Below are 56,804 nucleotides of genomic sequence, written 5' to 3' on the forward strand. Positions count from 1 at the left end.
AGGGCTGCCCGCCCGAGTGTCCGGGTAGGCTGCTGGAGGGCGCCGGCAACGGCGTTCGTAGATGGATGGCCGCTATTCCTGTGCTGGCAACGGCGCGGGAACACAGAACCCGGCGTATCGGTCAACCCATCCACCCACACCACCGGTTAGGCCGCGTGACGACAAACCCCCGCGGCGCGCTGTGGCGCACGCTGCCGCGCACCGCCGCCGGTATGGACCAAGGTCAGTGTTAGGCCTTGGCCTTCCGCTTCACCCAGCCCCAGACGCCGGTTGCCACAAAGAGGATCAGGCCAACGACGGCCAGCCAGACAAGGCCCTTGACGACAAAGCCGAGGACGGACAAAACGAGCCAGATGATAAGTAGAGTGATTATTAGTCCCATAGGAACATCCTAGAGGGTAGCGTGCAGCTGCTTAGGCCGGAGGGCGCCAGAGCCCGGCGTCGCAGCTGTCCGGCGTTGGGTGTGCCGGTGGGCACGACGGGCGAACCCGGGCCGCGTGTGAGTCATTTCACGCGTAACGGGGCACCGGTCCCTTCCGGGCCGCCGGTAGAATGGAGGATGAACGTAGATGTTCTGCCGTCGGGTCTGCGTTCGCAGCCGGCGGCTTTTCTTTTGCTTGACACGTGCGCCCGGGGTGGACCGAATCCCCGGAGCCCAGGTTCCGGATACCCTCCGGCAGCCGACTTCCGCATACGGCGCCGTATGTGGTGGATTTTAGGAAGGTATTTCTGTGAGCCAGACGTCAGATTCTTGTCTTGATACGTGGATGGGCCGGGAGGCGCTCGCCGAGGCCATGATCCCGGTGATCGGCCGGCTGTACCGCGAGAACAACGTGGTGACGTCCATCCACGGCCGCAGCCTGATCAACAAGTCCACTATGAACATCCTGAAGGCACACCGCTTCGCCCGTCGGATGAGCAAGGAAGAACTACGTCTTGAGGAGACCGCCCCGCTGCTGGACGCCCTGACTACGCTGGACCTCGGCGCCGCAGCCATCGACGTCGCCCGCCTCACCGAGAAGTACCGCGTCGAGGGCAACGGTGCCACCCTGGACGAATTCCTCCGTGCGGAGCTGGCCGATGTTGTGGGCAAGCGCGGCGCCGACGACCGCACCAGCACCGACGTCGTCCTCTACGGATTTGGCCGCATCGGCCGGCTCCTGGCCCGGCTCCTGATCGAAAAGGCCGGCGGCGGGCATGGGCTGCGGCTGCGCGCTATTGTGGTCCGCCGCGGTTCGGACAACGACCTTGCCAAGCGTGCAAGCCTGCTGCGCCGCGACTCGGTCCACGGTTCCTTCGAAGGCACCATCAAGGTGGACCTCGAAAACGACACCATCACCGCGAACGGCGTCCAGATCCAGGTCATCTACTCGGACAACCCCGCCACCATCGACTACACCGCCTACGGCATCCACAACGCACTCGTCGTCGACAACACGGGACGCTGGCGCGACGCCGACGGACTCTCCCAGCACCTCAAGAGCAAGGGCGCATCCCGGGTTCTGCTAACTGCTCCGGGCAAGGGCGAGCTGAAGAACATCGTTCACGGCATCAACCACTCAACGATCACTGATGCGGACAGGATTGTCTCCGCGGCTTCCTGCACCACCAATGCCATCACTCCCGTCCTGAAGGCGATCAACGACCGGTACGGCGTCGTCCACGGCCATGTGGAAACCGTCCACTCCTTCACCAACGACCAGAACCTGATCGATAACTTCCACAAGGGTGATCGGCGCGGACGCTCCGCCGCCCTGAATATGGTGATCACCGAGACCGGTGCCGCCACGGCAGTGGCCAAGGCGCTGCCGGAGCTGCTCGGCAAGCTTACGGGAAGTTCCATCCGCGTGCCCACCCCGGACGTGTCCCTGGCCATCCTGAACCTGAGCCTGGAAAACGGCACCACCAAGGATGAGGTCAACGACTACCTTCGGGAAATGTCGCTGCACTCGGAGCTGCGCAAGCAGCTCGACTACATCGATTCGCCAGAGGTTGTCTCCACCGACTTCGTCGGCTCACGCCGGGCAGGAATAATCGACGGCCTTGCCACCATCACCAACGACAAGAACGTTATCCTCTACGTCTGGTACGACAACGAGTTCGGCTACAGCTGCCAGGTGGTCCGCGTTATGGAGGAAATGGCCGGCGTGAACCCGCCGTCGTTCCCCGCCAAGGACGCGGCTGCCACCCTGCAGGCAGCCGGTCTTCCCGTTGAGGTCACCGCCTGACCGGACATTTCTGAACTCTGTGGCGCATTCCCGGCCGGTCCGCTGGAATCGACCTGGAATGCGCACCACAATGGTTCAATGGAACAAAACCCGGCAGTAGACCACGAAACCACTCTTGAACACGCGTTGGACGTCGCGCACCGGAACGTTAAGGAAGCCAAGCGGCTCCTCGACGATGCACGCACCAAGTATGCGGCCGGGGAGGTAGACGAGGCGCGGGTCCAGCAACTCGAATCCCTGATGTCCCTCGCCAACGAGGACCTTGTGCGGGTGACGAAGGAGAACTAGCCGGGCACCTGTCCTCCACACTGTGGAAAACTGCGGCGGCGGCGGAGACCGGATTTAGCCTTCAGGGGTGGAAGGAAGTCGTCCCGCCCCGGAACGGACCGGCACCCGGCAGTGTGCCCTGGTGCGGGTGTGACCCGGACATGGCCGGAATTCCGGCAGTCACGACGGCGGTCCCGCCAGGCGTGGGCCCTGCTTGCCGCAGTGGCCCTCGCCGTAGCAGCGGGGCTCGGCTGGTTTTTCACCGCCGGGCAGTTCGCGGCTGTGGAACCCCCGGAGGGGGGCCCGGCGAGGCGCCGGTGCTGGCGGCGCGCTGGATGAATGCGGTCGCTTCTGTGCGTCCCGTTCCGGCCGGCTCCGCTGCTGTGCTGCTCGAAACGCTGGCGGTCAAGGGCCGGGCAGCCCGGGCCGACTATGACCGAGGGGCATTCGGCCAGGCATGGCTCGACGTGGACCTGAACGGTTGCGATACCCGAAACGACATCCTTCGCCGCGACCTTTCGGACCTCGAGTTCACCGGGGGATCCACCTGCCAGGTGGCCGCCGGAACGCTCCGGGAACCATACACCGGCCAGCAGATCAGGTTCCGGCGGGGAAGCGGGAGCAGCAAAGACGTACAGATCGACCATGTTGTGGCCCTGGGCGACGCCTGGCAGAAGGGTGCCCAGCAGTTGAGCGCCGGGCAGCGGGAGCATCTGGCAAACGATCCGCTGAACCTGATCGCCGTCGACGGGGCTGCGAACCAGGACAAGAGTGCATCCGACGCCGCGACCTGGCTTCCACCGAACAAGGCCTTGCGTTGCCACTACGTGGCCCGGCAAATATCGGTCAAGGCTGCCTACCTGTTGTGGGTCACCCCGGCGGAGAAGGAGGCCATAAAACGGATCCTCGCCACCTGTCCCGGACAGCAGACTGTTGTGCCGGCTGCCCGGTAGGCTGCGTGCGCCCGGCCGGATGACCGCGCGGTCCTGGTGTGGCTCCGGACGAGCTTCAGGACACGGCGGTGTCCGCCCCGGAAAGGCAGCTGGAGTGACTTTGAGCTGTTGACCCTGAGCTGGCTGGCCAAGCGGCTCCCTCCCCTCCCCGGGAAGAACCGGCACGGGCCGCAGCGTGCTTAGATGGTGAGCCTGACGGGGCCGGCTGTTGCCGGACCGCCGCATGCTTCGCTGCCGCCCACCCTGGTCCAGTCCAGCTGTACTTCGCGCCGGGCCAGGACGCCGCCGCCTGCGGCGTAGCGCACCGAACAGACGTCCTCCGCGCAGAACTCGACCAGGCTCACCAATTGAGAATTGCCGTCCAAGGTCACACTCAGGGAGTTGAACCACGCAAGGGCAGGGCAGGGCGTTGGCGCGGAGCCCGAGCAGCCGGCCGTTCCCGCAGCAAACAGCAGCCCGAGCGCCAGGGGAGCCGGTCGCAGCTTCACTCTGCGGGGATCCCGTCGGCGGCCCGGATGTTGAGTTCGGCCTCCAGGCGTTCGACCTCATCGCGGCGGCAAAGCTCGGTGGCCGGTGTGGTCACCGTAGCGCTCCCGGCAGCGACCGCGGCCCGGAGCGACTCCGCCAGGGTGCGGCCCTGGGCCAGCCGGAGCACAAAAGCGGCGAGGAAGCTGTCCCCGGCTCCGACGGTGCTGCGAACCTGCACCCGCGGTACGGCCAGCCGAAGGATCCCGGACTCCGAGGCGAGTACGGCTCCTTCGCCGCCAAGCGTTAAGGCGACATGTTCCGCGGCGCCGTCAGCAACCAACGCCGCGGCAGCCTCGACTTCGCTCTCTTCGCCCTCCAGAGTTGTGCCAAAGTGCAACCCCAGTTCACGCCGGCTTGGCTTCACCAGGAATACCCCCTCGGCGAGGGCTTCGGCCAGCGCCGGACCGGACGCGTCCACGATGCAGCGCGCACCATGGCGCCTCGCCAGCCGTGCCACGCGGGCGTAGAAGTCGTCCGGAACCCCCGGCGGGAGGCTGCCGCTGGCCACGATATAGCCGCCGGCGGGCAGTGAATCCGCCACCAGTGCCAGGCACAAACGCCATTCGGTCTCAGTCAATTCGGGGCCCTGGAGGACAAAACGGAACTGCTTGCCGGTGGTGGTCTCATCGACCGTGAAGTCCTCCCGGGTATTGCCGTGGATCGGCACGGCGAGGGTGGGAACGCGTTCGGCCTCGATCAGCCTGCGGTATGCCTCTCCGGTGGGTCCGCCGGCGGTGTAGATGGCCAGGGTGCGGCCGCCCAGGCGCTGCACCACCCGCGAGACATTGACCCCGCCGCCGCCCGGGTCCAGGCGGCTTGCGCCGCACCGCATCTTGTGGCCACTGATGACATGCTCCGTGGCAGTACTGAGGTCCAGCGCGGGATTTACGGTGAGTGTGAGGATCGGCTGCATTGGCGTCGGTCTGGGGTCTGGCATGGCCTAAGCATAGGGCTGCGCACCGCCGGTGTACCCGGCCGGACGGCCTCTTGTGGGCTGTCCATTGCTCGGCAAGAATGGGCACGGCAGGGCACGCGGCAGGAGATCCCGCCGCGGAAGGTGGAACGGGGACCATGGCACATCGCAAGGCCGGCGGCGGCAAGGCTGGCTCCGGCACCTCACAGGATGATCGCAAGCGCGCCAAGGGAGATGCCGCCGGACCCTCCGGACGATTGCCCCTGGGCGTCTACGAGGCCGAGCTGGCCCGGCTCCAGGCCGAACTCGTTTCATTGCAGGAATGGGTCCGCAGCACCGGAGCGCGCGTCCTGGTGATTTTCGAGGGACGCGACGCCGCCGGTAAGGGCAGCGCTATCAAGCGGGTTACCGAATACTTGAATCCTCGTGTTGCCCGGATTGTGGCGTTGCCCGCCCCGACGGACCGGCAGCGCGGCGAATGGTATTTCCAGCGTTATGTGGAGCATCTTCCCGCGGCCGGGGAGATCGTCCTGATGGACCGCTCCTGGTACAACCGCGCCGGCGTCGAACATGTGATGGGATTCTGCACACCAGCGGAACACAAGCGTTTTATGGCCCAATGCCCCGTCTTTGAACGCCTGCTGATCCAGGACGGCATTCTGATGTTCAAGTACTGGTTTTCGATCAGCCATGCGGAACAGGAACGCCGGTTCAAATCGCGGCTGGATGATCCGATGCGGCAATGGAAGCTTTCGCCGATGGACCGGGAAGCGATCCTCCGTTGGGAAGACTATTCCCGGGCCAAGGACGACATGTTTATGCAGACGGACACCGCCGACTCGCCCTGGTATGTAGTCGAGGCCGAGGACAAGCGCCGGGCCCGGATCAACATGATCGCCCATCTGCTCGCCGGGATCGACTACACCGAGGTTCGGATGGAGCCCGTGACGTTGCCGGAAAGGCCGCGGGCGGTCAACTACACCCGGCCGCCACGGGAATTGTTCCGCTACGTTCCCGATCATGCGGCCATCCTGCTGAAGTCCGGGCACCGCTAACGGGGCACCGCCGGCGGGCCGCAGCGGCTGATGCCCGGCCGGGGCGGCTCGGTAGGCTGGGAGGATGTCGAATGAATTTCTGTTAAGCCTTGCCGCGATCGCCGGTGTGTTGCTGGTAATCCGGCTTCTGGCCCCGGCTGTCCCGCATGCCAGGCTGGCCCGGCGCGTCACTCCGGGTGAGCTGGTGCTCGCGGTGGCCGGCGTCGCGGGCTTGGTCCTTCATTGCGGTGCGATGTTTTTCGGGTCAGTCGTCGCGGCAATACCCGGCACGGGATCCGTGATCGCCCAGATCAACGCAATGGGCACGGCGAGCATACTCTGGTACGTGTTGCCTGCGGCGTTACTTCTTGCCGGCCTTCGGCGGCAGCAGCTTTTTGCCGTGGTGGTGCTCGCCGTCGCCCTGCTGGCCGTAGGAGTCACCATGTACAACGGGGCCCCGCTTGCGACGCATCTGGTCACGATCTACGCCGCCGCCGTGGTGATCGCAGCCATCATGTTCCTCCTGGTCCTGCCGCCGCGGTTCGGCCGTCCGGGCGCACCAGCCAAACCCGTTTCCTAGGGCTGCGGCTCGGGCTGCCAGGGGGCCACGCCGCCGGGTTTGCCCAACATTGGCCGGTCGCACTGGCGTGTCGGCCGGGAACCGCCGGTGAAATACCGGGCGCGGGCGCAAAGGTGGGGAGGATCGGCGGACACCCTGGCGCAGGCCGCCCTAGTGCCCGAAGGGGTCTGGATCCACACCGGGCATCCAGGTCAGACCAGGGACGCCCCAGCCGCTCTTTTTGGCTTGTTTTTTGGCTTGGCGCGAATACCGGTCGATCAGCTTGTTGACGTACAACTTCCCGTCGAGGTGGTCGAATTCGTGCTGGATCACGCGCGCGAACCAGCCGGTCGCCTCGAAATCAACGGGGTTGCCGTCGCCGTCGAAGCCCTGCACCCGGGCCCACTCCGCCCGCTTCAGCGGATACTGCCCGCCGGGGAAGGACAGGCAGCCTTCCTCCTCCTCGTCCGGATCCGGCAGCGCGCCGGAAATCTTCGAGAGGGTCAGCACCGGGTTGACCACGGCGCCGGACGGCGGGGCGCCGTCGTCGTTGTCGTATTTGTAGATAAAGAGCCGTTTGCCGACGCCGACCTGGGGCGCGGCGAGACCGACGCCGTTGGCGGCGTCGTTGGTCTCGAACATGTCCGCGATGAGTGTCCGGAGCTCGTCGTCGAAGGCTGCAACCTCAGCTGCCCGGCGGTGCAGTACGGGCTCGCCCCAGATCGTAATGGGCAGAACTGTCATGTCAGAAACGTTCCTCTGTGCTAAGTGGTGGCGGGTCAGCCGGCGATGGCGCGGCCGACGACGTCGCGCATAATTTCGTTGGTGCCGCCGAAGATGGTCAGCAGCCGGGCAGCGAGGTAGGCCTGCGCCACCGGGTATTCCAGGATGTAGCCGTAGCCGCCGTGCAGCTGCAGGCAACGGTCCGTGACGGACTTTGCCCGTTCGGACGCCCAGAGCTTCGCGCGTGCGGCGGTCGCGGCGTCGAGCTCTCCGGCATTAAAGGCCTGAATGGCCCGGTCAACGTACGTTTCGGTGACCTCGACCTCCGTGAGGATGTCGGCCAATTCAAAGCGGCTGTTCTGGAAATCGATGATCCGCTCGCCGAAGGCATTGCGGTCCTTGGTGTACTGCACGGTCGCCTCGTAAATGGCACGCACGACGGCGGAGCTCGCCACCGCGATGGCCAGCCGGCCCTGGGGGAGCTGCTCCGCGCAGTACTGCAGGCCCTTTCCTTCCTCACCGACGAGGTCGGCGTGCGGGACACGGACGTTGTCGAAGAACAGTTCCGCTGTGTCCGAGGCCTTCAGCCCCATCTTGTCCAGCTGCTTGCCGGTGTTGTAACCCTCGCCCTTCCGGACCATAAACAGGGAGAAGGAGTTGTGGTTTCCGCGGCCGGTGCTGCCGTCGCTGCGGGCCAGGACCAGGGCGGCATCACCGGAGATGCCGTTGCCAATGAAGGTCTTCTGGCCGCTGATCAGCCAGTCATCGCCCTCGCGCACGGCTTTGGTGCGGATGCCGCGGAGGTCCGATCCGGCACCTGGCTCCGTCCAGGCAACCGAGGTGACCGTTTCGCCGGAGACCATGCCGGGAAGCCAGCGACCTTTCAGCTCCTCGGAGCCGTAGGCCAGCAGGTGGGGGAGGACCATGTCATCGTGGAGATGGAAGGCCAGGCCGACGGCGAGGTGGTTGCTCTTGGCGAATTCCTCATCCAGCACGGCGCGGAAGCGGTAGTCGTTCATGCCCAGGCCGCCGAACTCCTCGGGCACGGCCAGTCCCAACAGGCCCTGTTCACCGGCGGCAGTCCACAGCGCCCGGGACATCATGTGGTCCGTGTCCCACTGGGCGTAGTGCGGCGCTACGGCCCGGGTGTTGAACTCGGCAGCCATCTCACGGAACATCTCGTGATCTTCTTCAAAAATCGTGCGCTTCATCGCGTTTCCTTTCGTTCACGGTTCCATGGACAGACAACAAAGGCCGCACCGGATATCCGGTACGGCCTTCGTCTAGGGTCGGACACTTACTGCCGTCCTTGATGCGGGTGAGCGACGGGGGTTGAACCCGCGACCTCCTGGACCACAACCAGGCGCTCTGCCAACTGAGCTACGCCCACCATGTGCCCCGCCATGCCTTCCGGAGGACCGGCTGGCTGAAAAGGCAACGACAAATAGCTTACCTGTTCTTCGGGGCCGCTTGTGCCACTTTTTGGGTTTTCGCCAAAAATTTCCGCAAACGTGGCGCAGATAACTCCGCTGCGGCTACGTCGCCGGCTGCCCGGACGGGGTCTGGGCAGCGGATTCCCCGGCCGTTCCCGTGATGCTGCTGGCAATCCGCCGTGCGGTGACGCTGTCCGGGCCCGGTGCCGGCACAAAGACAGCCTCACGGTAGTAGCGCAATTCATCAATGGAATCCTGGATGTCGCCCAGCGCCCGGTGGCCGCCGAGCTTGGCGGGGGACTGGAAGTAGGCCCGCGCGAACCAGCGTCGGGAGAGTTCCTTGATCGTGCTGACGTCGATGACCCGGTAGTGCAGGTGCTCCACCAGTTCCGGCATGTCCCGGGCCAGGAAGACGCGGTCGGTTCCGACCGAGTTGCCGCCCAGCGGCGCCTTCTTGGGATCCGGCACCCACTTCTTGATGTAGTCCAGGACGATGCCCTGGGCTTCCGCCATCGTCTTGCCGTGGGGCAGCTCCGCCAGGAGCCCGGAACGGGTGTGCATGTCGCGGACAAAGTCGTTCATCTGCGTGAGGGCCGCGTCGTCGGGTTTGATGACGACGTCGACGCCGTCACCAAGGATATTCAGCTCAGAGTCCGTCACCAGCGCGGCTACCTCGATGAGGGCGTCGTCCTTGGTGTCCAGGCCGGTCATTTCGCAGTCGATCCAGACAATGCGTTCATTAGATATAGGCACGCGCCCAGCCTACCGTTTCGTCGCCCACGGGAGGTCCGGTGCTAGGATTTCGGGTACGCGGGGCGACGGAATTGTTTGTCTCCGCGGCGTGCCCCGGGCCCGTTCCAACGGCCGGCAGCGGGTGGAATGAGCCCCACAACAGATTGGACGATCCTGAGATGACGGCGCCTGTGCCTGCGGCGGGGAAAGCGGCTGCCGGCACGTCCCCGGCGGCAGCCGTTGCTGAGGTTGACAATGCACGTTCGCCGCTGCTGGCGGGATTCATCGGCTCCCTTTTTATGGCGATCGGTTCCCTCGGCGTGGGCTGGTTGGCGCCCGCCTCCGACCTCCGCCGCGTCCCGCTGTTCATTTGGATGCGCACCGAAGCAATCGGGGTTGGCCTGTGCATTGTGCTGCTCGCCGTCGGCGGGATGCTCCTGGTCCGGTCCTGGCTCAGGCTTGGCCAGCGCGTGCGGGTGTGGGGTGCGCAGGCACGCAGGGCGACCCTGCAGGCGGTGGCGCTGTGGGGGCTGCCCATGATGTTCTCGGTCCCGCTGTTCAGCCGCGACGTCTACGCCTATATCGGGCAAGGCCGCCTGATGGTGGAGGGCTTCAACCCCTACGAAAACGGTATCTCCGCGCTGTCGAACTATTTCCAGCTCGGGGCCGACAAAATGTGGACCGAGGCGCCGGTACCTTACGGACAGCTCTTCCTCTGGATCGAGCAGCTTGTGGTCTGGTCCACCAACGTGCACCCCGAGGCCAGCATTATGCTCTTCCGCCTTGCCGCGCTGGCGGGGATCGTGCTGTGTATCGTCTACGTGCCCAAGCTCGCCGAACTCCACGGTGTTAACCCGCACCGCGCGCTGTGGCTGACCGCCGCCAATCCGCTTTTCCTCACCAACTTCATCGCCAGCGTCCACAACGACGCCCTGATGATCGGTCTGGCCCTGGCCGGGCTGTACTACTGCGCTACCCGGCGCGTCATCCTCGGCCTGGTCCTGGTGACCCTGTCCGTCTCGGTCAAGCCCATCACCATCGTTTTCCTGCCCTTCATTGGTTTGCTCTGGGCCGGAAAGAACGCCGGCTGGCCGCGCAAATTCGTTTTCTGGGGGCTCACCGCCGGCATCAGCCTCGCCCTGCTGTACGCCATGAGCCTGGTCAACGGCTTCGGCTTCGGCTGGATTAACGGCCTATCCGCGCCGGGCAGCATCTGGATCTGGTACGCCCCGGTCGGGCTGCTGGGCCTGGTGGTCGCCTCGATCTTCAACGCCTTCGGACTCGACGGCTGGGGACTGGCCAAATGGGTCTACGACGCCGGTAAGCTGCTTGCCCTCGGCATCATCGCCTGGCAGATCTTCCGCGGCGACTACGACCGCCTGATTCGGCGGCTCGCGCTGGCGTTCGCCGCCGTCGTCATCCTCGCCCCGATGATCCAGTCCTGGTACGTGGTGTGGCTGATCCCGCTCTTCGCCCTCACCGGCATCCGGGACGACTGGCAGGTCAAGGCGCTCTACTTCATCGTGTCGTTCTTTATGGTGTACGCCATCTCGGACCAGCTGGAAGTCTTCCCCTACCTGCAGACAGCCGATCTGGGCCTGGCGTTGGCCCTGGCCCGGAATGCCGCGGCGATCATCGCCCTGCTGTTTGCCCTGTACCTGATCTTCCTCGATCCCAAGACCAAGCTGCTCTTCAGCAAATCAGAGGAATCAGCCAGCAGCCGCCCGATCATTTAAGCTTCCGGAGGGCTTCCCGCAGGGAGAGCGGGCTGAGCTCTTCGCGGTGCCGTGCCGCGAACTCCCGGACCCATTTCGGATCGGTGCCGGCGTAGTCACGCAGGGCCCAGCCAATTGCCTTCCGGATGAAGAATTCCCGGTCGGCCAGATTGGGCTCGATAACTGCTGCCAGCAGGGCACGATCCGTTGCGGATTTGGCGCCCAGCTGGGCCGTGATGGCGGCGCGCCGGATCCAGAAGTCCGGTTCGGTACTCCAGCGGCGCAGCGCGGGGGACACTTGGCCCGGGTGTGTCTGCAGCAGATCGCACAGCTGGTGCGACACTCCGTCCACCAGGTCCCACCAGGCTCCGCTGCGGATGATTTCCTCGTAGACCGGCAGCATGTCCAACTCACCGGTGGCCAGCTTGAGGCCAGTGAGATCGATGGCCGCGTGGCGTTCTTCGCGCCAGTTTGCGCTGCGCCACAGTTCCAGGACGCCGGAGAGCAAGTCCTCAAGGGAGCCGGGAGGCAGTTCGCCGGCGGCTGCCTTGACGATCCGACGGATCTCGGGAACCCGGACCCCCAGCGAGGGCAATCCGGACTTCAGGTAGGCCTGCGCCCTGGCAGCCCGCGCGGGATCTGCTGCCGCCTGCAGGCGGGAGCGGATCACGGACAGAAGTTCAGCGGTGGCCATAAGGACACTTTAGCTACGCTCCGGCGGGCCCTAGAGTGGAGCCCATGTCAATGATCAAGACGCCTGCCGAAATTGCCCTGATGCGCGAAGCCGGCCGGGTAGTGGCCACCACGCTGCAGCGCGTCCGTGAGGCCGCCGCCGTTGGTGTGTCCCTGAAGGAACTGGACGAGGTGGCCGCGGCGACTATTGCCGCCGCCGGGGCAACACCGGCGTTCCTGAACTACAAGCCACGGTGGGCCGCTGTGCCGTTTCCCGGCGTGATCTGCACGTCCGTCAACGACGCCGTGGTGCACGGCATCCCGAACGGCTACCGGCTCCAGGACGGTGACCTGCTCAGCGTGGACTGCGGCGCGTTCCTTGAGGGCTGGTGCGGCGACGCTGCCATAAGCTTTATCGTCGGCACCGCCGACCCGGCGGACCAGGCACTGATTGATGCGACGGACGCGGCACTGGCCCGGGGCATCGAGGCCGCCAGAATCGGCAACAAGATGGGGGACCTGGGCTACGCCGTCGGCGGTGCATCACGCCGCGCAGGCTACGGGATGCTGGCAGACCACGGCGGCCACGGAATCGGCACGACCATGCACGCGGATCCGCACGTTCCCAACGACGGCCGGCCCGGCCGCGGCATCAAGCTGACTGAAGGTCTTGTCATCGCCATCGAGCCGATGCTGATCCTGGGCGGCAACGATGAGTACTTCCACGACGATGACGAATGGACGCTTCGCTCGGCCAACGGCCGCCGTGCCGCACACAGCGAACACACCGTCGCGATCACAAAAGACGGTCCGCTGATCCTGACCCGGCCCTAGATGGTGGTGGCGGGCCAGCCGGGGCGGCGAGGCGTACGACGGCGAGTCCCGGCGTTGCGTCGCCGGGGCCGGACGTTATCAGCGGGTATGCGTCCCCGTGCCGGCGCGTCGGCCGACGCGCTGGCGGTGCGCGGCGAGCCGCAGCTGAATGATGCGGGCGGCTCCGGCGATGGCGACCAGCACGCCGCCGCCAACTGCCGCGATGAACAGTGCAATGCCGAGCGGCACCGAGCCCTCCAGGCCAAAGAACTTCACAAGGACATATTCCTGGTTCTGCAGGATAAAGGCGATGAGCAGGATCAGCACTACCAGTGCTGCGGCGACGGCTGCCCAGACCATACCCGCACGGGTAACCCGGCGCGGTTCCGCGGCGGTCGCCGATGCCTCGGGCTGGTGCGGCAGCGGCGTGTCCTTGTGCTCCGGCGGCGTCGCGGGGGTGGCCGGAATCGTGACAGGGGCGGAGGCCCGTTCGGTGCCGGTTGCCGGCGACTCTGCAGAATTCCTTGCCACGGCCGGTCCGGACGCGGCGGGGGCCGATTCCGGGTAGCGGGGGGTCTCGGCTTCGTTGGGATCGTGGGGTTCAAATTCCCGGGGTGTCTGCGTCATGGCGGCGTACCTTTCGTTGCGTGCGGGCGCACCGTCATGCCTGGCGCCGTGCTTGTGTACTAATACTAAGTGTGCTGATCGCAGAAGGTCGACGTGCGGGCCGAGGACGTGCCGTAACCGTGCCCGCGGCCGAAAAGTGCGGCCCTGACCTGCGGAACGTTCCGGCAGGCCAGAGCCGCATTCTGGTGCCCCAGGAGGGAATCGAACCCCCGACCGGCGGATTAGAAGGCCGCTGCTCTATCCCCTGAGCTACTGGGGCAAGACGGCATAACTGCCGGCTGCTGCCGGGAGATGCCTCCACGAGTTTACCGTGCCCTCAGAGTGTCCGCTGTCAGGAACACCCGGTAGCCCGGACAGTGCAGCAGGCACCCCGCTGGGGCCGGATCGGGGTTTTCCACATGGCCTCTTTTGCTCCTCGCGGAGTCCGCTTCCCGGCGCGATGCTGAAGGAGCCGGCTAGGCACAACATTTCGAGACAGGACATGAGCATGAGTGACAACATCACGGTCCGTGGCTTCGTCGCCACGGAGATCACGAGTTCGACGACGCCGGGTGGGGTGGCGACGGCGAAATTCCGCATCGGGTCCACCGAGCGGCGGTACGACCGTGCCACGAGCGCCTGGGTGGACGGCAACACCAACTGGTTTACGGTCCAGGGCTACCGGCAGCTGGCAGGAAACATCGGTTGCAGCATCAAGAAAGGCCAGCGAGTCATCGTGGTGGGCCGGCTCAAGTTAAGGAGCTGGGAAAAGGACGGCCGGATCTATCACGCAGTCGAGATTGATGCCGAGTCAGTCGGCCACGACCTTATGTGGGGTTCCGCCAACTTCATCCGGACGGCCGCCAATGGCTCGGCAACGGCCCCGGGTCCCTCCGGTTCGCCGGCCGCTTTCCTGGACGGCAGCCCCGAGGGTGGGCCGCTGGAGGACCAAGGCCACGAAGGGCGGAACGAGGATGACGGGCCCGTTTCCCGCGCAGTCTTTGTCGACGAAATCAGCGGCGACGTAGAGGAACTCGACGAGGAAACGGGGGAGTTGAAAGGGGCCGCCGCCTGACGCTCCGGCCGCTGACCCCGTCAGCGCAGCGGCGACGGCCGTATTGCAGCCAACCCTTGGCGGGTTCAATGCGGCAGCCCCCGGGCCGTGCCAGAATGACCGGGTGAAGCGATCCAGAACCGGCAGCCGCGGCGCAGCATCCGTCCCGGCACGGGCCAGTGCGCTGGCCATGGTTCTTGCGCTGGTGGTTACGGCTGGGATCGGGTGCTCGGCGCCGTCGGAATCCGGCGGCGGAGGCGAAGCCACTGCGTCCGCCGGGGTAGCCGGCGTCGCGCACGGCGGCACCACCATTCCCGCCCCGGACGCTGCGCTGTCGGACGCAAAAGCCCGGCTCGAGGCAGCCCTTCGGCCGCTCGCCGCGGCCGACGCGAAGCCCGGGACGGAAAGGATCCGCACCGCGCTGACGGACGCGGGGTTCCCCGCCGACAGTGGAGAGGTCACGGCAAGCAAAACCCCCACGGGGCTGGACACGGACGCTGTTGAAGTTGCCGTGCAGGTAGACCGGAACTGCATCATCGCCCAGCTTCGCAATGGCACGGTCACGGCGTCCGTCCTGCCGGTCCTCGCTGATGGCCGCTGTTTCGTTGGTACCCCGGGCTGAGTCCGGCCCGCCGTCACGGAGTCCCCCAGGACTGCAGGATGTGAGTTATCCCGGCCGAACCACTAGATTTGAGGCATGGCGGAATTTATTTACACAATGACCAAGGCCCGAAAGGCCGTTGGCGAAAAACTTATCCTCGATGACGTGAGCATGTCCTTCTTCCCGGGGGCCAAGATTGGCGTCGTAGGCCCGAATGGTGCCGGCAAGTCCACCATTTTGAAGATCATGGCAGGGCTGGACACCCCCTCCAACGGCGAGGCTCGGCTCAGCGCCGGTTACACGGTCGGCATCTTGCTGCAGGAGCCGCCGCTCAACGAGGACAAGACCGTCCTGGGCAACGTCCAGGAAGGTGTCGGTGAGATCTACGGCAAGATCCAGCGCTTTAACGACATCTCCGAAGAGATGGCCAATCCCGACGCCGACTATGACGCCCTCCTGGAGGAAATGGGCCAGTTGCAGGAAGCGATCGACGACGCCGATGCGTGGGACCTCGATTCCCAGCTCGAGCAGGCCATGGACGCCCTCCGCTGCCCGCCGGCCGACGCAGACGTCACCCTGCTCTCCGGCGGTGAGCGTCGCCGTGTTGCCCTGTGCAAGCTCCTGCTCCAGAAGCCAGACCTGCTGCTCCTCGACGAGCCCACCAACCACCTTGACGCGGAGAGCGTGCTGTGGCTTGAACAGCATCTCTCGGCCTACCCCGGCGCCGTCCTCGCCGTCACCCACGACCGGTACTTCCTGGACCATGTGGCCCAGTGGATTGCCGAAGTGGACCGGGGCCACTTGTACCCTTACGAGGGCAACTACTCCACGTACCTTGAGAAAAAACGCGCCCGCCTGGAAGTCCAAGGCAAAAAGGACGCCAAGCAGGCTAAGCGGCTCACCGAGGAACTTGAGTGGGTTCGCTCCAATGCCAAGGGCCGCCAGACGAAGTCCAAGGCCCGTCTGGCCCGCTACGAGGAGATGGCTGCGGAGGCTGACCGCACCCGCAAGCTGGACTTCGAAGAGATCCAGATTCCGCCGGGACCGCGCCTGGGTGGCCTCGTCCTGGAAGCGAAGAACCTACAGAAGGGCTTCGAGGACCGCACCTTGATCGACGGGTTGTCCTTTACCCTGCCGCGCAACGGCATCGTCGGTGTTATCGGCCCCAACGGCGTCGGAAAAACCACCCTGTTCAAGACCATCGTCGGACTCGAGCCCCTCGACGGCGGCGAGCTGACGATCGGTGACTCGGTCAAGATCTCCTACGCGGACCAGAGCCGCGGCGGTATCGACCCGAACAAGACCCTCTGGGAGGTTGTCTCGGACGGACTCGACTACATCCAGGTCGGCCAGGTTGAAATGCCGTCCCGCGCCTATGTTGCCGCCTTCGGCTTTAAGGGCCCGGACCAGCAGAAGAAGGCCGGGGTGCTCTCCGGTGGCGAGCGCAACCGCCTGAACCTGGCACTGACCCTCAAACAGGGCGGAAACCTGCTGCTGCTCGACGAGCCCACTAACGACCTCGACGTCGAGACCCTCAGCAGCCTCGAAAACGCTTTGCTCGAATTCCCGGGCTGCGCCGTTGTGGTGTCGCACGACCGTTGGTTCCTGGACCGGGTGGCCACCCACATCCTGGCTTATGAAGGTGACGAGGAGAACCCCTCCAAGTGGTACTGGTTCGAGGGCAACTTCGAATCCTACGAGGAGAACAAAGTCGAGCGCCTGGGCGCGGACGCAGCCAAGCCGCACCGCGTGACCCACCGTCGCCTCACCCGCGACTAGGCCAGCGCCGCACTGCACGGATGACCATGGCCGGCTCCCCGCGGGGAGCCGGCCATGGTCGTCCCTGCATCAGCCGCGTTCAGCCTTGCGCATCTGGTGCTCCAGGACCTTGGTCTGGACGGCCCCCTTGACCTTGCTCTTGAGGTCGGTGGGAACCCTGATCATGCCCTCCTGCGCCACGGTTGCCACATGGCGGCCGTCACGGCTGAAGATCTTGCCGGTGGCCAGGCCGCGGGCGCTTTGGGCGCTGGGGGATTCCTGCACGTAGAGCAGCCACTCGTCCACCCGGACCGGCCGGTGCCACCACATCGCGTGGTCCAGGCTGGCCACGGACATCCCGGGGGTAATCCAGCTCATCCCGTGCTTGCGGAGGATCGATTCCAACAGCGTGTAGTCACTCGCGTAGGCAAGCGCGGCGCGGTGCAGCTCCGGATCATCCGGCATAGGTCCAAACGTCTTCATCCAGACGGCATTGCGCGGGGCTTTTTCGCCCTTGGCCGAAACGTAGAGGGCAGGGTCAACGTGACGGATGTCAAAAGGCCGCTCATAGGCCCAGTGGCGCGCCACCGGATGATCGAACTTTCCCAACAGGTCAGCGGTGCTCGGCAGCGACTCCGGGGCAGGGATGCCGGACGGCATCCCTGACTGGTGTTCGATCCCTTCATCCGGGTCCTGGAACGACGCGATCATCGACAGGATGGGCATGCCCTCCTGGTACGCGTGCACCCGCCTTGCTGAGAACGATCGTCCATCCCTGAGGCGCTGGACCCCAAAGGTAATCGGCTTGTTAGCGTCCCCCGGCCGCAGGAAGTAGCCGTGCATGGAATGCACGCCGCGCCCGTCGGGCACCGTCCTGCTTCCGGCGATCAGCGACTGTGCGAGTACCTGGCCGCCGAACACCCGGTGCCTGGGCTGCTGCTGGGAAGGGCCCATAAAGATGTCCTCATCTGTCCGGGCACCCTCCAGCTCTCCGAGGTTCAGCAGTTGGAGGAGCGAGGAGGTGGGGTCCTGTGTCGGTGGTCCCTGCAATCCGGCTTCGGCTTCAGTCATGGTTTGACTCTAGACGTCCCTCCGCCGCGGTCCCAAAGAGGCACAGCCGGTAGAGTCGATATTGTGTCTGACGTACTCACCCTGCCCCTGCAGTTCACCGATCCCCGCGATCTCGCTGACCTGCGCACTTTCGCGGCCCGCGCCAAGTCCATTGACGACGGTGCCATCCGCCTCCAGGCCTCCGGCCGGGTGCTCGCCGCCTACGTGTGTGTGCTGCGGCCACGGCTGCTGGGCGAATCTACACCGACGATCCTCGGCCTGCGTACCATGGCCCTGGCGCAGCCGGCGGACACTGACGTCACCGTCCCAATCTCCGCGGTGCTGGATCGGCTGGCGCGCGCGGGCCAGGACGACGTCGAGCTCCCGCTGCCGCCGGTCACCGTTACCGAATCGTGGGCCGGCGTCGGCGCTCCCCGCACGGGGTGGGAGGCCGTGGCCACCCTGTCTGATTCCGCCCTGCGCAGGTCCGCCGAGGCCGGTATCAGTGAGATTGCAGCCATCATCCCGGACCAGCCCGGCGCCTTGATCGTCAACAACGCCCGCGCCACTGTCTGGGGCCGGGAGCTGGAGGGAGCCGGCGGACTGCCGCTGGGTGCCGCGTTTGCGGCCCTCACCCTCGGCTTCCTCGCCGACGGCGGGCAGCAGCTCTACCGGTCCGGGCGCTGGTTCCGGCTCAGCGGGGCCCGGGGGCATGTCCTGGCCCGCTCCGGTTCAGGACTCTAGGACCGTCAGTAGCCACGGCTCGTTAGCCACGGCTCGTTCTGCGGCGTCCGCCGGGCGGCAGCTCAGGATTCGGACGGGCTGTTCACCATGGACAGTGCTGCCCGCTCCATGTAGTCCCACAGCGTCCCCTCGTGCAGCGGCGGGAGGTCCAGGGAATCCACCGCGGAGCGCATGTGATGCAGCCAGCGGTCCTTGGCCTCCGGGGTGACCCGGAAGGGCTGGTGCCGCATCCTGAGCCGGGGGTGCCCGCGTTCCTCGCCATACGTCGTCGGGCCGCCCCAGTACTGCTCGAGGAACATCAGGAAACGGCGCCGGGCAGGGCCCAGATCCTCCTCCGGATACATCGGCCGCAGCAATGGATCCGATGCGACGCCGTCGTAGAAGACATCAATGAGCTTAACAAACGTCTTGTGGCCGCCCACTGCATCGTAAAAGTTGTCGGTGTAGCCCGGCCTGCTGAACGGATCGTTCTGCAGCAGTTGCTTGGGCTGTCCGGGTCCGCCGGCGCTGGGAATTGTCATGGCTCTACTCTCCGGCCTGTTGCTGGGGTGTGCTGTCTTCGGTGTCCGCCGTTGGACTTCCGGGCGGAACATAATTGCCCTGGGAACGGTTGCCCACCCGCAGGATTTCGCCGTTGCGCAGGTACCAGATGGCGCCGTCTTCGGCCCGCACCCGGGTGATCCGAAGGTTCATCGATTCCACAGTGCCCACCACCTCGGAGGTCTCGATGATGTCGCCGATGCCGTACTGGTCCTCGATGGTGATGAAAATGCCGGACAGGAAGTCCCGGATCAGCTGCTGGGCGCCAAAGCCCAAGGCAATTCCGAGGATTCCGACGCTGGTCAGGATCGGCGCGACGTCCACGTTCAGGTTCTTAAGCACGTATACGCCGGTGAGTACGGCTACCAGGACGCCTGCCACGCTGCTGAGAAGTGCCCCGATTGTGTTGGCCCGCTGGACTCTGCGCTCATGGTCCAGGGCGCGGAACGCGGGAGCCACCCAGCGGAACCGAGGTTTTTTGAAGAATGTGCTGCCCGCGGCGACCCGTTTCGTGATTCCGCCGATCACGACGGACGCCACCAGCCAGATGGCGACGCCGACCCCCAGACTGATGAGGACACCTGGCACGTTGATTGCCGAGATGTCCGGAGTGGTGATGGGCGTGGCGCTGGTCAGGCTGATCATCGGTGGGGGAGCACTCCTTGTTGCGGCGTCCGGCGGGCGCATAAAGCTCTGGTCTGGTTCAACAGTAGCGCCGCAGCGGCTGTCCGCGGCGCAGAGCGCGGTGCCGCAGCCTACCCGGCCGCGCTCCAGGGGGGCCGGCAGGGACCTGGATCCGGAAACTACGGCGAAGCCACACCCCGTCGGCCTGCCGGCGCTGTGACCGGCTCGTGCAGCACCGGGAAGTTGACGCTCCGGGCGATGAAGCAGACCTTGTTCGCGGCGCTATGCAGGTCCGCCATCGCGTCCTCCGGGACCGGCTCGGCAGTGCTCACCCGCGGCCTGAGCGTGACCGACTCGAACTGTCCACTGCCGTCCCGATTGGTCCGCATCAGCCCCTCGGCCCGGTCTTCATAAGCCGTGACCACTACACCGTGCTTCACCGCAACGTGCAGGAAGGACAGCATATGGCACTGGGAGAGTGCGGCCAGCAGGAGCTGTTCCGGGTTGAAACGGGTCCGGTCGCCGTGGAAGGTCGGGTCCGCGGAGCCCCGCAGGACGGGCAGCCCGGGGACCTCGACGTCGTGGTCCCGTGCATACCCGCGGTACGACGCCGTCCCCTCGCCAAGGTTCCCGGTCCAGCGGACAGTCAGCGCGTAGCGGTGTTCGTCGAGGCTCATTACCCCAGCCTAAAACACATCCCTGCCCAACTAGCTGGCAGCAGAGGTCGTTATGAGCGTCCAAAACGGCCTTTGCTGCGAGCTAGTTGGGCGGGACTCCGGGAAACGGCTCCCTAAGCGGCTCCCTAGCCGGCGTCGGCCTGCCGGGCCCGCAGTGCGCGGGCCACACCGTCGCGGTTCTCCAACATCATTCGGCGCAGCGCCGCACTGTCCGCCGGCAGCGAGGCCAGGAACTCATCCGTGCGGTCCACCGTGGCCTGTGTGGTCAGCTGGGCCGGGTAGAGCCCGACGACGATCTGCTGGGCCAGGGCGTGGGTGCGGTCCCTGACCACGCCGGGGACGGCCGCAAAGTATTTCTCCGCGTAAGGCTCCAGCAGTGAGGTGTCCAGCACCCGGGTGAAGCCGGCGACCGCCGAACCCTGCAGGGCGTTGGAGAGTTCGTTGGTGACCACAATCGACTCCCAGGCCGCAGCCTTGGCCGCGGCGGTGGGGATGGCCGCCTTCGCCAGGGCCGCCGCGTTTTGTCCGGTGGCGGTGTTGTCGTGCTCGAGCTCGGCGGCGATCGCCTCCTGCCCGGCCTGGCCGCCGACCACGAGGGCGGTGGTCAGTTCCCAGCGCAGGTCCTGGTCCACGGTCAGGCCGGCCAGTTTCAGGGAGCCGTCAAGCAGCCCGGCGACGGTATCGAACTGACCGGCGCTGCGGGCCAACAGGGCAAAGGCCTTCACGAACTGAAGCTGTGCGTCGGAGCCGGCCCGGACGCCGGCGGCAAGCTCCCAGAGCCGGCCGGCCGCGGCGGTCGCGGTGGCTTCCTTGTGGTCCGCTGCCACATAGAAGTTCAGCGTCGTGGCCAGCTGGCGGAGCTGGACCATGGTCACTGACGAATCGGATTCCTCCGCGATGTTGGCCAGGATCAACTCCACGTAGCCGCGTGCCGGAGTCTCGCCGTCGCGCGCCGCGTCCCAGGCCGAACCCCAGACGAGGGTGCGGGGCAGGCTCTGGCCGATGTCCTTCAGGTGTGCTGTGGCAGTGGCGAGGGACTTCGGGTCCAGCCGGACCTTGGCGTAGGCGAGGTCATCGTCGTTGAGCAGGATCAGGTCCGGCTGTGCGAGCCCCGCCAGGGCGGGCACCTCGGTGCGCGGGCCGTCGACGTCGAGTTCCGCGCGGTGCACGCGCTCCAGCTTCCCGGCACCATTGAGGTTGTAGAAGCCGACGGCGAGCCGGTGCGGACGGATGGTCGGCTGGGTCTCGGTGGCGGTCTGCAGGATGGCGAAGGACGAGATGCTTCCGTCCGCACCCACGGACAGTTCCGACGTCAGGGTGTTGACCCCGGCGGTCTCCAGCCAAAGTTTCCCCCAGTGGTCCAAGTCGCGGCCGCTGGCCTTTTCGAGCTCGACCATCAGGTCGCTGAGCTCGGTGTTCTGCCAGGAGTGCTTGCGGAAGTACTCGCGGACGCCGGCCATAAATTCCTCCGGACCCACCCAGGCCACCAGTTGCCGGAGCACCGAGGCGCCCTTGGCGTAGGTGATGCCGTCGAAGTTCACTTCGACGTCTTCCAGGTCCTTGATCTCGGCGAAGATCGGGTGGGTGGTCGGCAGCTGGTCCTGGCGGTACGCCCAGGATTTCTCCACCGAGGCAAAAGTGGTCCAGGCGTGGTCGAATGCCGTGTTCTCGACGGCGGCAAGGTGGGACATGTACTCGGCAAAGGACTCATTGAGCCAGAGGTCGTTCCACCAGCGCATCGTCACAAGGTCCCCGAACCACATGTGGGCGAGTTCGTGCAGCACGGTGATGGCACGGCGCTCCACCTGGGCGTCGGTGACCTTGCTGCGGAAGACGTAGCCTTCCAGGATGGTCACGGCGCCGGCGTTTTCCATCGCACCGGCGTTGAACTCGGGCACAAAGAGCTGATCGTACTTCTCGAACGGGTACGGGCAGCCGAACTGCGCCTCAAAAAACTCGAAGCCCTGCCGGGTGAGTTCGAAGATGTTGTCCGCGTCCAGGTACTGCATCAGCGACTTGCGGGCGAAGACGCCCAGCGGAGTGACTTTCCCGGTGGCGGACACTACTTCACTGCGCACCGATTCGTACGGCCCGGCGATCAGGGCCGTGACGTAGGAGGACAGGCGCGGGGTGGGGCTGAATTCCCAGACGGAGCGGGCGCCGCCGTCGGGGCCGGGGATGGTTTCCACCGGCACCGGGGTGGGGGAGTTGGAGATGAGATCCCAGTGCGAGGGCGCAGTCACAGTGAACGTGAAGCTGGCCTTGAGGTCGGGCTGTTCAAACACGGCAAACATCCGCCGGGAATCCGGAACCTCGAACTGGGTGTAGAGGTAGACCTCCTGGTCCACCGGATCCACGAACCGGTGCAGGCCCTCGCCGGTATTCATGTAGGGGGCCTCGGCGACCACCAGCAGCTCGTTGTCCGCTGCGAGATCCGGCAGCTGGATGCGGACTCCGTCGGAGACCGCTGCAGGGTCCAGCTCGCGGCCGTTCAGTTTCACGCTGTGCACCGCGTCGGTCACCGCGTCGATGAAGGTCGAGGAACCCGGCACGGCCGTGAACTTCACAGCGGTGGTGGAGCCGAAGACTTTCCCTCCGCGGGTCAGGTCGAGCTCGACCTCGTAGGATTCGACGGCGATCAGTTCGGCGCGCTCGCGTGCTTCGGCGCGCGTCAGGTTCATTCCGGGCAAGGGGAGCCTCCAGGGATGCTGTGCGGATGGGCGAACAAGTATTGTGAAATCATTCTTTCACTTCTGCGGTGCTTGGCAAGTTGCGTTAGGTCCCACCACGATACCGAAGCCCTCATCACCCGGGGGTAGCGTGGTGGATATGGATAGATTCCGGGATTCCGTCGACGCCAGGGCACTGCGCTTCGCCTTGGGGTTTCCGCTGATGCTGGCAACGGCGTTTGTGGTGTGCGCCTTGCTGATCCGCACGGAGCTGCCCGAGCCGCTGGCAGTGCGCTGGGCTGAGGGCGGCGCGGCGGACTTCGCACCGTTCCCGGCCGTGACCGGAGTTGGCGCCGCCCTGATCGTGCTGCTTGGCGGCGGCGTGCTGCTGCAGGCGGTACCGCTGTCCCGCCCAGCGGTGATGCGCCGGATCATGATGGGCGCCGGTCTGTTCGTCAGTTTGTTCATCACCGCCGTCCTCGCAGCCGTGCTGGTCGGTCAGCTCGGGCTCGGCAATGCGAGGCAGGCCCAGGTGGACGTCACAGTACTCGCCATGGGAAGCGGCGCGGCACTGGGCCTGGGCTTCGTGATGGGCTTTGTTTTCAAGGCCGACGAACGCTGGTCCGCCGACGATGAGAAGGCCGTGGCGGCGGCCCTGGCCCGCGAAATCGATCCCGGGCTTGCCCGCGATGCAGTGAGCCTGTGGGTCCACGCCCGCAGTTCCGTTTTTGTGATGCTCGGGGTCGCCACAGTGCTTCCAGCCGCACTCCTCACAATCGCCTTGCCCTGGCTGGCGGCCCTGCTCGTGGCCCTGGCCCTGCTGGCGGCGGCGTGCCTGTTCGCCCGCATCCGGGTGGACCGGGGCGGCCTGCGCGTCTTCGCCGCAGGCTTCGTCCGGGTACTGGATGTTCCGGCCGGCGCCATCGAGTCGGCGACACAGCAGGAGATCCGGGCGGCCGACTTTGGCGGCTGGGGTTACCGCAGCCACGGCAGCACAACTGCCCTGCTGGTCAGCAGCGGACCGGCAATCGTTGTGGGCCGTTCCGACGGGCGGACCGTTACCGTCAGCGGCGGGAGCGCCGCCACTGCGGAGAACGTAGCCCAGGTCATCTCACGGGTGGCCGCACGCGCGCACCGGGACGGCGGAGCCGCCGGTGTGTGACGAACTGCCGGCAGGCGGAACGGCCGGCTCGGTCCCGTGCCCTAGTAAGCTGGAAGCAGCTTCCCAGACCGCACCGCAGACCCGGTGACCCCACTGCTCTGCCCCACCGAACGGATACGCCGTGACCCTTCCTGACCTCCCGCGCGTGCACATCGCCACCGACCACGCCGGCATGGAACTCAGTGCCCACCTCGTCGCCCATCTTGGCGCCAAGGGGTACGAGGTAGTCGACCACGGACCCGCGGCCTACGACGCCCTGGATGACTACCCCTCCTTCTGCATCAATGCCGCTCTTGCGGTCGTTGCGGACCAGGAAGCCGGCACACACGCCCTGGGCATCGTGCTGGGCGGCTCCGGCAACGGCGAGCAGATTGCAGCGAACAAGGTCAAGGGCGTCCGGGCGGCGCTGGCCTGGAACCTGTCCACGGCGAAGCTGGCGCGAGATCACAACGACGCCAACGTGGTCGCCGTCGGCGGCCGGCAGCACAGCGTCGAGGAGGCCACCGAAATCATCGAGGCGTTCCTGGCGGAACCATTCAGCAACGACGTCCGCCACGTCCGCCGGATCGGCAAGATCGCCGCCTATGAGCGCACCGGCGAGGTCCTCGCCTAGTGCCGGAGGGGCATTCCGTCCACCGGCTGGCCCGCCAGTTCGGCGACGTCTTTACGGGCGAGCAGCTAGCGGTGTCGAGTCCGCAGGGGCGTTTTGTCCGGGGCGCGGCACTGTTGGACGGCCATACGCTCACCGGCTCCACCGCGCACGGGAAGCACCTCTTCCTGGCGTTCGGCCACGGGCTGGCGCTGCACGTCCACTTGGGCCTCTACGGGGCCTGGGATTTCGGCGGAGACGCAGGCTTCCGGGGCGCGTCGAGCATCGGAGCGCCCCGGAAAGTCGGGGAACGGGAGATTTTTGACGACGGTGCGTCGGCTGAGCCGGCACCGTATTCGGGCCCGCCGGCACCGGTCGGTGCCGTCCGGGTCCGTCTCGCCGGGGTCCACGGTTGGGCCGATCTGCGCGGCGCAACGACGTGCGAAGTGGTTACCGAAGCCGAAGCCGCCGCAGTGCTCGCCCGACTCGGACCCGATCCGCTGCGAAACCTGCCCGGGGACCGGGACTCCTTTGTTGCCGCTGTCCGGGCCCGGCGCACGCCGATCGCGGCCCTGCTGATGGACCAAAAGGTCATCGCCGGCGTCGGCAATGTCTACCGCGCCGAACTGCTGTTCCGGCAGGGGCTGGACCCCTGGCTGCCGGGCCGCTCGCTCTCCGCCGCTGCTGCCCGGGAGCTGTGGGACGACAGCGTCGCGGTGATGTCCGACGGCGTCCGTGACGGCAGGATCATCACAACACCCCCGGACTGCTGGGCCGGCCTCGCCGCGAGCGGGAACCGTGGCCAGCTGCCCGCCCCGGACGAGTCCCACTTCGTCTACCGGAGGCAGGGTCTCGACTGCCGGAACTGCGGAACGACGGTGGCGCTGACCGACCTGGGGGCCCGCAAGCTCTATTGGTGCCCTTCCTGCCAGCGGTGAGAGTACTCTTTGCGGGCAGCGGGCCATCGAGTTCCTTGCTGGTGGCGGGCCCGTGCGGCCGGCCAAACGGGTACAAAAAAGCCCCTCCGGAGAGGGGCTTTCTCGTCATATTTCTGAGGGGACGACGGGAATCGAACCCGCGTAATCAGTTTGGAAGACTGAGGCTTTACCATTAAGCTACGTCCCCGGGACTTTGCAGGAGACTTCCAGCAAAACTTCCGGGTGGCTGTTCAAGCCGGATACAACTAAACCTAATTCAGGGCCCCAGTGTCAAATGTGCAAACCGGCACGATATGACCGTAGACTGTTCTGTGCACTTACGGGGTGTAGCTCAGCTTGGCTAGAGCGCCTGCTTTGGGAGCAGGAAGTCGCAGGTTCAAATCCTGTCACCCCGACTCTGCAGTTGCCGCCAGACCTTGGCGGTGCAGAACCCCACCCCCTAAAAACCAGGAGTACTTAGACTGTGAAGAGCGCTGTCGAGAACCTCACCCCCACGCGGGTCAAGCTCAATGTTGAGGTCCCCTTTGAGGAATTGAAACCCAGCATCGCAGAGGCATATAAGACTGTTGCTTCGCAGATCCAGGTCCCCGGTTTCCGCAAGGGCAAGGTCCCCTCCAAGCTTATTGACCAGCGCGTCGGCCGCGGCTATGTGCTGGAGACTGCCATCAACGAAGGCCTGAACGGGTGGTACCAGGCGGCAGTCCAGGAAACCGGCATCCGTCCGCTGAGCCGTCCAGAGGTCGAAATCACCGAAGTTCCGGATCCTTCAGCCACCGACGGTGAGCTGAAGTTCCACGCCGAGGTTGACGTCCGCCCCGAGATCGAGCTGCCCGACTACGCCGGCATCAAGGTTGAGGTTGCGGCCGCTGCTTCCACCGACGCCGACGTCGAGACGGCCCTGGATGAGCTGCGCGGCCGCTTCGGCACGCTGAAGTCCGTGGACCGCCCCGCGGCCGACAAAGATTTCCTCACCATCGACATCACCGCCACCATCGACGGCGCCGAAGTCGACTCCGCCACGGGCCTGTCCTACCAGGTAGGCGCCGGCACAATGCTTGAGGGCCTTGATGAAGCTGTCACCGGCCTCAGCGCCGACGAGGATGCGATTTTCGACACCACCCTGGTGGGCGGCGAGCACGCCGGTGAGTCCGCCCAGGTCAAGGTCGTCGTCAAGTCCGTCAAGGAGCGCGAGCTGCCCGAGGCCGACGACGACTTCGCCCAGCTGGCCTCGGAGTTCGACACCCTGGCCGAACTCCGCGAGGACCTCACCAAGCAGGCCGCAGAGTCCAAGGTCGTCGAGCAGGGCGTTGAAGCCCGTGACAAGGTCCTCGACAAGCTCGTTGAGCTCGTTGCGGTTCCCGTACCGGCCTCCGTCGTCGAAGAGCAGCTTGAGCAGCACTTCAACGCCGAAAACGCACACGGTGAAGGCGATCACGACACCGAGGAGCACCGCGCCGAGGTCAAGGCCAACAGCGAGCGGGCTTTCCAGAACGAGATCATCCTGGACGCCATCGCCGAAAAGGAAGAAGTCAACGTCAGCCAGAACGAGCTGATCGACTACATCGTGACCACCGCCGGCCAGTACGGCATGGACCCGAACCAGTTCGCCCAGATCATCGATCAGAGCGGCCAGGTCCCCATGATGGTTTCCGAGGTCCGCCGCCGCAAGGCACTGGCCGTGGTCCTCGGCCAGGCCGAGGTCACCGACTCTGAGGGCAACGCCGTCGACCTCAGCGACTTCGTCCGCCCCGGCGACGAAGAGGCAACCGTTGAGGCAACTGCCGAGGCCGAGGAAAGCGCTTCCGAGGAAGCGGCAACCGAGACCGGCACAAATGATGATCCGGCAGCCGTGAAGTTCTAATACCTTCCGCTCCCGCGGTCCAGCAGCACCCCCGGATCTTTGATCCGGGGGTGCTGCTTTTTAAGCCTGTGACGAACCCTCCCGGCCAGTCGTGCGCCGTCAGCGAACAGCCCCGCGCCTGCGCACAAAGCGGTCCGAAAAACCGTTAGTGTCCATGTAGGAAAGTTCAGTGATGTCGTCCAGTGGCATCACCGTCGCCAGCGAGAGGGAAGTACATATGTCACAGCAAGCAGGGGCACCCCGGATGGCTACTGTCGATCCGGCAGCCCAGGACAACTACATTTACAACCGCCTGCTGAAAGAGCGCATCATCTGGCTCGGCTCCGAGGTCCGCGACGAGAACGCCAACGCGATCTGCTCGCAGCTGCTGCTGCTCTCGGCCGAGAACCCCGAGAAGGATATCTACCTCTACATCAATTCACCGGGCGGGTCCGTGACGGCCGGCATGGCCATCTACGACACCATGCAGTTCATCCCCAACGACGTCGTGACCGTCGCCACCGGCCTGGCCGCCTCGATGGGACAGTTCCTGCTCTCCTCCGGTACCAAGGGCAAGCGCTACGCCACCCCGAACGCACGCATCCTGATGCACCAGCCCTCGGGCGGCATCGGCGGCACGGCATCGGACATCAAAATCCAGGCCGAGCTCATCCTGCACATGAAGAAGGTTATGGCCGAGCTGACCGCTGACCAGACCGGACAGAGCGTCGAGACCATCCTCAAGGACAACGACCGCGACAAGTGGTTCACGGCCAAGGAGGCCCTTGACTACGGTTTCTTCGACAAGATTGCGGCGCACGCGGGCTCCGTGGCCGGCGGCGGCGGAACCAATGCCGGCGGCAGTGACAACGGCACAGACACAGCCACCGAGAACTGACCGGCACGCAGACAGCAATGACTTCAGGAGCAATGAACATGAACTACAACTTCGGTTCGACTGCCGGTAACCTGCCGAGCAGCCGCTACGTGCTGCCGCAGTTCGAAGAGCGCACCCCCTACGGATTCAAGCGCCAGGACCCTTACACCAAGCTGTTCGAGGACCGCATCATCTTCCTCGGCGTCCAGGTTGACGACGCGTCGGCCGACGACGTGATGGCCCAGCTGCTGGTGCTGGAGTCAACAGACCCGGACCGCGACATTACCCTCTACATCAACTCCCCGGGCGGGTCCTTCACCGCTATGACCGCGATCTACGACACCATGACGTATATCCGCCCGGAGATCCAGACCGTCTGCCTCGGCCAGGCCGCCAGTGCCGCGGCTGTGCTCCTTGCAGCCGGCACACCGGGCAAGCGCCTCGCGCTTCCCAACGCCCGCGTCCTCATTCACCAGCCCTCCCTGTCCGGCGGCCAGGGCGGCCAGGCCTCCGACCTGGAGATCCAGGCAGCCGAGGTTATGCGGATGCGGTCCTGGCTTGAGGACACGCTGGCCAAGCACTCCGGCCGGACCCCCGAGCAGGTCAACAACGACATCGAACGCGACAAGATCCTCACCGCAGCCGAGGCGATGCAGTATGGCCTGATCGACCAGGTGCTGGATTCACGCAAGATGAAGCCCCAGGCAATCACCAAGTAGCTAAGCAGCAGTTCCCGACACCGGTGCGCCACTTGACGTGGCCGCACCGGTGTCTGCTTTCCACTCAATAGACCGAAAGTGACCTAGAGTGGAACATGTCACGGTTGGCCTCCCTGGGGAAGGTCCGTGATTCCAGTAACGGGTGCAGCGCTGCGCAGGCGAAGAACACAGCCGGCAGCAAAATACAAAGGGGTTCACATATGGCTCGGATTGGCGAGAGCACGGATCTGCTGAAGTGTTCTTTCTGCGGAAAGAGCCAAAAGCAGGTTCGGAAGCTCATTGCCGGGCCCGGTGTCTACATTTGCGACGAGTGCATTGAACTCTGCAACGAGATCATCGAGGAAGAACTCGCCGAAGTGGCCGACCTGGGCAGTTTTGAGCTGCCAAAACCCCGCGAAATCTTCGATTTCCTGCAGGAATACGTGATTGGCCAGGAGCCGGCCAAGCGTTCACTCGCCGTAGCGGTCTATAACCACTACAAGCGCATCCAGGCGGGCCACGCCCCTAAGAGCGGCAGCCTCGCCGAAGGGGTGCACCACGATGAGGTCGAGATCGCCAAGTCGAACATCCTGCTGATCGGGCCCACCGGCTGCGGCAAGACGTACCTTGCGCAGACGCTTGCCCGACGGCTCAACGTACCCTTCGCCGTCGCCGACGCCACCGCACTGACCGAAGCCGGTTACGTCGGCGAGGACGTGGAGAACATCCTCCTAAAGCTCATTCAGGCCGCTGACTACGACGTCAAGAAGGCCGAGCAAGGCATCATCTACATCGATGAGATCGACAAGATCTCACGCAAGAGCGAGAACCCCTCCATCACCCGGGACGTTTCCGGCGAGGGTGTGCAGCAGGCCCTGCTGAAGATCCTGGAAGGCACTGTCGCCTCGGTTCCGCCGCAAGGCGGCCGCAAGCACCCGCACCAGGAATTCATCCAGATCGATACCACCAATGTGCTCTTTATCGTGGCCGGTGCGTTCGCCGGTCTCGAGGAGATCATCGGCTCCAGGTCCGGCCGCAAGGGCATCGGATTCGGCGCCCCGCTCAACGAGGTCAAGAACAACACCGACTCCTACGGCGAGGTGATGCCTGAGGACCTGTTGAAGTTCGGGCTCATCCCTGAGTTCATCGGCCGCCTGCCCGTCATCACCACGGTCTCCAACCTGGACCGGGCGGCGCTCATCCAGATTCTGTCCACCCCCAAGAACGCCCTGGTGAAGCAGTACCAGAAGATGTTCCAGATCGACGGCGTTGAGCTGGTGTTCGACGAGGAAGCCCTTAACACGATCGCCGATCAGGCACTGGAACGCGGCACCGGGGCCCGAGGGCTTCGCGCCATCATGGAGGAGGTCCTGCTCCCTGTGATGTTTGACCTGCCGAGCCGCGAGGACATCGCCACAGTTGTTATCACGGAGGACGTCGTCTCCAAGAAGGCAGCGCCCACGTTGATCGCCCACGACCTCAAGCGCCGCAAGTCGGCCTGACCCGGAATAAACACGATGCGCCGGTCGCTGTCACCTATGGCGCGCCCGGGTGCTGGATCCGCAGCAGCGCATGTTTCCCGGCAGACTTCCTTAAGGAGAACAACCGTGTCTGAATCCCTGACCCAAGAAGCAACGACTAACCAAGCCGACTTCTGGTTCGACCCGATGTGCCCCTTCGCGTGGGTGACCTCCCGCTGGATTGGCGAGGTACAGGACGTCCGCGATATCAGCGTCCAGTGGCACGTTATGAGCCTGGCCGTGCTGAACGAGGGCCGTGAGGAGCTCCCGGAGGAGTACAAGGCGTTCCTCACCAAGGCTTGGGCCCCCGTGCGGGTTATCATGGCCGCGGCCCAGCAGCACGGCGAAAAATACGTGAAGGCGCTCTACGACGCCATGGGCACCAAAATCCACAACGAAGGCAATGCTGACATCGCCGAGGTTATCTCGAAGTCCCTCGCGGAGGTTGGCCTCCCGGCGGAGCTGGCGGCCGCCGGCCAGAGCGACGCGTTCGACGCCGAACTGCGCAGCAGCCACGAGGAAGGCATCTCGCTGGTCGGGCAGGACGTCGGCACACCGGTGGTCGCCTTCAACGGCACCGCCTTCTTTGGCCCGGTACTAACGCGCATTCCGCGCGGCGAGGAGGCCGGACGGCTCTGGGACGCCACAGTGACCCTGGCGTCGTTCCCGTACTTCTTCGAACTTAAGCGCAGCCGGACCGAAAGCCCCGTGTTCAGCTAGAAGCCCGCGGGACAACCAGAGCCCCGAAGGAACTACCCGCGTGTAGTTCCTTCGGGGCTCTTGCGTATCCGGCAGGGCAGGATCACAATTGAACTTACCCACTTCGGAAGAAGCGGGACGCGGGAACCAACGATTCAGTGACACTTATCCGACGCAGCCTACGGCACAGTCAGATGATGGCTACCAGTGACGAGGTAGGAAGACCTGGAAATCCAAGGATCCCGCCAGATTGCCTGAGACGTCACGTGGCAATCGAAAGTCGAAGCCCCACCAACGGCAAAACGCTGATGGGGCTTCCCCTTTGCCCAAAATGCGGGTTATTAGGACAAAATGCGGGTTGCCCCAAACCGGACCGGTTCACATCGCGCCCATTCAGCAGAGCCGCAGGAACAACTGGCCCGGCAGCGCTGTTGCCACCAATGGCAGGGCACCGCTCCGGGTGCCGTGTTGGCCGGCGTTCAGGCCGGCTGTCCCTTGTGACCACCTGCGACCATTGGAGTTCCATGCCCATCACAGCCCACCTTGACTTGACCCTCAAGGCAGAAGCCCTGCCCACGGCGGCGGAGGTGCTCCGCGGTATCCTCGGCGACACGCGCGCCTTCGACGGCTGCCTCGGTGTTGATGTCCTTGTCGACAGCCACGACCCCGCGCACTTTCTGGTGGTGGAACGGTGGGAATCGATTGAACACGACTCCGCTTACCGCGCGTGGCGCGCAGGCGCCGGCGCAAGCGGACTGGCGGAGTTGTTGGCCGCACCGCCGGTGCTGACGCACTTCGGGGCCGCAGCCGGGATCTGAGGCCCTGGAAGGCAAGGATCAGTCAGACCAAAAGAGGGTCCTCCGCCCGGCGGTAGCCGGGCGGAGGACCCTCTTTTGGCCTCCCGGGCGGACAGCCGTCAGGCTTGCCCGGTCTCCTCGACCGGGGCCAGGACAACATCGCCGACGGTCAGTTCGCCGTCGCCGCCCACGAGAATCAGTTCCCGGGCGTTGGCCGCGGCCTTCAGGTCGGCCAGGCCGGCTTTCAGTTGCGTTGTGAGGGACTCCGGAGCCGTGATGGTCGCCGACAGGACCTCGGTGCGCTGCTTGACCTTGGCCTCCGATTTGGCTTTCCGGATCCCGCTGAGCGCGGTCCCTACGGTGGCCAGCAACGTGGTGTCACCGTCGATTTCGACGGCGGAGGGCCACTGTGCACGGTGCACCGAACCCGTCCGCCACCAGCTCCAGACTTCCTCCGTGGCGAACGGCAGGAACGGGGCGAAGAGGCGCAGCAGGGTATCAAGGCTCGTCGCCAGTGCTGCCAGGACTGAAGCCTGTTCAGTCCCGCCTGCGGCACCGTAGGCGCGGTCCTTGATGAGCTCCACGTAGTCATCGGTGAAGTGCCAGAAGAAGCTCTCGGAAATCTGCAGGGCGCGGGCATAGTCGTAGTTTTCGAACGCCTTGGTGGCCAGGCGGACCACCTCGGAGAGCTGGGCCAGCACGGCCCGGTCCAGGGGGTTGCTGAGCACCGCGAGGTCAGCCGAAACGACGGAGTCTTCGGTGGCGCCGAGATTCAGCACAAACTTGGAGGCGTTCAGGAGCTTGATGGCCAGGCGCCGGCCGATCTTCATCTGCGCGATCTCATACGCGGTGTCCGCGCCGAGCTTGGCCGAGGCTGCCCAGTAGCGGACGGCGTCCGAACCGTATTCGTTGAGCACCTCGGTCGGGACGATCACGTTGCCCTTGGACTTGGACATCTTCTTGCGGTCCGGGTCAAGGATCCAGCCGGAGATGGCCGCGTGCTTCCACGGCGCGACGTCCTGCAGGGCATCCGCGCGGACGGCGGTGGAGAACAGCCACGTCCGGATGATGTCGTGGGCCTGCGGGCGGACGTCGAACGGAAAGACCTTGGCGAAGAGCGCCTCGTCGGTGCTCCAGCCACCCACGATCTGCGGTGTCAACGACGAGGTGGCCCAGGTGTCGAGCACATCGGCGTCGCCGGTGAAGCCCCCCGGCACGTCGCGCCGGGACTCTTCGTACCCCGGTGCCGCATCAGCCGCCGGATCCACCGGCAGCTGCGCGTCGGACGGGACGATCGGAGCTGCGAAGTCGGGGTTGCCGTCGGCGTCCAGCGGGTACCAGACGGGCACGGGCACACCGAAGAAGCGCTGGCGGGAAACGAGCCAGTCCCCGTTCAGTCCGGAGATCCAGTTCTCGTAGCGGGAACGCATAAATGCCGGGTGGAATTCGATTTCGTGGCCGCGGGCAATGAGCCGCTCACGGCGTTCGGCGTCACGGCCGCCGTTGCGGATGTACCACTGGCGTGACGTTACAACTTCAAGGGGCTTGTCGCCCTTCTCGAAGAAGTTCACCGGGTGCATGATCTTCTTCGGTTCGCCGTCGAGCAGTTCCGCTGCCGCCAGCAGCTCCACCACGCCTTCTTTGGCGCTGAACACGGTCTTGCCGGCGATCGCCTCGAAGTGGGCGCGGCCTTCGGCAGTGGTGATCCACTCCGGCGTCTCGCCCAGGATGCGCCCGTCACGGCCCACGATCGCGCGGGTGGGCAGCTGGAGTTCGCGCCACCAGGTGACGTCGGTGAGGTCCCCGAAGGTGCAGACCATGGCGATGCCGGAGCCTTTGTCCGCCTTGGCGAGCGGGTGGGCTTTGATTTCCACCTCGACGCCGAACAGCGGGGAGGTGACTTTTGTGCCGAACAGCGGCTTGTAGCGTTCGTCGTCGGGATTGGCCACGAGCGCGGAACAGGCGGCCAGCAGTTCCGGGCGGGTGGTCTCGATGAAGATCTTCTCGCCTCCTTCGGTGAAGAAGGGGAAGCGGTAGTACGCGCCGGCAACTTCGCGGTCCTCCAGCTCGGCCTGGGCCACAGCGGTGCGGAAGGTCACGTCCCACAGGGTGGGCGCCTCGGCCATGTACGCATCGCCGGCAGCCAGGTTCGCCAGGAAGGCACGCTGGGAGATGGCACGGGACTTGTCGTCGATGGTGCGGTACGTCAGGTCCCAGTCCACGGACAGGCCGAGGGTCTGGAACAGGTTCTCGAAGACCTTTTCGTCCTCGACCGCGAGCTGCTCGCAGAGTTCGATGAAGTTCCGGCGCGAGACGACGTCGAAGTCGCGCTGGTTTTTGGCCGGCTCCGCCGGGGGGCGGTAGCCGGCGTCGTATGCGGTCGTTGGGTCGCAGCGCACACCGAAGTAGTTCTGCACGCGTCGCTCGGTGGGCAGGCCGTTGTCGTCCCAGCCCATCGGGTAAAAGACATTCTTGCCGGTCATCCGCTGGTAGCGGGCCAGGACGTCGGTCTGGGTGTAGGAGAACATGTGGCCGACGTGCAGCGAACCCGACGCGGTGGGCGGGGGAGTATCGATCGAGTAGACCTGCTCCCGGGTGGTGTCCGGGTTGAACTTGTAGGTCCCGTCGTCAAGCCAGCGCCGGGTAAGCGCGGTTTCCAGCCCTTCCAGGGCGGGCTTGTCCGGAACATTGATGGGGGCGGTGGTGGGCGTGTCTGTACCCTGCGTGTCTTCAGCCATGGGGCAATTCTTCCATGGCCGGAGGACCCCGCAGGGCAACGGCGGGAAGGCGGGGCATCAACACCGAAGTCGGATCGATTGTCTGTACGCCTGTCCTTACACGATTCCGCCACCGAGAACCGTGTCAGATACCTACCAAAGACAGACGCAAATTCCGTAGGGTATTCGAAATGTGATTGCGATCACGTTCGATTGACGTTCTAGTGGAGGAATGTCAATTTACCAAGCGCTGCCAACACAAGCTGCCTCCGACGAGATCGGCTGGCTGTCGGCCGTAGAAAGCGCGGCAGATACGGTCTTTCAGCCGGTCACCGAGACTTTCTCAAATATTGTCTTTTTCCCCATCACTATCGGTGAGGTGAGCTTTCCGGCCGTCGTGGCCTGGCTCATCGCCGCCGGTGTGATCTTCACGGTCTACTTCGGCTTTATCCAGTTCCGCGGTCTCAAGACCTCCCACGAGGTGATCCGCGGCCATTACTCGTCAAAATCCGATCCCGGCGAGGTTCCGCACTTCCACGCGTTGACCTCGGCACTGTCCGGCACCGTGGGGCTGGGCAACATCGCCGGCGTCGGCGCGGCTATGGCGCTCGGTGGCCCCGGAGCGACATTCTGGATGATCCTTGCCGGTCTGCTTGGCATGGCCACGAAGTTTGCCGAGTGCACCCTCGGGGTCAAATACCGGGAAGTCCACGCTGACGGGACGGTGACGGGCGGGCCGTTCAAGTACCTGCCCATCGCGTTCAAGAAGTTCGGACGGTTCCCGGCCAAGACGCTCACCGGCATCTTCGCAGTCGCCATCCTGATCTTCGGTATCGCCGGCGGCAACATGTTCCAGGCAAACCAGACGTTCGCCCAGGTACAAAACGTCACGGGCGGCGAGGACGGTCCGCTCGGCAGCGCCGGGGCCGCGTTGATCTTTGGGGTCGTCCTGGCCGCCCTGGTGGCCGCCGTGATCCTAGGCGGCATCAAGTCGATCGGGGCCACCACCAGCAAACTCGTCCCGGCCATGGGAATTATCTACGTACTCGCCTGCCTGTTCGTCATCCTCGCCAACCTGGACCATGTCCCCGCCGCAATGGGATCGATCATTGGCGGTGCGTTCAATCCGCAAGGCCTCACCGGCGGCGTCGTCGGCGTGATGATCGTGGGCTTCCAGCGCGCCGCGTTCTCCAACGAAGCCGGCCTGGGGTCAGCCGCCATTGCCCACTCTGCCGTCAAGACCACCCGGCCCGTGAGCGAAGGCTTTGTGGCCATGTTCGAACCCCTCATCGACACGGTGGTCATCTGTACCATGACAGCACTCGCCATCATCATCGGCGGTGCACCGAGCTTCCAGGCCGGCATGGATCAGGTACAGGCCGGGAAGGGCGCCCCCGACGGCGTCATTCTGACCTCTGACGCCTTTGCTACCGTGCTCCCGTGGTTTCCCGCAGTGCTGGCCGTGGCAGTCTCGCTGTTCGCCTTCTCCACCCTGATCACCTGGTCCTATTACGGGCTCAAGGCCTGGGAATACCTCTTCGGCCGGAGCAAGGCCTCCGAGGTCAGCTACAAGTGCGTCTTCCTGTTCTTTACCGTCGTGGGAACCGTGCTGACCTTCACCCAGGTGCTGAACTTCGCCGACGCTGCACTGTTCGTCTGCGCCTTCGTGAACCTGCTTGGGGTCTACCTGCTGCTGCCGGTCATCAAGCGCGAAATGAAGGAGTACCTCGCCGACCGGAAGAGCGGCAAGCTCAAGGTCCTCGGCCTCGAGGACGAGGACCTGGAATCCAGCACCGTGCGCTGATCCACTAGGGTGGTGCCATGACTGAGGGAATCCAGCACAAAGCGGCAGTAGTAACCGGCGCCAGCACCGGAATCGGCGAGGCCACCGTGCGGGCGCTCCGGAGCGCGGGCTGGACGGTGTACGCCGTGGCCCGCCGCGCGGACCGGTTGGCGGCGCTCGCCGCGGAAACCGGCGCCGTCGCCCTTCCGGCGGACGTGACCGACGACGCCGCCGTTGCCCGGCTGGTGGACGAGGTGACCCGCGCCGGCGGGATCGACACCCTGATCAACATTGCCGGCGGCGCCCGCGGCGCGGACACGGTGGCCGGGGCAAAGACCGAGGACTGGGAATGGATGTTCGAGGTCAACGTTCTCGGCACCTTAAAGCTCATCCGGGCCTTCCTGCCGATGCTGCGTGCGGTTGGCGAGGGTACGGTCCTGAATCTGACGTCAACGGCCGGGCTGTCCGCTTATGAGGGGGGCGGCGGTTATAACGCGGCAAAGTTCGGCCAGCACGCGCTGACCGGTGCGCTGCGCCTCGAAGAGGCCGAACACAACCTCCGCGTTATTGAGGTGGCCCCCGGCCTGGTGCAGACGGAGGAGTTCGCCCTGAACCGCCTCGGGGACCAGGCCTCTGCCGCCAAGGTCTATCAGGGAGTTGAGAAGCCGCTCACCGCAGCGGATGTCGCGGACGTCGTCCGCTACGCCGTCACGGCGCCGCACCACGTGAACCTCGACCAGATTGTGATCCGGCCGGTCGCGCAGGCCGCCAACCACAAGCTGATCCGCAAAAACTAGGCGGGGTCCGCCGGGGTCCGCCGGGGTCCGGACTGGCTAGGCGGGGTCCGCCGGACTCTGGCCGGGTCCGGACTGGCCGGCCGGAAACCGGACGCCCGGCGTTCATCTGCACTTGGCTCTGCCGTGGGCCAGGGGTGGTGCGCTGTTGGCCGCGGGCGGGGACCGTGGCGGGTGCAACTGCACACCACCAGAGTGGAGACTCATCCCTATGCGCACCACGACCAAGCTCGGCGCCGCAGTACTGAGCGCTGCCCTGCTCCTCGCCACCACGGCCCAGGCCGACGCCGCCGATACCCGTTCCCGCGATTCGGGCCCAGGCGCCGACCACCACTTTGACCTTCAGGCGCACCGCGGCGGCATCGGTCTCACCGTCGAGTCGACGCTGGCATCGTTCGCGAAGGGCCTCGAGACCGGTATCTCGACGCTTGAACTTGACCTCCAGATCACCAAAGACGGCCGCGAGGTGATCACCCACGACCGCAAGATCAGCGACAAAAAGTGCCAGGACACTGCGCCGGTGACGGCGGGCGACCCGCAGTTTCCCTACGTCGGCAAATACGTCAAGGACCTGACCTTCGCACAGGTCCGGAGCCTGGACTGCGGCTCGCTGACCCAGCCTCAATTCCCGGGCCAGGCAGCGTCCCCAGGCGCCAAAATGCCCACCCTCGCCGAGGTCTTTGCGCTGGCCCGGTCCTACCGTGCCAGCCAGGTCCGGTTCAATATCGAAACGAAGGTCGAAGCCGGAGCGCCGGAGGAGACCGCCCCGCGGGAGCAGTTCGTGGACGTCGCGCTGCAGGAAATCAACAAGGCGCACATGCAAAGCCGGGTCTCCATCCAAAGCTTCGACTGGGGCTCGCTGCGCCTGGTCCGGGAACGCCAGCCGCAGATCCCCACCGTTGCCCTGACCAACAAGGACTTCCTTGAGGCCGGCCAGCCCGGCAGCTCGCCGTGGCTCGGCGGTATCGACGCGGACGACTTTGGCGGGGATCTGGTCGCGGCCGCGGCCTCCCTTGGGGTCACTGCCGTGTCCCCGGTACACGGCACGCCCCAGGATGGCGCAGTCACCGATCAGGACTACGTCCCGTATGTCACCGCCGACATGGTCAGCCGGGCACACGCCGCCGGCATGCAGGTCATTCCGTGGACCGTCGACGACAAGCCCACCATGCGCGCCCTGATCGCCCTCGGGGTAGACGGCCTCATCACGGACTACCCCGACCGGCTGCGGGACGTTATGGCCGAATCCGGCATAAAGCTGCCGCGCAGTTTCGAGCTCAAGACCGGCCGCTGAGCGGCCGTAGCGCACCGACGGGCTTGGTTACCCCGTGGTCGATAATGACCGCGGGGTGGCCCGGCCCAGGATCCTGAGCAGCGGGACTCGGTGCAGGCACAACGGAGCCGCGACAGTTGTTAGACTTCTTGTAGCAGCTTCGACCCGGCCATCACCGGTGAGCTTCCGGAAGAACGTCCTCATGCCGCTTTCAGCGGACCGGGACCGGTAGAACCGGACGGGTAAGCCCGTCACAGCAGTAATGAGCGGCCGCCGCCGTTGGTCCCTCCAAGGGGCGCACGCGGTGACGGTAAGTGAGGTGGTACCGCGGTGCCGGTGTTGTCGAAAGACAGTGCAGGAGCCGTCCTCGCATCCTGAATGAATCCACTTGTTCACTAGCTCAACCCAGGATGTCGAGATGACTTACTACCCGAAGGCCTCCGCTGCTCCGTCCGGCGCAGGCGCCACCACCTCTGCCGCGAGCACCTCTGGTGTACCGGCCTCCGTGAAGTTCCCGGAGATCGAAGAGCGCATCCTCAGGTACTGGGATGAGGACGGCACGTTCCAGGCCAGCATCGATCAGCGCGACTCCGACCGTCCCGGCGGAAAGCCCGGCAGCAACGAGTTCGTTTTCTACGACGGCCCGCCCTTCGCCAACGGCCTGCCGCACTACGGCCACCTGCTGACCGGCTACGCCAAGGACCTCGTGGGCCGCTACCAGACCCAGCGCGGCCGCCGCGTCGAACGCCGCTTTGGCTGGGACACCCACGGGCTGCCCGCCGAGCTGGAAGCCATGAAACAGCTGGGCATGACTGATAAAACCCAGATCGAGGCGATGGGCATCGACAAGTTCAACGACGCCTGCCGCGCCTCGGTGATGAAGTACGCCGACGAATGGAAGAGCTACGTCACCCGCCAGGCGCGCTGGGTCGACTTCGAGAACGACTACAAAACACTCAACGTCGAGTACATGGAGTCCGTGCTCTGGGCCTTCAAACAACTGCACGAAAAGGGCCTCACCTACAACGGCTACCGGGTGCTGCCGTACTGCTGGAAGGACGAGACGCCGCTGTCCAACCATGAACTGCGGATGGACGACGACGTCTACAAAAACCGCCAGGACCAGACCGTTACGGTCACCTTCCCCATCACTGCTGGGGACTCGGAACTGTCAAAGCAGCTCGCCGGGGTCCAGGCGCTCGCCTGGACCACCACACCCTGGACGCTGCCCACGAACCTGGCGCTCGCGGTCGGGCCCGCCATCACCTATGTTGTGCTGCCGGCCGGGCCGCAGGGAATCAAAGCCGCATCCGCCGACGCCCCGGTCACCGGGCGTTTCCTGCTCGCCGGGGACCTCCTTGGCGCCTACGCCAAGGACCTCGGCTACGGCGACGGCGCCGAGGGTGTGGCGGCTGCCGAAGCCGCCGTCACCTCCCGGCACACCGGCGTCGAGCTCGAAGGGCTGACCTACGAACCGCTCTGGGACTACTTCTCCGACGCTGAGAAGTACGGCACCGAGAACGGCTGGCGCTTTCTTGTGGCGGACTACGTCACCACCACCGACGGCACCGGCATCGTCCACCAGGCACCCGCCTACGGTGAAGACGACCAGAAAGTCTGTGAAGAAGCCGGGATCCCCGTGGTCCTCTCGGTCGACGAGGGGGCGAAGTTCCTGCCGCTGTTCGGCCAGGGCGACCTAGCCGGGATCGCCGGGCTGCAGGTCTTCGAAGCCAACAAGCCCATCACCCAGGTACTTCGCGCCCAGGGCCGCCTGGTCCGCCAAGCCAGCTACGAGCACAGCTACCCGCACTGCTGGCGCTGCCGCAACCCGCTGATCTACCGTGCCGTGTCCTCCTGGTACGTGGAGGTTACCAAGTTCAAGGACCGGATGTCCGAGCTGAACCAGGAGATCAACTGGATCCCGGGCAACGTCAAGGACGGCCAGTTCGGCAAATGGCTCGCCAACGCCCGCGACTGGTCGATCAGCCGGAACCGTTACTGGGGCAGCCCCATCCCGGTCTGGCAGTCCAGCGATCCGGACTACCCGCGCACCGACGTCTACGGCTCGCTCGCCGAGATCGAAGCCGACTTCGGCCGCCTGCCGCTGAACAACGACGGCCAGGTCGACCTGCACCGGCCGTTCATTGACGAACTGACCCGCCCGAACCCGGATGATCCGCGGACCCCGGCGGAAGGCCAATCCGTCATGCGCCGGGTCGAGGATGTTCTGGACGTCTGGTTCGACTCCGGGTCCATGCCCTACGGTCAGGTCCACTACCCGTTCGAGAACGAGGAATGGTTCGACACCCACAACCCGGCGGACTTCATCGTCGAGTACATCGGCCAGACCCGCGGCTGGTTCTACATGCTGCACATCCTCTCCACCGCGCTGTTCGACCGGCCCGCCTTCCGCAACGTCATCAGCCACGGCATCGTCCTGGGCTCGGACGGGCAGAAGATGTCCAAGAGCCTGCAGAACTACCCTGACGTTTCCGAGGTCCTGGACCGGGACGGCTCGGACGCGATGCGCTGGTTCCTGATGTCCAGCCCGATCCTGCGCGGCGGGAATCTCGTAGTCACCGAGCAGGGCATCCGCGAGGGCGTCCGCCAGGTCATCCTGCCGCTGTGGAACGTCTACAGCTTCTTCACGCTGTACACGAACGCATCGAACGCAGTGGATGGAACAGCGTCTGGCTACGATGCCAAGCTGCGCCACGACGGCTACGCCGACACCCTGGACCAGTACCTGATGGCCAACACCGGCGACCTGGTCCGGAACATGACCGCCCAGTTGGACAGCTACGACATCTCCGGCGCCTGCGACGAACTGCGCAGCTACCTGGACATGCTCACGAATTGGTACGTCCGCCGCAGCCGGCAGCGCTTCTTCGACGAAAACCCCGACGCCTTCGACGCGCTCTACACGGCGCTGGAGACGGTGTGCCGGGTCGCGGCCCCGCTGCTGCCACTGGTCTCCGAGGAGATCTGGCGCGGCCTCACCGGCGGGCGCTCCGTGCACCTGGCCGACTGGCCGGACGCGGACCTGTTCCCGGCCAACCCGGGACTCGTCGAGGCGATGGATAAGATCCAGCAGATCTGCTCCACCGGATCCTCACTGCGCAAGGCCGCCAACCTCCGGGTCCGGCTGCCGTTGCAGGAACTCACTGTTGTGGCACCGGGCGCCGACGCGCTGGCGGGCTTCGCCGGTGTTGTCGCCGACGAACTGAACCTGCGGTCCGTCCGCCTGCTCGACGCCGGGAGCGCCTCGCCGGCGGAGTTCGGGATCGAGCAGAAGCTCGTAGTCAACGCCCGGGCCGCCGGGCCGCGGCTGGGGAAGAACGTCCAGCAGGCCATCAAGGGCGCCAAGTCCGGCGACTGGTCAGTCAGCGATGCAGGTGTTGTGACCGTCGGCGGGCTCGATCTTGAGCCGCAGGAATACACCCTGGAAACCGTCGTCGCCGAAGCCGCTGAAGGCGCCGGTTCCCGCGCGGCAGCCGTGCTCCCGGGCGGTGGGTTTGTGGTGCTCAACACCGAGGTCACACCCGAGCTCGAGGCCGAGGGCCTGGCCCGGGACATGGTCCGTAGCATCCAGCAGGCCCGCAAGGACGCCGGGCTCAATGTCAGCGACCGGATCATGACCACCGTCGCGGCGCCCGTGGACGTCATCGACGCCATCCGGGTGCACGAAAACCTGGTATCCACCGAAACGCTCACCGTGGAACTCCGGCTGTCCTCCAACGGAGACGGCACCGAGTTGCACATCGCCGTCGAGAAAATTGAGGCCTAAGCCATGACCGACGAATTCTCCGTAGAAAGTGTCTACGCCGAGCTGCTGGGGCGTGCCCCGGAAAACAAGATGGAGCCGCGGCTGGCCCCGCTGCACCGGGCGATGGACATCCTGGGGGAGCCGAACAAGGCGTTCCCGATCATCCACGTCACCGGCACCAACGGAAAGACCTCGACTGCCCGGATGATCGAGGCCGGGCTCCGCGCCCACGGCCTGAGCACCGGGCGCTACACGAGCCCGCACCTGTCCAAGGTCACCGAACGGATCAGCATCGACGGCGCTCCGGTGCCGGATGAGACGTTCGTTCGGATCTGGGACGAGATCCGGCCCTACCTTGCCATCGTGGACAGCGAACTTGAGGCCGCGGGCCAGCCCCGGCTGACCTACTTCGAATGCCTCACCATACTGGGCTTCGCAGTCTTCGCCGACCAGCCGGTCAACGTAGCCGTCATTGAGGTTGGCTTGGGCGGGATCACCGACGCGACCAACGTCGGGGACGGCGAGGTCTTTGTGGTCACGCCCATCTCGCTGGACCACACGGACCTGCTGGGCGAGACAACCGAGGAGATCGCCCACGAAAAGGCCGGCATCATCAAGCCGGGCGGCTTCCTGGTCAGCGCCGCGCAGCCCCGGGACGCGGCCCAGGTGCTGCTGGAGAAAGCCAAGGAAACGGCCGTCCCGTTCCGCTTTGAGGGCGTTGAGTTCGGCGTCGAAAACCGCACCGTCGCCGTCGGCGGCCAGATGGTCACCATCCAGGGCATCGCGGGCCGCTACGAGGACCTTCTTGTGCCCCTGCACGGGGCCCACCAGGCCGAGAATGCGGCCGTCGCGATCGCTGCGCTGGAGGCTTTCTTCGGCGCTGAAAAGCCGCTCGACCCCGGGCTGGTGCAGGAGGCCTTCGCCTCGGTCACCTCGCCGGGCCGGCTCGAAGTGGTGCGGACCGCACCGACCATCATCGTGGACGCCGCGCACAACCCCGAAGGTATCAGGGTCTCGGCCGAAGCCATCCATGAAGCGTTCAGCTTCACAAAGCTTGTGGTGGTGGTCGGCGTGCTGCGGGAAAAGGACGCCGAGGAAATCCTGCGCCAACTCAAGGAATCCCTAGGCGGGCTCTCCGCAGAGTACTGCTTCACCCAGTCCAATTCGCCCCGCGCCGTGCCGGCCGAGGACCTTGCGGAACTCGCGGTGGACCTCGGGTACGGCGAGGACACCATCCACGTGGCCGAGAAGCTCGACGACGCCCTCGAATGGGCGGTGGAACGCGCCGAAGCCAATGACGATCTCGCCGGCGGCGTCCTGGTCACCGGCTCCATCACGCTCGTCGCGGAAGCCCGGATCCTGCTCGGAAAGGCGGACGCGTAGACCATGGCGAAACTTACCAAGGCCCAGCGCGAGTGGCGCCCCGGTATGCCCAAAAAACGCCGCTCCACCAAGGTTATGTTCGCCTCCACGGTGCTGCTCCTTGAAGCGTTTGTGATCCTTTTCGGCACCCTTACCGTGTTCGGGCTGCGGCGGGACGAATTCCCGCCGGTCCTGATCTTCTCCGTTGGCATCGCGTTGAGCCTCATCTACGCCTTCACCTGCGCGGTGCTTTCCCGGCCGTGGGGTGTGGCGCTGGGCTGGATCCTGCAAATCGTGCTGATCCTGGCAGGGATCCTGGAACCGGCGATGTTCCTGGTCGGTGGCCTCTTCGCGCTGGCCTGGTGGTACGGCATCCGCACCGGCATCCGGATTGACCGGGAAGCCGCCCAGCGGGACCACGACCAGGCCGCCTGGGACGCATCCCACCCCGAGGGCCAAAGCAACTAGACTTATTTCCGAACCCCACCCCTACACATTGGAGCAGCTGTGAGCATTGAGCGCACCCTCGTCCTGATCAAGCCCGACGGCGTTAGCCGCAACCTGACAGGCAGCATCATCGCCAGGATTGAAGCCAAGGGCTACACCCTGGCCGAGCTGAAGAAGGTTGATGCGAGCCGCGAACTGCTGGAGCAGCACTACGAGGAGCACATGGGCAAGCCGTTCTACGAGCCGCTCGTCGAGTTTATGCTCAGCGGTCCGGTAGTAGCCGCGATTTTCGAGGGACACCGCGTGATCGAGGGTTTCCGCTCGCTCGCCGGCACCACCGACCCCACGACGGCGGCGCCGGGCACCATCCGCGGCGACTTCGGCCGCGACTGGGGCCTGAAGGTCCAGCAGAACCTCGTTCACGGCTCGGACTCGGCGGAGTCCGCGGAGCGCGAAATCAAGATCTGGTTCTAAGGTCCTGACCGCCCAGCCGCGAGGTGACAGCTAAGGCCAATGTTCGATTCGAACATTGGCCTTAGCTGTCACCTCGCGGCGGTTAACCGGTGTACTTCGGCTCAGTAGCCGGAGGTTCCGATGAAGACCTGGATAAACGCGAAGAAAATGGTGGCAACCACGGCGACGTAAAGCAGCGCGGTGAGGACCCAGCCGGAGTCGCCCAGGATCCTGGTTGGGCCCGCCGGCAGCCTGATCACGCCGTGCGTTACGTTGCGGACTGTGACCCAGACGAAGAGCGGAATCATGGCGGCCCAGACGATCATGCAGAACGGGCAGAGGATATGGATGGAGTACAGCGCCTGCGACCAAAGCCAGACCACAAAACCGAAGCCAAGGGTTACGCCGGCCTGCAAGCCCAGCCAGTACCAGCGGGCAAACGCGGCTCCGGAGAGGATTCCCATGGCTGTGGTGATGATGACCGCAAAGGCCACGATCCCCATAAGCATGTTGGGGAAGCCGAACACCGAACCCTGCCAGGTCTGCATAACCTGCCCGCAGGAGATCCATGGGTTCACATCGCAGACTGTTACATGGTTCGGATCCTTGAGTACCTCGAGCTTTTCCAGTACCAGGGCCCCGGAGGCCAGCCAGCCAACGACGCCGGTGATCAGCAGGAGCCACGCGAACGGGCGGTCGCGGGTCATCGGCGGCAGCTGACGTGCGTCGGCTGAGGTGCCGCGGCGTTGCTGCCGCACGGCTGCCTCGTCGGTGGCGCTGGAGATGCTGGGCATGGAATGGATGTCCTTCGCTTGGATGCAACTGGTCCGATTGTATCGCCGGACCCTGGAGGGAGTCCGGACGCTGTTGCCTTCATGGGGGATTCGGTCCACGGTGCAGGCCGGATGCCCCGCTTACGCCTGCTCGGACGTGTCCTGTGAGACAATGATCGTGGCTGGAACCCGATCCACATCCGGGTCCCGGTCCGGCGATTTTGTTCCCAAGACCGCCAATGATGAGCAGGGAGCCACGGATCCTCTGATCCAGGCTGTCCCGCAATGCCATTGGACGGCACCTGGTTGTGGTGTGTAGATCAACGGGTTTCAGAGCAATTCCGCCGGCTCTCCAGGGCTGCCGCACCCCACTGCCGGTGCGAACCTGAGGGTATTCAATTGACTTCTGTCAATGCCCGCGGGTGTTGACAAATATTTGCCTCAACGGGTGCCGGATGTGGCGGCATGTCAGGGGCAGGAGTGTCGCCATATATGGATAATGACCAGGTTGTAACAGGCAACGAAGACGTGCTGGCCGCAAGTGCCGGGGCAGCTGATGAATCAGCGGCCGCGTCACCGCCGAAACGGCCCGTCCGGACCCGCCGCAAGACCCTTCCCAAAAGCGGTACAGGCGCCGCGGAGACCGTCGCGGACACCGCGGTCCCCGCGGAGGTGCCGGACGCTCCGGCCGCCGAAACCAAGGCCCCCGCCCGCCGCTCCCGCGCCCGCAAGGTAGCCGAGCCGGCCGAATCCGTTCCTGCTGCGGACCCGGCACAGACCCCGGACGTTCCCTCTGATGTCCCTGCCGGAATGACAGCCGCAGCCGAGGCCGCCGACGCCCCGGCCGAAAAGCCCGTCCGTCGCCGCGCCAGCCGCGCCAAGGCCAAGGCCCCGGCCGCAGGGACCGCAGCTGACGGGGCCGCCAGTGCGGAACCGGAAGCCGCCGCCACGGAAACCGCAGGCGTTACCGCCGCCGCCAGCCCGGTCGCGGATGAAACTGCCGCCGAGGCCCCGGCAGCAGCCCCAGCCGCCCCGGCAGCTGAAAGCCCGGCAGCTGAAAGCCCGGCTGCTGAAGCCCCGGCGGAAGCCTCGGCTGCCGCTTCGCTGTTCATGGAGCCGGGAGCGGTCACCTCGATGATCTTCCAGGCACCCGACCTGGCCGCCGCGGCCCGCCCTGTCCCGGCCCCGGCTGCCGCCGCAGCGGAAGCTGACGACGACGACGACGAAGAAGGCGAGAGCGAGGACGCCGGAAGCCGCCGCCGTCGCCGCAGCCGCGGTCGCCGCGGCCGCAGCAGCCGTGGAGCTGAGAGCGAACCGGGATCCGAAGACGAATCCGACGACGCGGATGACGCTGAAGAAGGCACTGGCGAGCAGCTCGAAGACGGCGTGACCTCCCGCCGCCGTCGCCGCCGCCGTCGCGGCGAGCAGGATCTGGAACTGACCGGCGGGGAGGACGACGACCCGCCCAACACGGTGACGCGCGTCCGCGCGCCGCGCACAGCCAGCGAGGCTCCGGTGAACAACCGTGTCACCTCGCTCAAGGGCTCCACCCGCCTGGAGGCGAAAAAGCAGCGCCGCCGCGAATCCCGCGATACCGGACGCCGCCGCACCGTCATCACCGAGGCCGAGTTCCTGGCCCGGCGCGAATCGGTGGACCGCCAAATGATCGTCCGCCAGCGCGATGACAGAATCCAGATCGGCGTCCTCGAGGACGGCGTGCTGGCCGAGCACTTTGTCTCGAAGACCCAGCAGGATTCCCTGATCGGCAACGTCTACCTGGGCAAGGTCCAGAACGTACTGCCGTCGATGGAAGCCGCCTTCGTCGACATCGGACGCGGCCGCAACGCCGTGCTGTACGCCGGCGAGGTCAATTGGGAGTCCGTCAACCTCGAGGGCAAGCAGCGCCGGATCGAGAACGCGCTGAAGTCCGGCGACTCCGTGCTGGTCCAGGTCACCAAGGATCCCGTCGGGCACAAGGGCGCCCGCCTCACAAGCCAGATCTCGCTGCCCGGCCGCTACCTCGTCTACGTACCCGGCGGTTCCATGACCGGAATCTCGCGCAAGCTGCCCGACGTCGAACGCAACCGCCTCAAGCGGATCCTCAAGGACCGCCTGCCCGAGGATGCGGGCGTTATTGTGCGCACCGCCGCGGAGGGTGCGTCCGAGGAAGAACTCACGCACGACATCAACCGGCTCCGTGCCCAGTGGGAAGGGATCGAGGGCCAGTCGAGCTCAACCAAGATCCTTGCCCCCGAACTGCTCTACGGCGAACCCGATCTGACCATCAAGGTAGTCCGTGATGTCTTCAACGAGGACTTCTCCAAGCTGATCGTCTCCGGTGAGGAAGCGTGGGACACCATCGAGGCCTACGTCACCTACGTAGCCCCCGACCTTGTCGGCCGGCTGGAGAAATGGACCAAGGACTCGGACATCTTCGGTGCCTGGCGCATCGACGAGCAGATCCACAAAGCACTGGACCGCAAGGTTTTCCTGCCCTCCGGCGGCTCGCTCGTAATCGACCGCACCGAAGCCATGACAGTGGTGGACGTCAACACCGGCAAGTTCACCGGCAGCGGCGGCAACCTTGAGGAAACCGTCACCAAAAACAACCTCGAAGCGGCCGAAGAAGTTGTCCGGCAGCTCCGGCTCCGCGACATCGGCGGCATTATCGTGATCGACTTCATCGACATGGTGCTTGAATCGAACCGGGACCTGGTACTGCGCCGCATGGTGGAGTGCCTGGGCCGGGACCGGACCAAACACCAGGTCGCGGAGGTGACTTCGCTGGGCCTCGTGCAGATGACGCGGAAGCGGATGGGTACCGGGCTGCTGGAAGTTTTCGGCGAACAGTGCGAGGCCTGCGCCGGCCGCGGCATTGTGACCCACGACGAGCCGGTGGAGCACCGCCGCGCCAACGTCGTTGCCGCCGAGCATCACATTCCCCGTGCGGAGCAGCCTGCCCCCCCGCGGACCGAACGCAAGAGCCGCCGCCGCGGACGGGGCGGCCAGGGCACGGACGAACAGTCGGTGCCGGCCGCAGCGCACCCCGAGCCCACCGACGCCGAACGCCATGCCAAGGCCGAGGCGACCCGCCACGCGCTGGCGAATATCGCTGCGGCGGCGCATGCTGCCCATCTGCATGACGATGAAGCGGCCACGGGAGTCGACGCCGGGGTCCGCCAGGCCGCTGTTGAGGCAGCCGTCGAGCTGGCCGCAACGGAGGAGGCTGCCGGACGTCCCGGCGCCGTGCTGACCTTCGGCGGCGAACAAGTCGCACTGCCGTTTGTGGAGCATGCCGACGAGTCGGGTGCGCCCGCGCTGACCATGGACCTGCTGACCGAGGCTTTCGCCCAGCTGGGTGACAGCGGGGAAGTCTCCGCGGCGGATCCCGCTGCACCGGCTGCGAAGGCGGCCGCAGCCCGGACTGCACCGGCGGCTCCGGCGCGTGCCGGCGGAACCGGCCCGGGCCGCGCCCAGGCGCCAGGCTCCCAGACGGAGGCGGCCCCCGAGGCCGGCGCCTCCCGTGCCCGCCGCGGACGGCGCAACCGCAGCGCCAGCCGCGCGCAGGGAGCAGCCAACGAAACCTCGGTAGAGCAGCGCCGGGCGGCGCCGCAGGCTGCCGTTTCGGTACACGAGGCAAAGGCCCCGGCAGCAGCAACAACGCCGACGGCCAAACCGGCCACAAACGAACCGATTATCCTCGGCGTCGGCGTTCCGGCCTCGGAACTCTAACCCCAAGAAAGTTCGGGAAGGCCGCGGGTGCGGTCCGGGCCGCGTAGCAATACGCCAGGTTCGGGCCGTGCCCGCGACTTCGTTAAAGGATGCGGCTAGGCTTGGTCCCTGACACGGGGTGCCGCGCATCGAGCCGGCTGAGATCCAGACCCGTTGAACCTGTCCGGTTAGCACCGGCGAAGGGATGTCTCCCATGACCGCCGCCTCCCCGTTTCTTCCCGCTGTCCCAGCAGCCCCGGCATCCCGGATCCCGCGGGTGCTCACGATCGCAGGCTCGGACCCCTCCGGCGGTGCCGGGATCCAGGCGGACCTGAAGAGCATTGCCGCGCATGGCGGCTACGGCATGGCCGCCATCACCGCCCTGACCGCACAGAACACACGCGGCGTCAGCGCCATCCACGTCCCGCCGGCAGATTTCCTGACCGCCCAGCTTGACGCGGTCAGCGCCGACATCCGGATCGACGCCGTCAAGATCGGGATGCTGGGGGACGCCGCCGTGATCGACGCCGTCCGGACCTGGCTGGCGAAGGTCAGGCCCGCCATTGTGGTGCTGGACCCCGTGATGGTGGCCACAAGCGGTGACCGGCTGCTGCAGGCGCCCGCCGAATCGGCGCTGCAAGAACTGCTGCCCTACGCGGACCTGATCACGCCGAACCTCGCCGAACTCGCGATTCTGCTCAACGAACCCGTCGCCGGCAACTGGGCTGCGGCGCTGGAACAGGGCAAGCGGCTTGCCGCCGGCACCGGCACGACCGTCCTGGTGAAGGGCGGCCACCTCGACGGCACCGGCGCTGCGGGCGGAGCCGGCGAGCACGGCGACGGCTGCCCGGACGCGCTCGTCAACACCTGCGGGGTCCTGGCCCGGCACGTCATAGTAGTACCGGGGGAGCGGGTCCGCACCAGCAACAGCCACGGAACGGGATGCTCACTGTCCGCGGCGATGGCGACCGTGCAGGCCCGGGTCGGGGACTGGGAGGCCGCCTTGCGGGAAGTTAAGCCGTGGCTGGAAGGGGCGCTGCGCACCTCGGCGGACCTCGACGTCGGCAGCGGCAACGGCCCGGTCCATCACTTCCACCATGTCCAGCATCAGACCGCCCATCACGGTACGGGTGCCGGCGGCGGCGAACTGCACCGGGTCCCTGCCGCGGGTGAATTCGCCCGTGGACTGCGGGAAACCGCTGCTGCCGACCTCGAGGCCATCTACGGCCTGGACTTCATCACGGCCCTGGCGGACGGGTCCTTGCCGGAGCAGGACTTCGCGTACTACCTCGGACAGGACGCCCTGTACCTGAACGGCTATTCGCGGGTCCTCTCCCGGGCCGCCGCGATCGCACCCACGGAAGACGAACAGCTCTTCTGGACCCGCTCCGCACAGAATTGCCTCAGCGTCGAAGCCGAACTGCACCGGACCTGGCTGCGCGGACGCACGGCGGAGCGGACGCTCGGACCGGTCACCAAGTCCTACGTAGACCACCTTCTGGCCGCCTCGGTCACCGGGAGCTACGGAGTGCTGATCGCTGCGGTACTGCCGTGCTTCTGGCTCTATGCCGAGGTGGGACAGGCACTGCACAACCGGTTCCTCGCCGCGGGTGCGCCGCAATCGCACCCCTACGCCGCGTGGCTGCGCACCTACGCCGATCCGGAGTTCGCCGACGCCACCCGGCAGGCCATCGCCCACACCGACACCGCAGCCCGGGCGGCCTCACCCGGCGAACGGGACGCCATGACCGTGGCCTTCCGGCAGTCCGCCCGCTACGAAGTGGACTTCTTCGACGCGCCGCGCGTGCACGCCTGAGCCGCGGGACAGCAGGGAGCCTGTACGATAGGGAGGCGCGGTTCCGGAAGTCGTTGCGGCAACGTCCTGTCCATACAGGGTGTCACCTAGCACGTACCTCCCTTCGGAACCAGCCTCATTTGCGGCCGAAGGCAAAATTAGCGTAGTCTAGATCTTCGGTGCTTACGCCAACACTTGGGTTATGACCTTGAGGACGCTCCACTTGATTTCAGGTGCGAATGTCCACGGGATAGCTCATGGGTTCCCCCGGGGAACCCACCGGCGTAGAGGCACAGCGTGAGCCGGACCATCAACTTTGGACCCAGGTTCCGCACGCAAATCTAGTAATAAACGTCGAGAGAAGTGAGTTCCCCAGTGGTGTACGCGATTGTCCGCGCAGGCGGCCGGCAAGAGAAGGTTTCCGTTGGAGACTTCGTTACCCTGAACCGCGTCCCCGGTGGAGCCGGCAGCACCTTTGAGTTGCCCGCACTGCTCCTGGTAGACGGTGACAAGGTCATGTCTGCTGCTTCGGACCTGGCCAAGGTAAAGGTTACGGCTGAGATCCTTGAGGACCTTCGCGGTCCCAAGATCGTCATCCAGAAGTTCAAGAACAAGACCGGTTACAAAAAGCGCCAGGGTCACCGTCAGGAATTGACCAAGGTCAAGATCACCGGTATCAAGTAACTACTCGTTACTGTTCAGGTTTTCAGCAGATTCCCCAGAATTTTAAGGCAGGCATTTCCAAATGGCACATAAAAAAGGCGCGAGTTCCACTCGCAACGGTCGTGACTCGAACGCCCAGTACCTCGGCGTCAAGCGCTTCGGCGGTCAGGTAGTTTCCGCAGGCGAGATCATCGTCCGCCAGCGTGGAACCCACTTCCACCCGGGCGCCGGCGTCGGCCGCGGCGGCGACGACACCCTGTTCGCCCTGGCTCCCGGAGCCGTCGAGTTCGGCACCCGCCGCGGTCGTCGCGTTGTGAACATTGTGGCTGCAGCAGCTGCAGAGTAGTACCTACGTTTTAAATCGGTGGGGCGGGCCATTAGGTCCGCTCCACCGGTGTTTTAACCGCATTACAATCATCCTGAGCGTCTTTGCACGCTTACGGGAACAGCACTGAGGAGATCCACGTGGCGAGCTTTGTAGACCGGGTAGTACTGCACGTATCCGGCGGTACCGGCGGCCACGGCTGTGTCTCCGTTCACCGCGAGAAGTTCAAGCCGCTCGGCGGTCCCGACGGCGGCAACGGCGGCAACGGCGGCGACGTTATCCTGCGCGTGGACCCCCAGACCACGACCCTGCTCGATTACCACCACGCCCCGCACCGCCACGCCACCAACGGCGGACCCGGTATGGGCGACTGGCGCGCCGGCAAGCACGGCGAAACCCTGATCCTCCCGGTTCCCGAGGGCACCGTGGTCAAGTCCAAGGACGGCAGGGTCCTCGCAGACCTGGTCGGTGAGGGTTCCGAATACATCGCCGCGGCCGGCGGCATCGGTGGACTGGGCAACGCTTCGCTCTCCTCGCAGAAACGCCGCGCCCCGGGATTCGCCCTGCTCGGCATCGAAGGCGAATCCAGTGACGTTGTCCTGGAACTGAAATCCATCGCCGATATTGCCTTGGTCGGGTTCCCCTCCGCCGGCAAGTCCAGCCTGATTGCCGCGATGTCTGCCGCCCGGCCCAAAATCGCCGACTACCCGTTCACCACCCTGATCCCGAACCTCGGTGTGGTCCAGGCCGGCGAGGTGCGCTTCACCATCGCCGACGTCCCCGGCCTGATCGAAGGCGCCAGCGAAGGCAAGGGCCTCGGCCACCACTTCCTGCGCCACGTTGAGCGTTGCGCCGCCCTGGTGCATGTGCTCGACTGCGGCACGCTCGAATCAGACCGCGATCCGCTCTCGGACCTCGCCGTCATCGAAGCCGAGCTGGACAAATACGCGGTGGACATGAGCTATGCCGGTTCCGACGGTGAAGTTGTTCCGCTGAACCAGCGCCCGCGCCTGATCGCCCTGAACAAGGTCGACCTCCCGGACGGCAAGGACATGGCAGAATTTGTCCGCCCCGAACTCGAATCCCGCGGCTTCAAGGTCTTCGAAATTTCGGCGACCAGCCACGAAGGTCTCCGCCAGCTTGGCTTCGCGATGGGCGAGATCGTCCAGGCTGCCCGCGACGCCATTGCTGCCGCGCCGCCGAAGGTCCACGCCCCGGTACTCAAACCTCGCGCCGTCAACGAGTCCGGCTTCAAAATCCGCCGCGAGGAGAAGAACCTGGAGCCGCTGTTCCGCGTCCTCGGCGACAAGCCCGTGCGCTGGGTCAAGCAGACCGACTTCACCAACGAGGAGGCTATCGGCTACCTTGCTGACCGACTGGCTAAGCTCGGCGTAGAAAACGAGCTGTTCAAACAGGGCGCCACCCCGGGCGACATGGTGGTCATCGGTGAAGACGACGGCGTCGTCTTCGACTGGGAGCCGACCATGATGGCCGGCGCCGAACTGTTGGCAGCACCCCGCGGAACCGACGTGCGCTTTGCCGACATCGGCGACCGCCCCACCCGTGGCCAAAAGCGCGATGAACAGGTGGAGCGCCGCGAGGCCAAGGCTGTGGCCCGCGCCGAGCTCGAAGCCGAGCGCAAAGCCGGTATCTGGACTGAATCCGTCAGCGGCCGCCGGCCCAAGCCGCTTAAGGAAAGCGCCCTTGACACCGAGAATGAGGAGTGAGCCTTAACACGTGAGCGACAAGTCCGCAGTTGTCATCGAGGAACCCAAAACCAACGACCGCAGGCTGCTCGCCCGGGCTCGCCGCATTGTGGTCAAGGTGGGTTCGTCGTCGCTCACCAGTATCAAGGGCGGAATCTCCGAGGACGCGCTGATCGAACTGTCGAACGCGCTGGCGGCCAAAAGCAATAGCGGCACCGAAATCATCCTGGTGTCTTCGGGAGCGATCTCCGCGGGGCTCGCGCCGCTGGGCCTGACGAAGCGTCCCCGGGACCTCGCCACCCAACAGGCCGCCGCCAGCGTGGGCCAGGGGCTGCTGATGGCCCGTTACACGCACGCCTTTGGTGCCCACGGGATTACCGTCAGCCAGGTGCTCCTGACCGCAGATGACCTGATGCGGCGCAGTCACCACATGAATGCGTTCCGGGCGCTGAACCGTTTGCTGAACCTGGGCGTTGTGCCGGTGGTCAACGAAAATGACACGGTGGCCACGCACAAGATCCGTTTCGGCGACAACGACCGCTTGTCCGCCCTGGTGGCGCACCTGGTCCGGGCCGATGCCCTGCTGTTGCTCTCCGACGTCGATGCCCTCTACGACGGCCCGCCCGCCAAAGGTGCCAAGCGTATTCCCCGGGTCGACGGCCCCGCGGACCTGGAGGACGTCACCATCGGCTCGCCCGGCAAGGCGGGGGTCGGAACAGGCGGAATGCAGACCAAAGTCGAAGCCGCCACGATGGCCGCGGATTCCGGTATCCCCGCGCTGGTCACCTCCACGGCAAACGCTGCCGCCGCACTGGCCGGGGAGGACGTCGGCACCTTGTTCACTGTCAACAGCGGACGCAAGTCCGTGCGGATGATGTGGCTGGCCCACCTCGCCCATGTGCAGGGCCGGCTGATCCTCGACGACGGCGCCGTCACAGCCGTCCGCGACCACCACACCTCCCTGCTTCCGGCCGGCGTCACGGCCGTGGAAGGGACCTTTGAATCCGGCGACGCCGTCGAGATGGTTGCAGCGGATGGAACAGTCGTTGCGCGCGGGCTGGTCAACTACTCCTCCGATGAGCTCCCGCAAATGCTGGGCCGTTCCACAGTGGAACTGGGGGAGTCGCTGGGCAGGGGCTTCGACCGGGAGGTCATCCACGTGGATGACCTGGTTCTGGTCTAACCGGGAGCCTCGCCTAGACTGGAATGATGACTGAGGCACTGATTCACGAATCCGCAGCGAATTCCATCGACTCAACCACGGGCTCTTCCGTGCCTGAACCATCCACGCTTTCACCGGCCGACGTCGAGGCCGCCGTCCACGCCATCGCCGACCGTTCCCGTGCCGCAGGCCGCAGGATGTCCCGCGCCAACCGGGCCTGGAAGGACCGGGGGCTGCGCGCCATCGCCGCAGCGCTGTTGGAGCGTCAGGCCGGGGTCCTTGCCGCCAACGCCACGGACGTGGCCGCCGGGAAGGCCAACGGCACCTCCGCGGCGCTGCTGGACCGGCTCACCCTCACCGATGCCCGCATCCAGGGCCTCGCCGCCGCCCTGGAGAACCTCGCCAACCTGCCGGATCCGGTCGGTAACGTGGTGCGCGGCCAGACCCTGCCCAACGGGCTGCGGCTGCGCCAGGTCAACGTCCCGATGGGCGTCGTCGCCGCCATCTACGAGGCGCGTCCCAACGTCACGGTGGACATCGCCGGGCTCGGCCTCAAGAGTGGCAACGCCGTCATCCTGCGCGGCGGCACCGCCGCCGCCGCCACCAACGCAGCGCTCGTTACCGTGCTCCGTGACGCCCTGGAGTCGGTGGGCCTGCCCGCCGACGCAGTGCAAAGCGTTGACCAGTTCGGCCGCGAAGGAGCCAACGCCCTGATGCGTGCACGCGGCCGGGTGGACGTCCTGATTCCCCGCGGCGGCCGGGACCTCATTCAGTCCGTTGTGGCCAACGCCAAGGTTCCCGTGATTGAGACCGGCGAAGGCAATGTGCACATCTTCCTGGACGCCTCCGCGAACGAGGAGATGGCCGTCGAGATCCTGCTGAACTCCAAGACCCAACGGCCCAGCGTCTGCAATACCGTGGAAACCCTGCTGGTCCACTCCGGCTCAACAGCGCTGCCCGCCGTCGCCGCTGCCCTGCGCGACGCCGGCGTTACGCTGCATGCCGACGATCGGATCCGCGCTGCACTGCCCGCCTCGATAGACTCGGTCCCCGCCACGGACGAGGACTGGGCCACCGAATACATGGACCTGGACCTTGCCGTGGCCATGGTCGACAGCGTGGACGACGCCGTCAGGCACATCCGAACCTGGTCCACCGGCCACACCGAGGCCATCCTGACCAATGACCTTGGCAACGCCGAGCGGTTTATTGCCGAGATTGACTCGGCCGCCGTTATTGTCAACGCGTCCACCCGCTTCACCGACGGCGGTGAACTCGGCCTCGGCGCCGAGGTGGGTATTTCCACCCAGAAGCTGCACGCCCGCGGACCCATGGGCCTGACGGAACTGACCACCACCAAATGGATCGTCCAGGGCGAGGGCCAGATCAGGTCCTAGCAACGCTGTAACATGGAACAGAAGTCCGGAACGGCGGGGATATCCGCCGTCGTTAAATTGTGAACTCACTAGGGGAGAACATGCTGTCCCAGCAGATCGCCACAATCGTCGCCGCCGTGGGCGGATCAGGCCACGAGGAACTCGCGCCGCTCATCGCACCGCCGATCGTAATTGGCGCCGTGATGTTCGCGCTGCTGATGGTCATGCTGTCGGTCACACTGTCCTACGGCAACCTGGGCAGGCGCCATGCAGCCGTTGAGGAGCACGCGGATCCGCACCGCCAGCACCCGAACAAGCACGATCACAGCCAAGGCCACTAATATTTCCGCCATCGTGACGCAGCGCGGTGCCCGGCGCCGTCTGCGTCTGGGCGTGATGGGCGGTACCTTCGATCCCATCCATCACGGCCACCTTGTTGCCGCCAGCGAGGTGGCAGCCAAGTTCGACTTGGACGAAGTGGTTTTTGTGCCGACCGGCCAGCCGTGGCAGAAGATGAGCAAAAAGGTCAGCGAGGCCGAGCACCGCTACCTCATGACAGTCATCGCCACGGCGTCAAACCCGCGCTTTACCGTCAGCCGGGTGGACGTGGACCGGCCCGGTCCCACGTACACTATCGACACCCTTCGTGACCTCCGAACCCTGCGCCCGGATGCGGACCTGTTTT

Annotated in this window: 50 protein-coding genes, 4 tRNA genes, 1 other RNA gene, 1 pseudogene and 1 riboswitch (2 of these 57 running past the window's edge); of the genes and pseudogenes, 38 read left to right on the plus strand and 18 right to left on the minus strand. The window is 65.6% G+C overall.

Features of this window, described 5'->3' with window-relative positions; genetic code table 11:
• An RNA gene (gene rnpB / locus QMG72_RS01745) (RNase P RNA component class A) lies at nt 1-133 on the plus strand (it extends 261 nt beyond the left edge of the window).
• Nucleotides 134-229: 96 nt separating this feature from the next.
• On the opposite strand, the gene QMG72_RS01750 is transcribed toward rnpB, so the two are convergent.
• Entirely contained in the window at nt 230-382 is a 153-nt protein-coding gene (locus QMG72_RS01750; RefSeq protein ID WP_283479464.1) for a hypothetical protein, read from the minus strand.
• A gap of 349 nt (nt 383-731) precedes the next feature.
• Between QMG72_RS01750 and QMG72_RS01755 the strand changes: the two genes are divergently transcribed.
• The 3 genes and pseudogenes from QMG72_RS01755 (at nt 732) to QMG72_RS01765 (ending at nt 3,448) form a co-directional block, all read left to right on the plus strand.
• Complete coding sequence (locus tag QMG72_RS01755) at nt 732-2,228, plus strand: glyceraldehyde-3-phosphate dehydrogenase (RefSeq protein WP_283479465.1); 1,497 nt, start codon at nt 732-734, stop codon at nt 2,226-2,228.
• A 78-nt stretch (nt 2,229-2,306) separates the two neighbouring features.
• Nucleotides 2,307-2,516, plus strand: a complete 210-nt coding sequence (locus QMG72_RS01760) for a TolC family protein (protein WP_226774944.1) — start codon at nt 2,307-2,309, stop codon at nt 2,514-2,516.
• Between the two features lie 129 nt (nt 2,517-2,645).
• A pseudogene (locus QMG72_RS01765) lies at nt 2,646-3,448 on the plus strand (HNH endonuclease family protein).
• A gap of 179 nt (nt 3,449-3,627) precedes the next feature.
• Here QMG72_RS01765 and QMG72_RS01770 read toward each other — a convergent pair.
• Together QMG72_RS01770 and QMG72_RS01775 are read right to left on the minus strand one after the other, a co-directional pair.
• Nucleotides 3,628-3,936, minus strand: a complete 309-nt coding sequence (locus QMG72_RS01770; RefSeq protein ID WP_283479466.1) for a hypothetical protein — start codon at nt 3,934-3,936, stop codon at nt 3,628-3,630.
• Nucleotides 3,933-4,913 carry a 1-phosphofructokinase family hexose kinase gene (locus QMG72_RS01775; protein WP_226774941.1) on the minus strand — a complete coding sequence of 327 codons (981 nt, stop codon included), beginning with the start codon at nt 4,911-4,913 and terminating at the stop codon, nt 3,933-3,935. The genes QMG72_RS01770 and QMG72_RS01775 overlap by 4 nt, the downstream gene beginning before the upstream one ends.
• 134 nt (nt 4,914-5,047) lie before the next feature.
• On the opposite strand from QMG72_RS01775, the gene ppk2 reads away from it, so the two are divergent.
• The gene (gene ppk2, locus QMG72_RS01780; RefSeq protein WP_226774940.1) at nt 5,048-5,944 is read left to right on the plus strand and encodes a polyphosphate kinase 2; all 897 of its coding nucleotides are present in this window, start codon (nt 5,048-5,050) and stop codon (nt 5,942-5,944) included.
• A gap of 64 nt (nt 5,945-6,008) precedes the next feature.
• A complete protein-coding gene (locus QMG72_RS01785; protein ID WP_283479467.1) occupies nt 6,009-6,503 on the plus strand; it encodes a hypothetical protein in 495 nt (164 codons plus the stop codon).
• A gap of 150 nt (nt 6,504-6,653) precedes the next feature.
• Here the strand turns inward: QMG72_RS01785 and def are convergent, their stop codons facing one another.
• The 4 genes from def to orn all read right to left on the minus strand — a co-directional run bounded on the left by def (nt 6,654) and on the right by orn (nt 9,391).
• The gene (gene def / locus QMG72_RS01790) at nt 6,654-7,226 is read right to left on the minus strand and encodes a peptide deformylase (protein ID WP_226774938.1); all 573 of its coding nucleotides are present in this window, start codon (nt 7,224-7,226) and stop codon (nt 6,654-6,656) included.
• Nucleotides 7,227-7,261: 35 nt separating this feature from the next.
• Nucleotides 7,262-8,416 (minus strand): acyl-CoA dehydrogenase family protein, encoded by a 1,155-nt coding sequence (locus tag QMG72_RS01795; RefSeq protein ID WP_283479469.1) that lies wholly within the window; start codon nt 8,414-8,416, stop codon nt 7,262-7,264.
• 106 nt (nt 8,417-8,522) lie between these two features.
• Nucleotides 8,523-8,595: transfer RNA gene (locus tag QMG72_RS01800), tRNA-His, on the minus strand.
• Nucleotides 8,596-8,740: 145 nt separating this feature from the next.
• On the minus strand, nt 8,741-9,391 hold the full coding sequence (gene orn / locus QMG72_RS01805; protein WP_226774936.1) for an oligoribonuclease: 651 nt from the start codon (nt 9,389-9,391) through the stop codon (nt 8,741-8,743).
• Between the two features lie 158 nt (nt 9,392-9,549).
• Here orn and mptB point away from each other — a divergent pair, with 158 nt between their 5' ends.
• A complete protein-coding gene (gene mptB, locus QMG72_RS01810; RefSeq protein ID WP_283479470.1) occupies nt 9,550-11,106 on the plus strand; it encodes a polyprenol phosphomannose-dependent alpha 1,6 mannosyltransferase MptB in 1,557 nt (518 codons plus the stop codon).
• On the opposite strand, the gene QMG72_RS01815 is transcribed toward mptB, so the two are convergent.
• A complete protein-coding gene (locus QMG72_RS01815) occupies nt 11,099-11,779 on the minus strand; it encodes a DNA alkylation repair protein (RefSeq protein ID WP_283479472.1) in 681 nt (226 codons plus the stop codon). The two genes, mptB and QMG72_RS01815, sit on opposite strands and share 8 nt — an antisense overlap.
• Before the next feature lie 44 nt (nt 11,780-11,823).
• Between QMG72_RS01815 and map the strand changes: the two genes are divergently transcribed.
• Nucleotides 11,824-12,591, plus strand: coding sequence for a type I methionyl aminopeptidase (gene map / locus QMG72_RS01820; RefSeq protein WP_226774933.1), 768 nt, complete (start codon nt 11,824-11,826; stop codon nt 12,589-12,591).
• Between the two features lie 78 nt (nt 12,592-12,669).
• Here map and QMG72_RS01825 read toward each other — a convergent pair whose 3' ends face one another.
• Entirely contained in the window at nt 12,670-13,197 is a 528-nt protein-coding gene (locus QMG72_RS01825) for a LapA family protein (RefSeq protein ID WP_226774932.1), read from the minus strand.
• 183 nt (nt 13,198-13,380) lie between these two features.
• A tRNA-Arg gene (locus tag QMG72_RS01830) sits at nt 13,381-13,456 on the minus strand.
• A gap of 228 nt (nt 13,457-13,684) precedes the next feature.
• Here QMG72_RS01830 and QMG72_RS01835 point away from each other — a divergent pair.
• The 3 genes from QMG72_RS01835 to ettA all read left to right on the plus strand — a co-directional run bounded on the left by QMG72_RS01835 (nt 13,685) and on the right by ettA (nt 16,610).
• Nucleotides 13,685-14,251, plus strand: coding sequence for a single-stranded DNA-binding protein (locus QMG72_RS01835; RefSeq protein ID WP_226774931.1), 567 nt, complete (start codon nt 13,685-13,687; stop codon nt 14,249-14,251).
• Nucleotides 14,252-14,354: 103 nt separating this feature from the next.
• Nucleotides 14,355-14,852, plus strand: a complete 498-nt coding sequence (locus QMG72_RS01840; RefSeq protein ID WP_226774930.1) for a DUF6993 domain-containing protein — start codon at nt 14,355-14,357, stop codon at nt 14,850-14,852.
• 75 nt (nt 14,853-14,927) lie between these two features.
• Entirely contained in the window at nt 14,928-16,610 is a 1,683-nt protein-coding gene (gene ettA / locus QMG72_RS01845; RefSeq protein WP_283479474.1) for an energy-dependent translational throttle protein EttA, read from the plus strand.
• Between the two features lie 69 nt (nt 16,611-16,679).
• Here the strand turns inward: ettA and QMG72_RS01850 are convergent, their stop codons facing one another.
• Nucleotides 16,680-17,660: an acyl-CoA thioesterase gene (locus tag QMG72_RS01850; protein WP_283479475.1), complete on the minus strand. Its 981-nt coding sequence runs from the start codon at nt 17,658-17,660 to the stop codon at nt 16,680-16,682.
• A 63-nt stretch (nt 17,661-17,723) separates the two neighbouring features.
• Here QMG72_RS01850 and QMG72_RS01855 point away from each other — a divergent pair, with 63 nt between their 5' ends.
• A complete protein-coding gene (locus tag QMG72_RS01855) occupies nt 17,724-18,383 on the plus strand; it encodes a DUF8185 domain-containing protein (RefSeq protein WP_282360282.1) in 660 nt (219 codons plus the stop codon).
• Nucleotides 18,384-18,445: 62 nt separating this feature from the next.
• On the opposite strand, the gene QMG72_RS01860 is transcribed toward QMG72_RS01855, so the two are convergent.
• The 4 genes from QMG72_RS01860 to pepN all read right to left on the minus strand — a co-directional run bounded on the left by QMG72_RS01860 (nt 18,446) and on the right by pepN (nt 22,905).
• Complete coding sequence (locus QMG72_RS01860) at nt 18,446-18,904, minus strand: globin (protein ID WP_282360281.1); 459 nt, start codon at nt 18,902-18,904, stop codon at nt 18,446-18,448.
• A 4-nt stretch (nt 18,905-18,908) separates the two neighbouring features.
• Nucleotides 18,909-19,568: a mechanosensitive ion channel family protein gene (locus QMG72_RS01865; protein ID WP_253032576.1), complete on the minus strand. Its 660-nt coding sequence runs from the start codon at nt 19,566-19,568 to the stop codon at nt 18,909-18,911.
• A gap of 158 nt (nt 19,569-19,726) precedes the next feature.
• The gene (locus tag QMG72_RS01870; RefSeq protein WP_283479476.1) at nt 19,727-20,224 is read right to left on the minus strand and encodes an OsmC family protein; all 498 of its coding nucleotides are present in this window, start codon (nt 20,222-20,224) and stop codon (nt 19,727-19,729) included.
• Between the two features lie 125 nt (nt 20,225-20,349).
• Nucleotides 20,350-22,905 carry an aminopeptidase N gene (pepN, locus tag QMG72_RS01875; RefSeq protein WP_283479477.1) on the minus strand — a complete coding sequence of 852 codons (2,556 nt, stop codon included), beginning with the start codon at nt 22,903-22,905 and terminating at the stop codon, nt 20,350-20,352.
• A 148-nt stretch (nt 22,906-23,053) separates the two neighbouring features.
• Here pepN and QMG72_RS01880 point away from each other — a divergent pair, with 148 nt between their 5' ends.
• The 3 genes from QMG72_RS01880 to QMG72_RS01890 all read left to right on the plus strand — a co-directional run bounded on the left by QMG72_RS01880 (nt 23,054) and on the right by QMG72_RS01890 (nt 25,582).
• On the plus strand, nt 23,054-24,055 hold the full coding sequence (locus tag QMG72_RS01880) for a hypothetical protein (protein ID WP_226774589.1): 1,002 nt from the start codon (nt 23,054-23,056) through the stop codon (nt 24,053-24,055).
• A 121-nt stretch (nt 24,056-24,176) separates the two neighbouring features.
• The gene (locus tag QMG72_RS01885) at nt 24,177-24,668 is read left to right on the plus strand and encodes a ribose-5-phosphate isomerase (protein ID WP_283479478.1); all 492 of its coding nucleotides are present in this window, start codon (nt 24,177-24,179) and stop codon (nt 24,666-24,668) included.
• Complete coding sequence (locus tag QMG72_RS01890; RefSeq protein WP_283479479.1) at nt 24,668-25,582, plus strand: Fpg/Nei family DNA glycosylase; 915 nt, start codon at nt 24,668-24,670, stop codon at nt 25,580-25,582. The genes QMG72_RS01885 and QMG72_RS01890 overlap by 1 nt, the downstream gene beginning before the upstream one ends.
• Nucleotides 25,583-25,698: 116 nt before the next feature.
• On the opposite strand, the gene QMG72_RS01895 is transcribed toward QMG72_RS01890, so the two are convergent.
• Nucleotides 25,699-25,769: transfer RNA gene (locus tag QMG72_RS01895), tRNA-Gly, on the minus strand.
• Nucleotides 25,770-25,902: 133 nt separating this feature from the next.
• On the opposite strand from QMG72_RS01895, the gene QMG72_RS01900 reads away from it, so the two are divergent.
• From QMG72_RS01900 to QMG72_RS01930, 7 genes are all read left to right on the plus strand, one after another.
• Nucleotides 25,903-25,977 (plus strand) — tRNA-Pro (locus tag QMG72_RS01900).
• Nucleotides 25,978-26,045: 68 nt separating this feature from the next.
• Entirely contained in the window at nt 26,046-27,443 is a 1,398-nt protein-coding gene (gene tig, locus QMG72_RS01905; RefSeq protein WP_283479480.1) for a trigger factor, read from the plus strand.
• 244 nt (nt 27,444-27,687) lie between these two features.
• The gene (locus QMG72_RS01910; RefSeq protein ID WP_226774595.1) at nt 27,688-28,320 is read left to right on the plus strand and encodes an ATP-dependent Clp protease proteolytic subunit; all 633 of its coding nucleotides are present in this window, start codon (nt 27,688-27,690) and stop codon (nt 28,318-28,320) included.
• A gap of 38 nt (nt 28,321-28,358) precedes the next feature.
• Nucleotides 28,359-29,018, plus strand: coding sequence for an ATP-dependent Clp protease proteolytic subunit (locus QMG72_RS01915; RefSeq protein ID WP_226761217.1), 660 nt, complete (start codon nt 28,359-28,361; stop codon nt 29,016-29,018).
• A 200-nt stretch (nt 29,019-29,218) separates the two neighbouring features.
• Entirely contained in the window at nt 29,219-30,499 is a 1,281-nt protein-coding gene (clpX, locus tag QMG72_RS01920; protein ID WP_226774585.1) for an ATP-dependent Clp protease ATP-binding subunit ClpX, read from the plus strand.
• Between the two features lie 105 nt (nt 30,500-30,604).
• Nucleotides 30,605-31,237 carry a mycothiol-dependent nitroreductase Rv2466c family protein gene (locus tag QMG72_RS01925; protein WP_226774584.1) on the plus strand — a complete coding sequence of 211 codons (633 nt, stop codon included), beginning with the start codon at nt 30,605-30,607 and terminating at the stop codon, nt 31,235-31,237.
• A 503-nt stretch (nt 31,238-31,740) separates the two neighbouring features.
• On the plus strand, nt 31,741-32,034 hold the full coding sequence (locus tag QMG72_RS01930) for a putative quinol monooxygenase (protein WP_283479481.1): 294 nt from the start codon (nt 31,741-31,743) through the stop codon (nt 32,032-32,034).
• A 98-nt stretch (nt 32,035-32,132) separates the two neighbouring features.
• Here the strand turns inward: QMG72_RS01930 and valS are convergent, their stop codons facing one another.
• Nucleotides 32,133-34,751 carry a valine--tRNA ligase gene (gene valS, locus QMG72_RS01935; protein ID WP_283479482.1) on the minus strand — a complete coding sequence of 873 codons (2,619 nt, stop codon included), beginning with the start codon at nt 34,749-34,751 and terminating at the stop codon, nt 32,133-32,135.
• 211 nt (nt 34,752-34,962) lie between these two features.
• Here valS and QMG72_RS01940 point away from each other — a divergent pair, with 211 nt between their 5' ends.
• The 7 genes from QMG72_RS01940 to ndk all read left to right on the plus strand — a co-directional run bounded on the left by QMG72_RS01940 (nt 34,963) and on the right by ndk (nt 44,629).
• Nucleotides 34,963-36,534, plus strand: a complete 1,572-nt coding sequence (locus QMG72_RS01940; protein WP_226774581.1) for an alanine/glycine:cation symporter family protein — start codon at nt 34,963-34,965, stop codon at nt 36,532-36,534.
• 17 nt (nt 36,535-36,551) lie between these two features.
• Nucleotides 36,552-37,310 (plus strand): SDR family oxidoreductase, encoded by a 759-nt coding sequence (locus QMG72_RS01945; protein WP_283479483.1) that lies wholly within the window; start codon nt 36,552-36,554, stop codon nt 37,308-37,310.
• Nucleotides 37,311-37,518: 208 nt separating this feature from the next.
• Complete coding sequence (locus QMG72_RS01950; protein WP_283479484.1) at nt 37,519-38,601, plus strand: glycerophosphodiester phosphodiesterase; 1,083 nt, start codon at nt 37,519-37,521, stop codon at nt 38,599-38,601.
• Nucleotides 38,602-38,998: 397 nt separating this feature from the next.
• A complete protein-coding gene (ileS, locus tag QMG72_RS01955) occupies nt 38,999-42,367 on the plus strand; it encodes an isoleucine--tRNA ligase (RefSeq protein ID WP_283479485.1) in 3,369 nt (1,122 codons plus the stop codon).
• Nucleotides 42,368-42,370: 3 nt separating this feature from the next.
• The gene (locus QMG72_RS01960; protein WP_226774577.1) at nt 42,371-43,729 is read left to right on the plus strand and encodes a bifunctional folylpolyglutamate synthase/dihydrofolate synthase; all 1,359 of its coding nucleotides are present in this window, start codon (nt 42,371-42,373) and stop codon (nt 43,727-43,729) included.
• A 3-nt stretch (nt 43,730-43,732) separates the two neighbouring features.
• On the plus strand, nt 43,733-44,176 hold the full coding sequence (locus QMG72_RS01965) for a DUF4233 domain-containing protein (protein WP_282360268.1): 444 nt from the start codon (nt 43,733-43,735) through the stop codon (nt 44,174-44,176).
• Between the two features lie 39 nt (nt 44,177-44,215).
• Nucleotides 44,216-44,629: a nucleoside-diphosphate kinase gene (gene ndk, locus QMG72_RS01970; RefSeq protein ID WP_283479487.1), complete on the plus strand. Its 414-nt coding sequence runs from the start codon at nt 44,216-44,218 to the stop codon at nt 44,627-44,629.
• Between the two features lie 101 nt (nt 44,630-44,730).
• Here the strand turns inward: ndk and QMG72_RS01975 are convergent, their stop codons facing one another.
• Nucleotides 44,731-45,402 carry a vitamin K epoxide reductase family protein gene (locus tag QMG72_RS01975; protein ID WP_283479488.1) on the minus strand — a complete coding sequence of 224 codons (672 nt, stop codon included), beginning with the start codon at nt 45,400-45,402 and terminating at the stop codon, nt 44,731-44,733.
• A 471-nt stretch (nt 45,403-45,873) separates the two neighbouring features.
• On the opposite strand from QMG72_RS01975, the gene QMG72_RS01980 reads away from it, so the two are divergent.
• From QMG72_RS01980 to nadD, 9 genes are all read left to right on the plus strand, one after another.
• Complete coding sequence (locus QMG72_RS01980) at nt 45,874-49,113, plus strand: Rne/Rng family ribonuclease (protein WP_283479490.1); 3,240 nt, start codon at nt 45,874-45,876, stop codon at nt 49,111-49,113.
• 104 nt (nt 49,114-49,217) lie between these two features.
• Nucleotides 49,218-49,315: riboswitch (TPP riboswitch) on the plus strand.
• Nucleotides 49,307-50,908, plus strand: coding sequence for a bifunctional hydroxymethylpyrimidine kinase/phosphomethylpyrimidine kinase (locus QMG72_RS01985; RefSeq protein ID WP_226774572.1), 1,602 nt, complete (start codon nt 49,307-49,309; stop codon nt 50,906-50,908). (Overlaps the previous riboswitch by 9 nt.)
• Nucleotides 50,909-51,262: 354 nt before the next feature.
• A complete protein-coding gene (gene rplU / locus QMG72_RS01990; protein ID WP_226774594.1) occupies nt 51,263-51,571 on the plus strand; it encodes a 50S ribosomal protein L21 in 309 nt (102 codons plus the stop codon).
• A 61-nt stretch (nt 51,572-51,632) separates the two neighbouring features.
• Nucleotides 51,633-51,896 (plus strand): 50S ribosomal protein L27, encoded by a 264-nt coding sequence (gene rpmA, locus QMG72_RS01995; protein ID WP_069952019.1) that lies wholly within the window; start codon nt 51,633-51,635, stop codon nt 51,894-51,896.
• A gap of 119 nt (nt 51,897-52,015) precedes the next feature.
• Nucleotides 52,016-53,602, plus strand: coding sequence for a GTPase ObgE (gene obgE / locus QMG72_RS02000; protein ID WP_283479492.1), 1,587 nt, complete (start codon nt 52,016-52,018; stop codon nt 53,600-53,602).
• Between the two features lie 10 nt (nt 53,603-53,612).
• Entirely contained in the window at nt 53,613-54,764 is a 1,152-nt protein-coding gene (gene proB / locus QMG72_RS02005; RefSeq protein WP_226774570.1) for a glutamate 5-kinase, read from the plus strand.
• A 26-nt stretch (nt 54,765-54,790) separates the two neighbouring features.
• On the plus strand, nt 54,791-56,140 hold the full coding sequence (locus QMG72_RS02010) for a glutamate-5-semialdehyde dehydrogenase (RefSeq protein WP_226774569.1): 1,350 nt from the start codon (nt 54,791-54,793) through the stop codon (nt 56,138-56,140).
• A gap of 80 nt (nt 56,141-56,220) precedes the next feature.
• The gene (locus QMG72_RS02015; protein ID WP_226774568.1) at nt 56,221-56,460 is read left to right on the plus strand and encodes a hypothetical protein; all 240 of its coding nucleotides are present in this window, start codon (nt 56,221-56,223) and stop codon (nt 56,458-56,460) included.
• 55 nt (nt 56,461-56,515) lie between these two features.
• On the plus strand, nt 56,516-56,804 hold the 5' end (the start) of the coding sequence (gene nadD, locus QMG72_RS02020) for a nicotinate-nucleotide adenylyltransferase (protein WP_396021265.1). Its footprint extends 356 nt past the window's final position; 289 of the gene's 645 nt are visible here — the first part of the coding sequence; its start codon is at nt 56,516-56,518; its stop codon lies off the right edge, out of view.

The organism is Pseudarthrobacter sp. PH31-O2 (assembly GCF_030063265.1).
GTDB lineage: Bacteria > Actinomycetota > Actinomycetes > Actinomycetales > Micrococcaceae > Arthrobacter.

Excerpts from the sequence above, each read along its gene's own strand:
- QMG72_RS01915 (WP_226761217.1), top strand. The coding sequence starts at position 28,359 with ATGAACTACAACTTCGGTTCGACTGCCGGTAACCTGCCGAGCAGCCGC.
- QMG72_RS01985 (WP_226774572.1), top strand. The coding sequence starts at position 49,307 with ATGACCGCCGCCTCCCCGTTTCTTCCCGCTGTCCCAGCAGCCCCGGCA.
- QMG72_RS01960 (WP_226774577.1), top strand. The coding sequence starts at position 42,371 with ATGACCGACGAATTCTCCGTAGAAAGTGTCTACGCCGAGCTGCTGGGG.
- QMG72_RS01815 (WP_283479472.1), bottom strand. The coding sequence starts at position 11,779 with ATGGCCACCGCTGAACTTCTGTCCGTGATCCGCTCCCGCCTGCAGGCG.
- QMG72_RS01950 (WP_283479484.1), top strand. The coding sequence starts at position 37,519 with ATGCGCACCACGACCAAGCTCGGCGCCGCAGTACTGAGCGCTGCCCTG.
- QMG72_RS01785 (WP_283479467.1), top strand. The coding sequence starts at position 6,009 with ATGTCGAATGAATTTCTGTTAAGCCTTGCCGCGATCGCCGGTGTGTTG.
- rpmA (WP_069952019.1), top strand. The coding sequence starts at position 51,633 with ATGGCACATAAAAAAGGCGCGAGTTCCACTCGCAACGGTCGTGACTCG.
- clpX (WP_226774585.1), top strand. The coding sequence starts at position 29,219 with ATGGCTCGGATTGGCGAGAGCACGGATCTGCTGAAGTGTTCTTTCTGC.
- QMG72_RS01825 (WP_226774932.1), bottom strand. The coding sequence starts at position 13,197 with ATGACGCAGACACCCCGGGAATTTGAACCCCACGATCCCAACGAAGCC.
- QMG72_RS01795 (WP_283479469.1), bottom strand. The coding sequence starts at position 8,416 with ATGAAGCGCACGATTTTTGAAGAAGATCACGAGATGTTCCGTGAGATG.
- QMG72_RS01775 (WP_226774941.1), bottom strand. The coding sequence starts at position 4,913 with ATGCCAGACCCCAGACCGACGCCAATGCAGCCGATCCTCACACTCACC.
- ettA (WP_283479474.1), top strand. The coding sequence starts at position 14,928 with ATGGCGGAATTTATTTACACAATGACCAAGGCCCGAAAGGCCGTTGGC.
- QMG72_RS01835 (WP_226774931.1), top strand. The coding sequence starts at position 13,685 with ATGAGTGACAACATCACGGTCCGTGGCTTCGTCGCCACGGAGATCACG.
- QMG72_RS02010 (WP_226774569.1), top strand. The coding sequence starts at position 54,791 with ATGACTGAGGCACTGATTCACGAATCCGCAGCGAATTCCATCGACTCA.
- QMG72_RS01850 (WP_283479475.1), bottom strand. The coding sequence starts at position 17,660 with ATGACTGAAGCCGAAGCCGGATTGCAGGGACCACCGACACAGGACCCC.
- pepN (WP_283479477.1), bottom strand. The coding sequence starts at position 22,905 with ATGAACCTGACGCGCGCCGAAGCACGCGAGCGCGCCGAACTGATCGCC.
- map (WP_226774933.1), top strand. The coding sequence starts at position 11,824 with ATGTCAATGATCAAGACGCCTGCCGAAATTGCCCTGATGCGCGAAGCC.
- QMG72_RS01975 (WP_283479488.1), bottom strand. The coding sequence starts at position 45,402 with ATGCCCAGCATCTCCAGCGCCACCGACGAGGCAGCCGTGCGGCAGCAA.
- ppk2 (WP_226774940.1), top strand. The coding sequence starts at position 5,048 with ATGGCACATCGCAAGGCCGGCGGCGGCAAGGCTGGCTCCGGCACCTCA.
- QMG72_RS01965 (WP_282360268.1), top strand. The coding sequence starts at position 43,733 with ATGGCGAAACTTACCAAGGCCCAGCGCGAGTGGCGCCCCGGTATGCCC.
- QMG72_RS01860 (WP_282360281.1), bottom strand. The coding sequence starts at position 18,904 with ATGACAATTCCCAGCGCCGGCGGACCCGGACAGCCCAAGCAACTGCTG.
- valS (WP_283479482.1), bottom strand. The coding sequence starts at position 34,751 with ATGGCTGAAGACACGCAGGGTACAGACACGCCCACCACCGCCCCCATC.
- QMG72_RS01870 (WP_283479476.1), bottom strand. The coding sequence starts at position 20,224 with ATGAGCCTCGACGAACACCGCTACGCGCTGACTGTCCGCTGGACCGGG.
- QMG72_RS02015 (WP_226774568.1), top strand. The coding sequence starts at position 56,221 with ATGCTGTCCCAGCAGATCGCCACAATCGTCGCCGCCGTGGGCGGATCA.
- QMG72_RS01930 (WP_283479481.1), top strand. The coding sequence starts at position 31,741 with ATGCCCATCACAGCCCACCTTGACTTGACCCTCAAGGCAGAAGCCCTG.
- QMG72_RS01760 (WP_226774944.1), top strand. The coding sequence starts at position 2,307 with ATGGAACAAAACCCGGCAGTAGACCACGAAACCACTCTTGAACACGCG.
- QMG72_RS01945 (WP_283479483.1), top strand. The coding sequence starts at position 36,552 with ATGACTGAGGGAATCCAGCACAAAGCGGCAGTAGTAACCGGCGCCAGC.
- QMG72_RS01910 (WP_226774595.1), top strand. The coding sequence starts at position 27,688 with ATGGCTACTGTCGATCCGGCAGCCCAGGACAACTACATTTACAACCGC.
- QMG72_RS01750 (WP_283479464.1), bottom strand. The coding sequence starts at position 382 with ATGGGACTAATAATCACTCTACTTATCATCTGGCTCGTTTTGTCCGTC.
- mptB (WP_283479470.1), top strand. The coding sequence starts at position 9,550 with ATGACGGCGCCTGTGCCTGCGGCGGGGAAAGCGGCTGCCGGCACGTCC.
- QMG72_RS01880 (WP_226774589.1), top strand. The coding sequence starts at position 23,054 with ATGGATAGATTCCGGGATTCCGTCGACGCCAGGGCACTGCGCTTCGCC.
- ileS (WP_283479485.1), top strand. The coding sequence starts at position 38,999 with ATGACTTACTACCCGAAGGCCTCCGCTGCTCCGTCCGGCGCAGGCGCC.
- def (WP_226774938.1), bottom strand. The coding sequence starts at position 7,226 with ATGACAGTTCTGCCCATTACGATCTGGGGCGAGCCCGTACTGCACCGC.
- QMG72_RS01980 (WP_283479490.1), top strand. The coding sequence starts at position 45,874 with ATGGATAATGACCAGGTTGTAACAGGCAACGAAGACGTGCTGGCCGCA.
- QMG72_RS01940 (WP_226774581.1), top strand. The coding sequence starts at position 34,963 with ATGTCAATTTACCAAGCGCTGCCAACACAAGCTGCCTCCGACGAGATC.
- QMG72_RS01865 (WP_253032576.1), bottom strand. The coding sequence starts at position 19,568 with ATGATCAGCCTGACCAGCGCCACGCCCATCACCACTCCGGACATCTCG.